The organism is Dehalococcoidia bacterium (assembly GCA_041649635.1).
Lineage (GTDB): Bacteria > Chloroflexota > Dehalococcoidia > E44-bin15 > E44-bin15 > JAYEHL01.
The window spans coordinates 1-57,671 of sequence record JBAZMV010000005.1; the positions used below are offsets into that span (position 1 = coordinate 1).

Genomic DNA, 57,671 nt, shown 5'->3' on the forward strand with positions numbered 1-57,671 from the left:
TGGGATGCTGCACCCACTGAGTGCGCTGGGTGAGCATCATCTGCTTGACCTGCTGAGTGGCGGTGAACCAGCCTGAGACCTTCTCCACTGCCTGGGCCTTCTCCCTGGCTTTCTTCTCCCTGGCCCTGAATTCCTTGTACTTGCCGGGGTCCGCTATGAAAAAGTCAAGCAGGCCTATTATGGCGAGGGCAAAGCATATGCGGCCGAAATAAATAGCCACACCTGCTCCACTGGCTGCCGCTATCCCGAAGGATAATACGCTTGCTGTGATGGCGATATGCAGCGATACCAGGATATGGTTAGCGATGATCCAGCCCCGCTCTAAAGCGGGACGCTGATCCGTCTTCGTGTCGCCGGGAGAGCGTTTCTGAGGCTTTGATTGGTTGGCATCTGCCGCCTGACGCATTGAAGAGGATTCGCTCCCCAAGTAAATATTCGTTTTATTTCTCAGGGCTTCGAAGAGGGGTTTATCCTGTTTTTCGAGTATGGAGTTAACTTCGCGGAGTGCTGCGATGTAATCTGATACCTCGTTGCCTTTGATCTGGACGCCGCAGTCCTTGGCCAGAGAATCGATGATGGAGAACATCTCTTTCCTGATGAGGCCGTAGAGTTCCTCGCTCTGGATATGGGCCACGGCTCTGGCCAGGGCCAGGGAAACGGAGAGTATGGCGTTCATGCCCAGGTTCTGCTTGCGCTGCATGGCCGTTGTGGAGGCCTCCGGGTCGTTAGCGTTGAGCTTGCCGCGTTCGGCGGACAGGTCCCGTTCCAGTTTCAGCAGGGTGGTATCGATATCTCTCAGGGAGAGGGTAGTCAGGTTTTTGCCCTCGAAGTGAGGGGCTATCCTCTTAGTGACATTGTCCGCAGCGTTAAGGCAGCCCTTGCCCTCGTACCTGGAAGCGCGTCTGAAGAGCTCGATGAGAGCGGCGTCCTGTGTGGCCTTGACCTGGGCGTCTTCTGTCTTCTTGTTAAACACGTAGACGCCGGTCTCAGTTTTCTGGAAGAGGTCGGGGTGTTTGTCGATGACGGTCTTATGGTCGGCGTATTCGATAATGGAATCGACGAGGTGGATGGCCTCGCCGGAGCCCGCGGATGTGCCGAGCGGAGTGGCGCCCTTGAACTTCATGACGGCGCCCACGGATGGGATATCGATCTCGATCTCGACGCCGACGGTAGGGATGCCTGCGTTGGTGGACTCTTCGTAGGCGGTGAACTTGCGGATGAGGGCCTCTTCGCCGGGTTTGAGGCTGACGGACTTGAGTCCTTCCTCGAGCTTGCGCATGAGGACGATGCCGCTCTGGTACTTGAAGAGCCTCTCGGTATTGGCTCCGCCGCCTGCTTTCAGTCCCAGCGAGTTCATGGACAGAGCGATCTGTGTTTCCATGTCGTCGTTGGGCGACTTGGAGCGGTGAGATATGACGAGCTCCTGGCCCTTGCCCAGGGCCACGAGCATGGCCAGTATGGTCTCGTAGATAGTGCCTATCTGATTGGCCTTGATGAGCGATGTATTGATGAGGGACTCGCGGGAGGCCATCTCTATGGTCTTATCGTTGGTGACGATGAGGTCGTCGCCGATGATCCAGATACGGTCGCCGAGTTCCTTGAGGATCAACTTCCACCCCTGATAATCGTCCTCGGCGAAGCCGTCCTCGATGGAGATGATGGGTATCTCATACTTCTGGATGGCGTCCTTGTATATGGCCAGGATGCCGTCCCTGTCCATGGTGAGTTTAGACTTATCCCTCCAGAAGAGGTACATGCCTACGGCATCGGGCATGTTGTATTCCTTGCGGTAGGCGTTCTCGAGCTCGCTTAAGGCCGGGTCCAGGCCGATGGCCACGTCTTTTCCCGCCTGGAAGCCGCACTCCTCGATGGCCTGTTTCATCATGGCCCAGAGCCTGACCTCTGGCAGGGGGTACTGAGCTTTTTCGATATAGGGGGCCAGACCGCCCTCGAGGCCGATGCCCATGACGCGTGAGCCTTCCTCTTTCTCGATGATCTCCTTGAGGCGGTTCTGGAGCCTGACGGTCATCTCCTGAGCTTCCTGCCAGTTCTTGACGCCGAGTATGACGAACATGGCTTCCTGCATGCTGAGGTTGGATTCAGGATACTCCTTTTCGGTGTGCCTGCCGCCCATGCCGCAGTTGCGGAACTGCCAGGGGACGGTGACCCTGCCCAGTGTGGGATGCTGCACCCACTGAGTGCGCTGGGTGAGCATCATCTGCTTGACCTGCTGAGTGGCGGTGAACCAGCCTGAGACCTTCTCCACTGCCTGGGCCTTCTCCCTGGCTTTCTTCTCCCGGGCTCTGAATTCCTTGTACTTGCCGGGGTCCGCTATGAAAAAGTCAAGCAGGCCTACCGTGGCCAGGCCTAAGCACAAACGTCCGGCGTAGACGGCGGGGTCTATGTCCAGCCCCATGCCCACGCCGATCAGCGTGATTGCTATCGGGAAGAAGATAAAGCTTAAAATCCTGCTCGTCTGCGGGCCGGCAGCGGAGACCGCCAGGTTGAACGGCGCATCGGGATAGAAGTTCAGTCCGTTCTTGATAACGCCGGGGAACCTGCCCGTCGGGATGAGTGCGTACATCTTGAGATACCACAGTATCCTCTTCGGCAGCGGCGCGGCCATGTTGGCCTTGGCCTGCGGCAGCAGCTTGGCATTGAGCGCATCGACTTTTACCGCCTTTAAGTAGTGTCCCATCTCGTGTATGGCGATGGCGGAATGGCAGGTGAACCAGAGGAAGGCCAGCGATATCAGCGTCTCCCACGAGGCGAACAAGCTCCTGAGGACTTGGCCCTTTAAAACAACGTCAGTCGTGGATAGTGTGCCAAAAAGCAGGAGGCCGATGGCGAACGGAGCCATGAATAATGCCATCCTGCGGCTCATACTGGGGCCGCTGGCGGAAACAGCCAGATTGAACGGCGAGTCAGGATAGTAGTTCAGGCCGTTCTTTACCACGCCGGGGAACCTGCCCGTTGGTATCAGCGCGAACATCTTGAGGTACCATAGTATCCTCTTCGGCAAGGGTGCGGCCATGTTGGCCTTGGCCTGCGGCAGCAGCTTGGCGTTCAACGCGTCAACCTTTACTGCCTTTAGGTAGTGTCCCATCTCATGTATCGCGATGGCGGAATGACAGACCAGCCAGATGAAGAATAAAGAAATAAGCGCACCCTGCCATGAGGCGAAGATGAATCTAAGGGAGTCGTTTCTCAGGTCGGGGGGCAGGGACAGCAGGCTTGATATATAAGCTACGTGGAACGATACGAGGATATGGTTGGCAATTACCCAGCCCTTCTCAAGATAGGACCTTTGCGGAATGGAAGAGTTAAGGGATAGCTCCGTTTTTCTCATCCCTTGTTCCTGAGAACTGGTATCAGGGTACTGTGCAGCTTTACGCTTAATAACGACCCCTCTTGAACGTAAGATTAAGGCGAATTTGTGACAAATAGCCCCTGCGAATACAAGTTTAATAGTCTATATAGAATACTTTTAGATACGTATCATTGTCAATATTTCATGAGGGAAAATGGTTTTTTATGTCATATTGGGCTCATTCGTCCCGCGATTATCGATGCATCTTGCGGGCAGACACGGGGGTCTGCCCCTACATTTTGATTTCCTCTCCCTTGAGGGGAGAGGATGCAGGTGAGGGTGCGATTCGTCATTCCGGTGAAAACCGGAATCCACGGGGCGGGTTTGATGAATCAAACCCCTACGACTCGTCCTTATCCACCTTTACGAAAGGGAGACTAGGGTGATTTATTCAATAGAGGATGTGTGTTACGTTCGCTCCTGATGCCTGTGCTATAATAATTTCGCATTTATTTCATCATCGGAGGTCAGGAATGACAAAAGTCGGTATTATTGGAGGTTCCGGGCTCGATGACCCGCAGTTGTTGAAATCCGCTAAAGAGAAGCATATCACGACGCCTTACGGTAATCCGAGCTCGGCGCTAACGGTCGGCGCGATCGAAGGGCGCGAAATCGTCATCATTTCGCGGCACGGCAAGCAGCATACCATCCCGCCGACGCATGTCAATTTCAGGGCTAATATTCATGCGCTGCAAAGCCAGGGCTGCACGCACATCCTGGCGACGACGGCCTGCGGCTCCCTGCGGGAGGAGATCGGGCGGGGGGACCTTGTCATCCTGGACCAGTTCATCGATTTCACACGCTTCCGGCCGATAACCTATTTCGACACCTTCCCTGCCGGCGCGGAGAACGCCAAACACACCGCGATGTCCGACCCGTTCGACGAGTCACTGCGGCAGAGGCTCATCGCGAGTGCTGCTGAGCTGGGGCTGAGTTTCCATAAGACGGGCACGGTGGTCACCATCGAAGGGCCGCGGTTCTCAACTAGGGCTGAGTCCCGTATGTTCAGGATTTGGGGTGCCGATGTTGTCAACATGAGCATCGCCCCTGAGGCCATCCTCGCCAATGAGGCCAAAATCCCATACGCCGCGGTAGCTATATCGACGGATTACGATTGCTGGAAGACGGATGAGGCGCCTGTTGAATGGGCTGAGGTGCTCCGCATCTTTGAGAAGAACGTTGAGCGCGTGAAGGAACTGTTGCTGAAGACGATTAAATCGTTGTAGAGTTTGTCATTGCGAGGAGTCCTTCCATATTTCTTGATATCATGGAAGGACGACGTGGCAATCTCGTCATATTTATCGATTTACGTAGGGGCACGGCGCGCCGTGCCCCTACATCGTTAATCGTCATTCCGGCGTAGGCCGGAATCCAGGGGGGTGGCGGGTTTGATGAATCAAACCCCTACGACCGCCGCTCCTCCCCCTTTGCCAAAGGGGGACTAAGGGGGGGTGTACATATCACGTTTGACGACGATGGTTATGCTGCCTATAATTCTGGCAGGTGTTGAATCGGATTTATGCCGTTGTTGGGTGAATAGATATGAAGAGAAACGATATCAGTGACAAGCTTATTCATTTTACTGGGCCGCAAGACGATTGGGATAGAGCTTATTCTCAACTCAAATCTATTATTGGGGACCGCTTTATTCGTGGTGGTAACGGAATGATTCGGAGCGGTGACCGTTGTGTTTGTTTTACTGAAGCACCTCTTCTCTCACTTTTGGATGGGTTTGTGAATGAATCAAACTACAGCCGATATTCGCCATTTGGCATTATGGTTGATAAAGCTTGGCTTTTTGAAAGGGGTGGGCGTCCGGTAATCTATCAGTCAGAATCGGAATATGCTGCGCTACCAGAGCAACTACAATGGCGACATGTAAGATATGAACCAACTGGAATAACACCGATCGATTTTACTTGGGAGCGTGAGTGGCGAATAAAATGTGAACGATTAGTCTTTTGGCCAAATGAAGTAGGTATAGTCGTCCCTTCACGTGATTGGGCGAATGCCCTTGTGTTAGACCATGAGAGGGAACAAGATGACGAAGTCGAAATGTATTCGCTAATTATGAATGAGTCTCTGGCAGAACTATACCGAGAAGATTTTCCGTGGCGAATTTATATACTTGGTAATTGACAGATATCCTATTATCCTCACCCCCCAACTACTTCTCCTTATCCACAATCTTCACAAACCGCCGCTTGCCCGCCTTGAGGATGCTCCCGTTCTTTATCACCGCCGTTTCGGCGGTCACCTTCTGCCCGTCGAGCTCGACCGCGCCTTGAGTTAGCAGGCGTCGGGCGGCGCTCTTGCTCTCGGCTAGGCCTGCGGCTGTAATCAGGTTCGCAAGCTGAACGGGCTCGGCGCTTATGGGCGTGCGGAATTCCGGTATCTCATCCGGCATTTCCTTCTTCTGCACCGTCTTCTCGAAATGCGCCTGCGCGTCGGCGGCCGCCTGCTTGTCGTGGAACTGCTCCACTATCTCGCGGGCCAGCTTCTTCTTGAGCTCCATCGGGTTTATCGAATTGGAGGCCAGCGCTTTGCGGTGCTCGTCCAAGTCTGCGTCGGGCATGTCGGTGAGAAGCTCGAAGTAGTTCATTATTATCGCGTCGGGGATGCTGAGGACTTTGCCGTACATGTCGTTGGGGTTCTCTTCCACGGCGATGTAGTTATCCAGGCTCTTGCTCATCTTCTGCACACCGTCCGTGCCCACGAGGAGCGGCATGAGGAAGACCTGCTGCGGCCTCTGTCCCTCCATCTGCTGCAGCTGGCGCCCCACCAGACAGTTGAACATCTGGTCGGTGCCGCCGAACTCGACATCGGACTTTATCATGATCGAGTCGTAAGCCTGCAATAAAGGATAAAGGAACTCGGTGATGGCGATGGGCTTGTTGTCGGCGTAGCGCTTGGAGAAATCGTCGCGCTCCAGCATCTGCGCCACGGTGAACTTGCTCGTGAGCTTGATGACATCGGCCAGGGTGAACTTGCCGAACCACTGGCTCTGCCACTCCACCTGCGTCTTTTCCTTATCGATGACCTTGAAGAATTGCTTCATGTAGGTCTCGGCGTTGGCGCGCACCTCCTCGGCGGAGAGCATGGTGCGGGTCTGCGATTTGCCGCTGGGGTCGCCGATCTGCGCTGTCCAGTCGCCGACGATGAGGATGACCTGGTGGCCCAGCTCCTGGAACTGGCGCAGCTTGCGCAGGCCGACGACATGCCCGAGGTGGATGTCGGGGCGGCTGGGGTCGAAGCCCTGCTTGAGGCGCAGCTGCTTCCCTGATTCGAGCAGCTTGACCATCTCATTGCGCAGGATGATATCGGTCACGCCGCGTTCCAGCAGGCGCTTCATCTCTTCTTTTGTCGGCTTTCTCACATGTTCCATAATCGACTACCTATCAATCCCCCTCAGTCCCCCTTTTATAAAGGGGGATTCCAAGGGGATTTTTGTAGGGGCGCGGTTTTCGCGCCCTTCATTGTGGGCTGGATGACCCAGCCCCTACATTTTCTATACAGATGAGATTGCCACGCCGTCCTTCCGCATATTCCTAATGGGGAAGGGCTCCTCGCAATGACATTAGCGATTCTATACATTTGTCTTGGACTGTTCCAGCAGAACTCGTGCCAACTCCACGTCTTTTGACATCTGAGCCTTCAATTCCTCGGGCCCCGGGAACTTCATCTCATCGCGCAGACGGTCCACGAGCTCAAGGGTCATCTCCTGACCGTACAGATCGCCGTTGAAATCCACGATAAAGACCTCGATGGTGCGGTGTTCGCCTCTGAAAGTGGGACGCACCCCGATGTTCAGCACGCCCTTATAGCGCTTGCCGTCCAGCAGGGCATAGCAGGCGTAGACGCCGTCGGCGGGCAGCGCCTGTTCCTCCTCTGGTACAAGGTTCGCCGTGGGATACCCCAGCGTTTTGCCGCGCGAATCGCCGTGCTCCACCTGGCCGTTCAACGCAAATCGACGTCCCAAAAACTTGTTTATCTTGCCGATCTCGCCGCGTGCCAGCGCGCCGCGAATCGCCGTACTGCTGATCACTTCTCCCTGGTGCAGCAGGGGCGGCACGACCTCGATCCCAAAGCCGAGCTCCTCGCTCAGAGTCTGTAGCGATTGTATGTTCCCTTCCCTGCCCTTGCCCAGCGCGAAGTCGGGCCCGACTACAATTTCCTGCATCTTGAGATGGCGCATCATCAGGTCGATATACTGGCGGGCGCTGAGCCGGGAAAGCTCGTGCGTGAAAGACAGCGTTACGACGTGGTCGATGCCCAGGTTCTTCAGTAGCTTTACGCGCTCTTCGATGCTGGTGATGAACGTTATCTGGCTTTGATGCCCCAGTATCAATCGCGGGTGATGTAAGAATGTTACGACGACGCTTTCGAGATTCTTCTCCGCGGCTTTTTCTTTGACCTTGCTTATCAGTAGCTGGTGTCCCAGGTGGACGCCGTCGAATACGCCAATCGTTAGCGCGGTGTCGCGCTTCGGTGCGATTAATGCCAGTTCTTCTTCTATGAGCATAGTATCCTCGATTGTAAGTTGCGCTACGGCATGCTCCGTCCGATCGATGATGCCACGGGTGTAACAAGCGTCATGAGACGGTTGAAGTTCTCGAAAGTAAGCGACTGAGCGCCGTCCTTCAGAGCGGTGTCGGGTGTGGGGTGCACCTCCACCATGAGGCCGTCGGCTCCGGCGGCCACCGCGGCCAGCGCCATCGGCGTTACCAGATACCATTTGCCCGTGCCGTGGCTCGGGTCGGCGATGATGGGCAGATGGCTCAGCTTCTTGATTATCGGTATCGAGTCCAAATCCATCGTATTGCGCGTATAGGTCTCGAACGTCCTGATGCCCCTGGCGCACATGATTACTTTGTTGTTTCCCTGAGACAGTATGTATTCGGCGGAGAGCAGCCACTCCTGAATCGTCGCGGCCAGCCCGCGCTTAAGCATGACCGGCTTCTTGCTCTTGCCGACCTCGTCGAGGAGGAAGAAGTTCTGCATGCTGCGCGCCCCAACTTGAAGGATGTCGGCGTATTCCGCTACCAATTCCACATCCTCGGGGCTCATTACCTCGGTGATCACAGGCATGCCCGTTGCTTTGCCGGCCTTTTCCAGCAGCTTCAAACCCTGTTTGCCCAGGCCGCGGAAACTGTACGGAGATGTGGATGGCTTATAGGCGCCGCCGCGCAGGATGTTGGCCCCCGCCGCCTTCACCGCCTGGGCGACGGATATCACCTGCTCCTCGCTCTCCACGGCGCACGGCCCGGCCATGACGGCCAGCTTGTTGCCGCCGATAGTCACATTGCCGACCTTGATTGTAGTGGGTTCAGGCTTGAACTCCCTGCAGGCCAGCTTGAAAGGCTTGCTTATTGGAACGACCTCTTCCACCTGAGGCCATGTCTCAAACGTGTCTTTCAGCTGTGGATATGTTTGCCCTACCACGCCGACCACGGTGCGTTCCACGCCCTGCGATACGTGGCCGGTGAAGCCCATCTGGCTGAGCCGGTCAAGGAGTTCCACTACGTCCTTTTCCGAATGTCCCTGATGCATTACGATGAGCATTCTTTATTCCTCCGCATCGCAGTCGCCATCATCCGACCTCAGGACGGCGGCCCCTTTGAGATAAATATGTTTTATATCGTCCGGCTTCTTATCGGTATTGAACAGGATAAGTATGCGCAGGCATGATTGCAGGCTGTCCGGCACGTTTATCTCACGGCTGCAGAGGAGCGGTGTGTTCGACATGCCCATCTCGCGAGCCGCCCTGGCCGGGAAGGCTGCGTTCAAATCGTCAGTGACCGTGAAGATAATGCTTGTGATATCGTCGTTGCCGACGCCGTTTGCTTTGATTATTTCATGGAGCAGCTCTTTTGTCGATGCGTATATGCTTTGCTTTGTGTTGGCATCGACCGTTGTAGCTCCTCTAATACCGCGGCATTTCATTTGTATTTAACCTCTGAAAGCGAAAAATCGGTGAGACCGGTTAAGATATTATCATAAATATGAAAGCAATGGAATTGTAGGTGAAGTGCGCAAAGATGCACGGCCAGATAGATTTGGTCTTGATGTAAAGCCATGCTAAAAGCAGTCCTAACAGGAAAATGGGCACCATGGCGCCGGGTTGCAGGTGGGCTAAGGCGAAAATAAACGCGCTGACAACTATCCCCCAGCCTTTTCCGAAGCGTTTGCTGATTCCGGGCAGCATGAAACCCCTGAAGAATGTCTCCTCGGCTATGGGCGCTACGACCATAGCGAAAAGACCGAGCATGGTCCAGTTGTACCACGTTCCCACGAAATCGGCTGGCAGGGACGAGGGCGAATCGGCTCCCGTCTGCACGATTATGAAGTCGTATAGAGAGCCGACGGCTATGCCTAAGAGTACAACGGACGCGCCGAGCAAAAGCCCATTGACGTTGCTGTTGCGGAAGCCCAGCGCGCGCCATCCGCATCTGTATTTGCGAACGCTGAAGAGCCACACGGCGAGAATCATCAGCGCGTAAAGGGGGAGCCCCGCGATGATAAGTATAAACCAGCTTTCGAGCACCCAGTCTGAGCCCGACAATGCGAAAAGCGCAAGAAACACAACCAGGAGCCCTATAATAGCGACAGTGGAGACGATTGTGAGAAGGGTCGCTTTACCGACATCTCCTATTGTCCAGGGCACCGGTTCCGGGCTTTTGTTCTGTTGGAGGTTTTCTTCCATCATATGTCAGTATACGGCAGCGGGGCCTCCGCTGTCACACCCGCCTGTGCCAGTTCCTCGATATCCGCTTCGCTCATGCCGAGCAGCTCGCCGAGGACGTAGCGGTTGTGCTCGCCGAAGCACGGGGCGGGTCGCTCGATGCGGCCGTGGGTGTGGCTCATCTTCCACGATATGCCCGGCAAAATGTGTTTCCCCGCCTCCGGGTGTTCTATCTCTGTGAAGAAGCCGCGCTCCTTGAGGTGCGGGTCGTTTACCAGTTCGGCGGCGTCAAGCACGGCTCCGGCCTTGATGCCGTGCGACTGAAGTATCTCCGCAAGCTCGATATTGTCGCAAGCGCTCGTCCAATTACCGATCAGTTCGTCGAGCTCATCCCGGTGCGCCAGCCTGCCGTCGTTCGTGTCGAATTTGCCATCGCGACTCCATGTCGTGTCGCCCATAGCCTCGCGTAGAGCCTGCCACTCCCCGTCGGACTCGATAGCGATCGCTATCCATTTATCGTTGCCTTTTGCGCGGTAGCAGCCGTGGGGGGCTATTTTGGGGTGCTGATTTCCTATTGGTCGCACCGGTCGATGATTCATCTGGTAATCCATACACGCCTCGCCGAGCAGGGGCGTGAGCGCCTCGCGCATGGACAGGTCGATGTATTGCCCGACGCCTTTGTTTTGTCGATAACGCAGCGCTGCCATGATGGCGAAGGCGGCGTGCAGGCCCGCGGCGGCGTCGGCGTAGGCCACGCCCGGCTTGAGCGGCGCGCCGTCCGGGTAAGCGGTAAGTTTCGATAGACCGCTCATGGCCTCTATTCCCTCGCCGTAGGATACGCAGTCGCGGTACGGTCCGTCTTGCCCGTATGCGGAGATCGATATCATTATTATTTTAGGATTGATGTCTTTCAGCACCGCATAATCGAGCCCGAAGTTGTGCATGACGCGGGGGGAGAAATTCTCCACCACCACGTCGCTTATCGTCACAAGACGTTTGAATACATCGACGCCGCGCGGTTTCGACAGGTCGATGGTTATGGCGTATTTGTTGCGGTTGACCTCGTTGTAGTAGGCGAAGCGGTTGTAGGAGTGCTCGCCCGTGTCGCCGCCGGGGAATGATGCCCCGAAGTCCCCGCCCGGCTTCATCCTTGGCAGTGAGCCGCCCCGCCCCGACCTGGCGGCGCACTCGATGCGGATGACCTCGGCCCCCATGTCGGCCAGCAGCTTTGTAGCATACGGCCCGGCGAAGACCTGCGAAAGGTCGATGACGCGCACGCCGCCGAGGGCCAGCCTGCGTTTAGATGACATTGCGCTCCCTCAGTTTTCCCATTTCATCGCGACTTAGCTTCAGGGTGTCGATATATATCTCATCGTTGTGCTCTCCCAGCAGCGGGACCCGATTGATGTCGGCGGGCGTCTCGCTCATTTTGAACGGCGCTCCGGGGTATTTAATCGTTCCGGCTGGGAGGTGGTCGATCTCCTGAAAATATTTTCTCGACTCGTATTGCGGATCGACGTCGAGCTCCTCGACGCCCATGACCTTGGCCACCGGCATTCGCCATTGCTGACCCGTTTCGAATATCTCGTCCGCTGTGCGGCTTTCCACCCACGGTCGTATATCCGCCTCCACCTCGTTGGTGTGCCGGTATCGCAGGATAGACGCCAGGTGAGGCTGCAGGAGCTGCGGCGCTTCGACCATGGTCGCAAAATGGTCCCAGTAGGCGCTGGACTCCATGTGTACGTATCCGTTTTTGGCCTTCATTAGCGCCGCGGGGCATTTGGAGCGGTGGCGCGCGCCGGTGCGGTTCAGCACCGTTCCGCTGTAGCTGTAGGTGCTGACGGCACCCTCCAGTATCGAGGCGACGGCTTCCTGAACCGACACGTCAATGTACTGCCCTTCGCCGGTCGCGTCGCGGTAGAACACAGCGCAGAGTATAGCGACGGCGGCGTTGAGCCCGGCCTGGTACTCGGCCTGGGAGAGAGGCAGCTTGAGCGGCTCACGGTCGGGATCACCGGTGAGGCGCATGAGCCCGCCCATCGCTTGAGCAACCAGGTCGCAGCCGTTCCAGTCGCGGTGCGGCCCGGTCTGCCCGAAATAGGATATCGAAGCCATTATGATGCCGGATTTAAGTTTCGCTAACGCCGCGTAGTCGATTCCGAGATTCTTCATCGTCCCCGGCTTGAAATTTTCGACGATGATATCGGCATGTTTTACCAGTCGCTTGAATATATCGCGGCCGGATTTGTCGTCGATATTTAATGTGATGCTTTTCTTGCTCGTGTTGAGCAGGAGGAAGAGTCCGTTCTTTTCGATGTCGGGATTATTCAGGGTATCCCGTAGGGGCAGACCCGTGTGTCTGCCCGATGTGGGCGAACACGCAGGTTCGCCCCTACAAAATTGGTCGAGGTTGGAGGCGTGCCGGCTGTCGTCTCCGATTATGGGCTTTTCGATCTTGATGACGGTTGCGCCGTAATCGGCAAGCAGCTTGGTGCAGTAAGGCCCCGAGATGTTCTCGGAGAGGTCCAGAACCGTAAGTCCGGAGAGCGCGCCTTCAGCCACGGTTCACCTCTTGAGGCTGTCCACCGCTTCTTTTTGCACCGCGAACAGTTGCTTTATGCCTGTCTCCGCCATCGCCAGGATAGTGTCGATGGTCTTTTTGCTGAAGGGATTTTCCTCGGCAGTGCCCTGCACTTCCACGAACTTGCCCTCGCCGGTCATGACCACGTTGAAATCAACCTCGGCCCACGAGTCCTCGTCGTAGCACAGGTCGAGCAGCTCCTCGCCCGCGACCACGCCCACGCTCGTCGCGGCCACGGCGCTCTTGATGGGGTTCGATGATATTATCTCTTTCGCTCTGAGCGTGTTGAGCGCCTGGACCAGCGCGACGTATGAGCCGGTGATTGCGGCCGTCCTGGTGCCTCCGTCGGCCTGGAGCACGTCGCAGTCGACCATGAGCATGCGCTCGCCCAGCGCGTCCAGGTCCACCACCGCCCGCAGCGAGCGCCCGATGAGGCGCTGTATCTCGCGGGTGCGCCCGCCCTTGAGGCTGTCCTCGCGCGATATCCTGGTGTTTGTCGAGCGGGGGAGCATGCCGTACTCGGCGGTGATCCAGCCCCGCCCCTGGCCCTTGAGGAAGGCGGGCACGCGCTCCTCAAGCCCGACCGCGCAGATGACCTTTGTGTTGCCCAGCGTGATAAGCGCCGAGCCGTCGGCATAGGGCTGGAAGCCGGTGGTTATCTTGACCGGGCGCATCTGGTTGTTGGCTCGTCCGTCCCGCCTTTTCATGAAATCTCCCCTCGATTTTTTCAGGATGCCGATTGAGTATCATAGAGTATAACATCGCGGCGGATGAGGGGGCAAATGTGGGGAGGGGGAGTACTGCTTTTGAAATCGAGGCGCGGAGACTTGCGCTCGGACTAAAGTGCAGCTTATGCTGCAACATTGAGAGAGTTATTATGTGTTAACGTTACCCAAGTAAGTGATCATGTATATCTTGTAAAAATTTTACTTCTTCTCGATTTAACCTTTTTTCCTTTGTTCCTTCATGCGCCCAAAGATTTCTATAAGAGTTAAAAACCGAGAGCCATTTAAGTTTCTCATCTTTGCTATTAAACCCATACCCAACATCTATAGAAAATATCTCATCGAAAGTCCTGAAATCAGAGGCCAAGGGGTCTGGTTTTTTAGTCCAATATTTTTCAATAATTTTCTTGTAATCAGTTACAAAAAACATATCAGTCCATGGAATATCATGCCTACCTAAACCATCCTTATATTTCTTTTCCATTTCCTCTCTAGCCCTAGCTTCACAATCACGTTGAATAGCACCAATTTCGATATCCCAATTATCCCCGAATAATGCTTTTAATGTTCCAATAACTTGATTTTTAATACATCTTTCGATTTCTGTGCCTAACTTACGGCCAGTATCTTGTAATTCTTCATCTTGCCTCTCTAACCAATCAACAAAATCTGGAGGCGTATATTCTGGGTATTTTTCATTTACTAAGCTTTGAAAACGTCTAAACCATACGCTTTCTGCACCGGCACCCAACTTCCCCAATAAATATTCATTATCTTCATCAGATAAGCCTTGTATGCCCTTCAGTAGAACGTTTAAATATTTTTCTACTGCTTCAAATCTTTTTTCAGGAGGCGTCTTTGGATCTACATTGCCAATACTTGCCTCAAAGGTATTTAAACTTCCTATTAAACTTATAAAGGCATACGTTCCTCTATTAGAGAGGATAAGGTATTGATCGCGCTCAAATACATCAGGGAAATTTTCTTCAACGAATTGGTAACATAGATTAATAAACTTAACGATGCTATCTCTAGCACGGTTCATTTCAGAATCGTGATTATGGTTGTGGATGTCATACAAAGTAAACTTAGAACTTTCCTCGTCATATTTATTGCCTCTAGCAATAGGTAATAATCCAGATACGGTAAGAACTTTAGCAAAGGGATTGGCGGAAAGTAGAGCCTTATCCTCTCCAATAGATATTTTGTTATATAACGGACCGCTTATCAAACTACCGAGCTCTTGTATTACTGAAGATCTGAGAGCTTTCAACCTCAAATCAATCCTCTCAGAATCCCAATACAAATCTTCTTCAAGAGTAATTCTAAGCGTGGGACTTACAGCTTTTTGATTCTCGTTTATATCCATAAAAATAGATAACTGTTCAGTCGAAGTAAGCCCCTTAAATGCAACTACAGGAATAGTATTCGTGTCTTTAAAGTCTGACTGAGCATAGCCATACACACGATGTTGGCCGTCAATAATATATGCAATTGCATAAGCATTCGGTATTTTCAGTGTGCCAAAACGAGAACGAGTAACAGCACCTCTGGAGGACGCTTCAAACTGCAATGTGTTTTTTTGCTTACTAAAATTAAGAATTACTGAATTAGGAAAGTATCCCCCACCTTCGATAAATTTTGAGATGCCCTTTAGCCTACTTGGTTGCAACAGCCTTTGGTATGTAGGCATTTCACTCTCATTTGCTTTTGTCCTATGAAGGATAAAGCCCATTTTTAATAAGAGGTGGGGTTCAATAGAAAACATATAATACTGCTTTCCTCCCATATCCCCTTCTATTGCAGGAACTTCAATTCTGTCCTTACTAATTAACTCTCCCTTAAAAAGTAAAGCTAGAAATTGGTAATGAGCTGCGTTTTTATAATGCTTGATTAAGCTATTAATGTAATTGTATGTATTATCGTTGTAAAAGAAAGACCCCGTAGATAGCAATCTTACAACATCAGCACTTGTACGGTCGAGCCTCAAGTTTCTCGTTGCGAAGATATATTTAACCTTCTTACCTTTACCAAATAACTCTTCTAACGTCTTCCTAAACCCGTCCAACCGGAGAGGAAGTCCCTCAAAATCTGTTTTAAAGGATGGTGCCTTTGCATGCTTTTCGCTGGATTTACACTCAACCAGCAAAATACAATCTTCACCGACAGCAATGACATCAATTTGTTTTTTCTCTAGAGGATCTTTTCCAAAGGGCAACTTAAAATCATTAGTGAAATTAAGATGTCTAAAGCCTAGTTCATAAAACTGACACCAAATGTCATCCTCAAACTTATCATTATGACTTTTAGCTTTCCTAAGTCTCGTTTTAGTTTTTAGAGGTTTACCGAATTCCTCCCATCCTTCATTAAGAAAACCTTCAACCAGATTGTGGGCAACATTCTTTACGTGAAAATCACTTTTTTTTGACGCATAAAGTTTGCCCAGTTGAGACGGGTCATTTGTAAGTTTCCTTCTTAGCTCGGCTGCTTCTAGGGGATCAATAAATGACATAGTAAAAATCCTTATTCATTTATGTTCTAGATATATTTCTTAACAAACAGTATCCCAACCAATTCGAATCAGGACCTCGCTAGTGACTCCCCTATGACTAGATTTGCCTGCAATTACACTGCTGCGCTCAATTTTTTCGATCTTATACATTCCTGCATATAGCTTATGAATAGAATGATGATCGGCGTTTGTCATTGTAATCATAGCCCCCCTACCAACGGCAGAAGTTATTGCGTCCTTTAACCTCTCTTGATCTGCCCAACTAAATATCTTTTCATTGTATTCTAAGAATCCATTGGAATTATGATTAACTGTATATGGGGGATCAATAAAAACAAAGTCACCCTTACCTGAAAGCGATAGCGTTTTCTCAAAATCTTGACACAGTATCATGCCCTTACTAAGCCGCTTGGCAATATTTTCAAAATTATCTGTATCTAGGAGAACCTTGTTTTTTGTGCCTCTAGGCACGTTAAATTTTCCGTGGAGATTCACACGATATAGCCCATTCCAGCAAGTACGATTCAGATAAAGAAATCTAGCTGCTTTAATGAATCTTTCCCGTGGCTGTGACTCTCTAACTTGATAATAGTAATTGTCGCAATGTTTTTTCTGATGTAATCGAAGAAGCTTTTCTACTTTTCTGAAATCATCTTTAATAGCGTTATAACAATTTATAAGTTCTGGATTCAAATCAGAGATAATATGCGGTACTTCTGGTAATGAAAAGAAAACAGCAGCCCCGCCCAGGAAAGGCTCTATGTATCTTTTGTAGCTAGACGGGGCTATTTGAATCCCATTCTTAACAAGCCATCTCTTTCCACCAGCCCAACTCAAAAACGGCTCTAATTCACTCTTATTTTGATTACTTAACTGCATAACTCTCTTCAATCTCAATGAGTATTCGCGCTTACTATCTCATCGGGTCAAGCGAGATACTCCGAGTAAGTGGTTCAAGTGTAATCAAATAGTGTATGCATGTCAACGCACTTCGCTGTCAGCGCAGGCTGGGGGTGGCAAACGCGGGGAGGGGGGCTGGGGTCCCTATTTATCGTCAGGCTCCTTCAGCTTCTTTCGCGACGCAGCCGGCGGCAGGAAATTTTCGCCTGTCACCACCCGTCTGCCTGTTTTCTGTTCAAGTTCGCGCCGCGCCTTTTTCGCGATTCCGCCGCCTTTCTTCCCAGCCTCCGCATTTTCGTCCATGCCGGTTGCCTCCACGCTTTCGGCGATCTGACGGGTGGACATCTCCGCCAGCGCGGTGAAGATCAGCTCGGCCTCGTTCATGTGGTCGCGAAGATTTTGGGTTTTCAGCCCCTTGATCTCCTTGTGCTGCTTGACAGAAACTTCGCTCCATTCCTGATGGATGATATTGGTTAAAATGGCGAATTCGCCCTCGCCTTTAACATCATGATCTTTCCAGTAGTCGGTCAACTTGTTGCGGGTTTCCTGCCCCATCATCCGCTGCTGTATCCATTTTTCGCTGCGGCCGTGCTGTTTCCAGTATTCTCGGGCGCGGTCGAGCGAGCGGGCCGGATCGCTCATGTCCTGAATGCGTTCGTAGCCGACTTTGGCCAGCCAAAGCTTTATCGGTTCGGCCCTCGGACTGGGAACGGACTGGATAATGCGCAGAAGTGTTTCAGGATCAGCCACATCGGTGAGATATGACTTTCCATCTGCCGCGAGCAGTTTCAGTCGGTTACATTTTGTAACCGACTCACTTCCTTCTTTCTTAAGCCGATTTTTGAGCACTTTCCAGTAATTTCTCGCAGCCTGAAAATCCCTTTGCTGAATCAGCGCCGCGACGATATCCACCACTGAAAAATACCAAGTCTCCGATTTCTCATCGAAGACACGCCGAATCTTGAAGTTTTCAAAGACGGCCAGTGTATGTTCCCTATTCATTGCTGCTACCTCGTTTCGAACTCAGGGGCGATTCAGGTAGGATAGAGTATATCATCGCATTTGTCGAGGAGTAAAAATGTGAGAGGCGATAAGAGGCGCCCTACATGCCTGCTAAATATCGAACCTTATCGATATAACTCCGGCTGAATCCCCTTAAATAGAATTTCCCGTTTTCGTATGCCTCAACGTCAATCGGATATCTGGATATGGCCCATGTGATTATCCCGCTCACACAAAGTATATACACAAATAGCCACGAGATTATTTCTCCCAGCACCACAGCCGCAACAAAAGCAGCGATTACCACGAGCCAGACCGCGCAATTGATGTTCTTACGCTTATCCAGCTGCGTCCGGCATTTATCGCAAAGGAAGTAACTAACGTTGGCTCTCTTTCTAAGGATTAGGTAAATGAATACCACAGCTAACACATTGAAGAAAAATATCAGCAACCACCACAGAGGATTGCCATAATATAGGGTCTCATTCACTCTTTTTCCGTGCTTCTCTTCGCTTCCGCACTTCACGCAAATGTCAGGCAGGAGAATCGGCGACGCGCCAACGATGCGTTTACCTTTTATCTCATATTTGGACGGCGAATGGACATCGTCGTTCTTATATCGCCGTGTCGTATGAATACTGAGCTTCCCAAGGCGTCTCATGACAAATCCTTCGCAACACATTCATCCGGCATATTCCATGCGGATTCAGCGGGGCTGCCCGAACCTATTTCCACATCCGGATATGCGCATGGGCTTACAGTTCTATTTCTTTCATATTCGCTTTGAGTAGCGTAGACAGCTCCGGTTGCTATCCCGATGCAAACGATGAATGCGATTACGGTGATTATGGCGACGCGGTGCCTTGTAAATGCGGCTGGTTTCTTGAATATATTGTACGCTGCCTGGATTATCAGCCCGATAATACTATAGGAGACAAGTGAAGCAAAGAGATATACTTGCGGGACCCGAAAGACCCAGGGGATGGTGTAGTGAGCCTGGGGAGAATACGGGTCGCCTAGATGATTGATTGCATAACTGGAGACCTCGTCTCCTAAACACACGCCGATGAAATTGGAGATCATCAGCCCTTCTCTATGTTCTACGAGTCCTGAAAACGTGCCCGCGAACAGGCCGAATACCGCAAAGCCGGCGAAAATGATGTAGCGTTCGCTAATGCCTATCTTGTGGAGGAGGAAAACCACAACGAGAGTTGCTAAGATACAGCTTAGTAAATAAATAAGCATCACTCGTATTCCTTTGTCGGATGCATTGCTGTTGAGTGAACGCTGATATCTTGCATCCGATTCATTTTCTTAATCCGATTAGGTCAAGCAGTAAGACCTTATAGAGTACATAAAGTCTAGCCGCTATACTCGTATCTGTCAAGGCGTTCAGTTGTGGGAAACGTTGCTCTTGCTGGCAACTGAGCCGCAGTGGGAATATAATAGGCTCGTAATGAAAAGCTATAATCGCACGCCGAGGGAGCCCTGCAGCGACGAGATAGACCTCCACGGTCTCATCGCAGACGAGGCGTTGTTTCGCCTTGACAGGTATCTCAACGACGCTTATATGACGGGGCTGGTGCAGGTGAGGGTCATCCACGGCAAGGGGACGGGCACGCTGCGCCTGGCGGTGCGCGAGATGCTTAATAATCATCCGCTGGTCGAGTCGTTCCGTCTGGCGCATATCGAGGAGGGCGGGGGTGGGGCCACCATAGTGGAGATGGTAAAGTATTAATCGATTAACGAGGTTTGTCTAAAGTGACCAGAATTCTGGCTATATCCGACACACATACCAAGAGCCTCAGCGCTTTGCCCAAGGCTTTACTGGATGAGATCGGGAAAGCCGATGTCGTGGTTCACTGCGGCGATTATACGGAATTGTCGTTTCTGCAGGAGTTACGCGAAGCGTCGAAGCGCTTCGTGGGGGTATACGGCAATATGGACTCGATGGACATCCGCCGGACGTTGTCGGCCAAGACGGCTTTTGTGGTGAAGGATAAGAGGATAGGCGTGATACATCCTCACTGGGGCGGCGCGTCCGTCGGGATCGAGGAGGCGATCGCCAAGGAGTTCCACGGCGTCGAGCTCGTATTGTACGGGCACACTCACGATGCATGCTGCGAAACGCGGGACGGGGTCACATTCGTAAATCCCGGGCAGGCGTACGCGGACGACATGGCGAAGGCCACTGCGGGCATTGTGATCGTCGGCGATAAGGGATTTGAAATAGAAATAGTTTCGTTTTGATTAGCGGTCAAATGTCGATACCAGTCGACCAATAAGTAGAAAGGGGTAGCATCGTGTTGCTACCCCTTCTGTTACCCGGTTCGGGAAACAAGCAGAAAATTTACACAAATCAAATGTAGTCTTACTCACTGCTTTGCTGAGCAGACCGGGAGTGGAATGCAGCCGCTTCGCTTCAAAGTTACAGGCCTAAACAGTATTAGTATACTATTTGCCTTCGTATTTGAAGGAAACGTTAACCTTGGCGCGATATGCGCGCACTTTGCCGCCTTCGATCTGCAAATCGAGCTCTTTGATCTCGGCAATTCTCAGATCGCGCAGGGTTTTGGCCGCTTTCTCAACCGCGTTCGCGGCGGCCTTCTCCCATGATACGGTGCTGGTTCCAACCAGCGTGATGACTTTGTAGACGCTATCTGGCATGATCCCCTCCTTATAGTAATATAGGATTAAACTTATACACCGACATCGGTGTATTGTCAACTGTATAGACCTCTTTGTTAAGTTTCTATACTACTCGTTGGGACAGTACAGATAATCGACACGCTGTGATTCGTTCTTATCGTGGTTGAAGTAATAAATATCGGCTAGCGCAGTATCGGCCTTGGCCAGCTCGTCGTAGTGCCACGGCGGCGGCACGCATTCCGGGCACCAGTGTCCGGTGAGATGCAGCCTCGGCGTCGCTTCCCATGTGTGCCCGAAAGCGCATTTCCACTTCAGCTTGGTCTTTATGTCTTTGTATTCCTGGGAGAGGCATTCCCCGCCCCTTGATTTGGCCAGCGCCTGCATCTCCTGCAGTGAATATTCCTTGGTGAGCGGGTCCTTTTCCACGCGCAGGTCGCGGGTGTCGCGTTCCGGTTTGTAGGTCTCCCACCCGCCGATCTTCTCCCATGCCTCGCGGCTGCCGAAGAAGGCCTTGATCTTCTCTTCGTCGTTATTTTGTATCCAGTGCAGCGGGTCCGCGTACTTTTTCATAAAGGCTTTGACGATGAAGGGAGGAGCCAGAAACGCTAGGTTGGAGGCTGCCTTCAGGATCGAGGGGATCGTTCCCTCAACTTGCTTTATCTGGTCCTCGGTGGAATGCCGCCAGTGACCGAGATAGCTGTTAAGGATATAGCTGTCCATGTACCAGCAGCAGTGGAAGTTCCTGGCCCCGAACCAGTTGAGATCCATAAATTTCTGGTAGTTGTTAAGGTGGAATATCTTAAAGAATCTGTCCAGATAGTCGCTGTACAGGAACCGGCATGACGGCCCGCCGCCCATGTTGTAAACTCTTCCGTAGAAGTCGTCGGGGCATTCAAGGGTCTGCACCAATCCGTATCCCGCGTCCTCGGCGGTTATCATCTCGATATGGGTCTGCGGCGGCTGATGGAACATGATTGGGTCCATCAGAGAGAATATATTAGGAATGGTGATGAAGGTCTGGCGCATGGAAACCCAGTATTTCAGGCCGGATTCTATGTAAGCCCGTTCCGCGGCCATCTTGGTTATGGCGTAGTAGTCGCCCACGCTGGGCTTCAGCGGGTCGCCCACCTTGACCCAGTGCGTGGGAGGAAGTCTGTCTCCGTATTCGGCAACGGTGCCTATGGTCACAAGCCGTATGTTATCTCCGCCGTTCGGCTGCTGTTTGATGGCCGCTATAAGGTTGAGGGCGCTCTCGTAGTTGGACTTCTTGGCCTGTTTAGGATTGTGGTCCGCGGCCGGGGAGATGTATGCCGCCGGATGGAGAACATTGTCCACTCCGGTAACCGCTTTTAATACATCTTCCGGCTTGCTGAGGTCGCCCCATATTATGGTGACGCCTTCCTGCCCCTCATATTGAGAGAAATTCTTTTTGTTAACGCTGGAAGGCCGGAGCAAGATACGGATATCGTATTTGTTCTTTCTCCTCAGAAGCTCTTTGAAGGCCTCACCGCCCATGGAGCCCGATGCGCCGGTCAGAAGTACGGTCTGTTTCGACAAGGCTTCCTCCTTAAAAAAGCGGAAAATTTGATGTGAATGAGCTATTTTGACATTTATGCCAGGCAGGTGTCAAGACGTTGTGACATTTTTCAGGGACATTGATGATGAATCGTTCAATCGACGATTATCATGTCAACCATGCGAGCCCCGGTCGACGCTTGGAGAGCTACAGTCCTCTCAGATACTCGGGGCGAAGCGTCGACGGATCGCGCTTCGACAGGGCCGATTCCAGCTGTTTTAACAGCTTGTTTTTATCTCCGGGCAATCGGCCCCTGATCGGCAGGTAGTTGGAGGCGTGCATCGAGCTGAAGAAGCAGTCGCTGAGATCGAGATTCTGTACCATTAGCCTGAGTTCCTCCAGGGACTGGAAGGGGTCGATGGGGTGAAACTCGCCGCGCTGCCATTCGTCATACAGCGGCGTGCCGGGCACCAGCGTCAGCGTAAGCGCGCCGGCGTATTCCGGATCGATCTCGTTCAATATCCTTGCCGTCTCGAGGGTGTGCTTCTCGCTGCCCTCCACGCCACCGAGCCCCAGTATCACGGTGAGCGATAAGGTTATGCCGGCTTCCTTGGCGATGCGTCCGGCCTCCACCATCTGAGCGTGGTCGACGCCTTTCTGTATGTGCTTGAGTATATCGTCGTCCCCGCTCTCGATGCCGACGTACAATATGCCCAGTTTCAACTCCTTCAGTTCTCTAAGCTGATCGACGTCTTTTATCAGTATGTCTTTGGGCGTTGCGTAAGAAGCTACCCTCTGTACGAAGGGCAGCTTCTCGTTCAGGTGTTGCAGGACCTCTTTGAGCTTGGGGAATGGATATATCAGCGCGTCCGCGTCTTGCAGGAACACGCGCTTCCCGTCCCACTGGCGGGCCACGGCGTACATGATCCTCGGCATGTCTGGAAGTATCGTGCCGGTCTTCAGGTATAAGGCGAGCGCGTCTATCTCCTTCTTGACCTCGTCGAGTTCTCTCATCTGGAGCTTGGTTCCGTAGGAACCGCAGAAGCCGCAGGTGTTGTTGGAACAGCCCCTGGTCAGGGGCAGGAAATAGTCGTTGCGCTCGCTGGGCGGGCGGAATATGTCCGGGCGCTGGAATTTGGTATTCATAAGTTCTCTTAATTGATCAACCCCCTGTATCCCCCATTCTTGGGGGATATTTAGGATTGGGGGACACCCCCAACCTCCCGGCAGGAGGAATCCTGCACCTCTTTTCTATAAAGGCTACTTTACGATTTGCGACATCTCTTTGAACTTTGGATGTTTGGCCGTTCTCAGCAGTTCGAATAATACGATCTCGACGCCGGTGAGCCTTGCGCCTTCGCTCTTCATTTTGTCGAGCGCCAGGTTCTTGTTCTCAATCGTCCTCGAAGATACGCAGTCGACCACGACATGCACCTCGTATCCCGCTGCGAGCAGATCGACGGCCGTCTGGTATACGCAAACATGCGTCTCGATACCGGCGAGCAGTATCTGCTTTCTATTTAGCTTGTCGACCTCGCGAATGAACCCTTCCTCGCCGCAGCAGCTGAAGCTGAACTTGGTTATCGGTTTGACGTCACTGAGAAGCGGCGCGATGTCGGGCACCGTCGGGCCGAGCCCGTTGGGGTTCTGTTCTGTGACGACTATCGGTATGTCCAAGAGATTTATTCCCTTAATGAGTTTTTGCAGATTATCGAACAGTTTCTCTTTCTCATGCATGACGCGGGAGAGCTTTTCCTGCACGTCGATGATGACCAGAGCGGTTTTATCGATATTAAGCATTTATGGTAACTCCTTGTTTGCGTCGATTTAAACCGTTGCAAAGTCGTCTACGTTTATGGTAGAGCCCTCAGGCTCGGGTTGTCAACGTCGCAGCGATTTTGGCAATTTGCTCAATTCCTGCTAAACTATTCTACATCACATGTAGAAGTAATATCGGTCTATGAAAGTCATCGGGGTCATCGGCAAGAACGGTTCGGGCAAGGACGAGGTGCTTAAATATCTGCGCGATAAATACGACGTGCCTTTCCTGTCGACCGGCGATATCGTGAGGGGGATCGCTGCCGGGGAGGGGAAGGAGCCGACGCGCCCGAACCTGCAGGCGATATCGGACAGGTATTTCAAGGAGCGCGGCGAGGGCTGCTTCGTGCGCATGGTCGTGGATAAGATACGTGAGAACGGCTGGAAGGTTGGCGGAATCAGCGGCGTGCGCTCTCCTAAAGATGTCGATATTCTGCGCGGCGAACTGGGCAAAGATTTCGTTCTGATCGATGTGTACGTCAGCGATGCGCGCGTGCGCTTCGATCGCATGGTTAAGCGCGGCGAGGGCCGTGACGCCAAGGCCTATGATGATTTTTTGAAGCAGGATAAGGCGGAAGAAGAGATTTTCGGCGTCTCAAAAGCGGAGGCCGATGCGGATTACTCGCTCAGCAACGACGGTTCGCTTGAGGATTTACACGGTTCGATCGACGAATTGGTACAGAAGAAAGGTCTGATTTCATAATCGACCAGTTTGAAAATTTTGGAGGCCTATGAAGAAACAAATTATTGTCTCGGGTTCGCTGGCGTATGACAGGATTATGGACTTCCCCGGGAATTTCGCGGATCACATACTCCCCGATAAGATACACTCGATAAATGTGTGTTTCCAGGTTAACGGCATGCAGGAGAAGTTCGGCGGCACGGCGGGCAATATCGCGTACGGGCTCAAGATGATGGGTGAGAATCCGATAATCTCCGCGGCCATCGGCAGCGATTACCAGCATTACTTCGACTGGCTGCAAAAGAACGGCATATCGACCGGTAACATAAAGATTGTCGATGCCGAATTCACCGCCGGGGCTTACATCACCACCGATAAGGCCGACAACCAGATAACGGGATTCAATCCGGGCGCCATGAAGTGCTCTTCATCTCTTGATTTCGACCGGCTCGATGCTGCGAAGACGATGCTCATTGTCTCGCCGGGGAATCTCCTCGATATGGTGAATTACCCGCGCGCCTGTAAGAAGAAAGGCATCGATTACATATTCGACCCGGGACAGTCGCTGCCGGTGCTGGATGCTAAGGATCTGGTTGAGGTTGTAGACGGCTGCAGGGCGCTAATCTGCAATGACTATGAGATAGATTTGTTTATGAACAAGACCGGAATGGACGAAGGCGACCTGCGGGAGAAGGCCGGAGCCGTTATCGTAACCATGGGCGAGCTGGGTTCGCGGGTCTACACGCCGGACGGCGAGGTGAGGATTCCCGCCGCCGGGCCAAAGCAGGTAGTGGATCCGACTGGCGCCGGCGATGCCTACCGCAGCGGTTTCCTGTGCGGCCTTTTGCGCGGCATGGATGTAGAGAAGAGCGCCAGGATGGGCAGCGCGTGCGCTTCGTTCGCCGTCGAGTGTTACGGCACGCAGAGCTACAGTTTCACGCCGGAGGAGTTTCAGAAGCGGCTGGAAAGCTGTTCCTGAGCCCGGCGCATATTTTTTGGCAAAGTCGATGTGTGTCCGCGGTTTATTTATGTGATATCATGGGACACACGGGCGAGTTTACGGAGGAGATGCATATGCAGAAGGTAAATACGACGGAATTCGTCAGGTATCTCAAGGAGCATTGGAAGGGCAGGACATGCCAGATGTGCGGCGGCGGCGACTGGAGGATCCAGGCGGCTGTTTTCCAGCTTGTGCCGTACGGCGACGACCGCCTGGTGGTGGGGAGCCCCAATATCCCCGTGGTGCCGGTGATCTGCACTCAGTGCGGCAATACGATACTTATCAGCGCTAAAGTCGCCGGCCTCGTCGATAAATAAATGATTCGTAAACTTGTATTTAAACGGGAGGGACGTATATGAGCAAGCAGACTGAGAGATATATCGTTGCCGACAACGTTACGGAGGATGTCAAGAAGTTCCGCGTGGGGTTTTCTATGTTCGATAAGCTGTGCAGGAATTCCGGCAATCCCGTCAATGCCGTCTTGCTGGTCCCGACCAAACAAAATATCGACGATGAATCAAGCCTGGCTGTTTTCCTGCGCAGGTACAACAGCCGGGAGATCATAGAAGACCTGCGGGAGGGCAGGGACGTTATACTGCCGTGCGGCGTCGGGTTTTCTTTAGAGACGACTGATAGCTTCAACGATTCCGGCGATCCGCTTATCGTTCTGGCCGTTTGTGCTTCGTCCGGCATGCTTACAAAGATAGACGAATCGCAGAATATACAGGCTGTTATTGTAGTTTCAGAAGACACCGGCAATGTGGAGGAATGGGCGCGGCAGTGGAGCCCGTCCGCGGTCTCCGATTACTAGCAGCGGATTCTCTCAATGTAATCACCGGTAAGCCTCGCGTAAACCGCGCGGGGCTTTTTTTATCGCTCCGCCTCCACCCACAGCCGCTCCCCGTCGGTAGTGAAGGTTATCGTGCCGCGTTCGGACGTCAGGAATACAAGCTCGCCGCCCGCGGCGTCGCTCAGACGTTCGATGACGCTTGCGTTGGGGTGGCCGTACTGGTTATCGGTGCCGACGGATACGACGGCAGCCTGCGGCGAGACGGCGTCCAGCCAGTAGGGGCGCGAGGAGGATTTGGAGCCGTGGTGGCAGGCCTTGAGCACGGTGCTGTCCAGCGTAGCCCGGTTGCAGACCATGCGCAGCTCGCCGTCCCAGTAGAGGTCGGCGGCCAGCAGGAAGCTTATCTCTCCCATCGCCGCGCGCAGCACAACGCCGTTGTTGTCGACGTCGGAGTCGGTGCCCTCGTAGTGAACTGCCTGCGGGTTGAGCACCTCAATAGTTGCCCCGCCGCCGATATCGATTATCTGACCCGCCCGCGCCCTGACGCATTCGACGCCCCTGCTTTCGAGCGTTTCCATAAGTTCCTGCGAACCCGGCAAATAGCCGCCGGATTTGTATTCCTGTGCAATGTCTATCGGCAGCAATGCGCGTCCAATTTCGTAGCGTTTCACCACCTCGACGAGTCCGTTGGCATGGTCGTCGTGCGGGTGCGTCATGACCACCATATCGATGGAATTCTCCCAGAAAGGCAGCGTCTCGCCCAGCGCGACACATATCTTCTCCGGTATGGCCCCGCCGTCGACGAGTATGTACTGATTCGACGGGCTTTTTATCAGCATCGAATCGCCTTGACCGACGTCGATAAATGTCACCTGAATTTTGCCGGTGTCGGGCGCGGTTAAGACTGCGGTCCAGGCGAGTATAGCGACTATCGACAGCGCGCCGATGCACCATTTCGCAGGCGTAGGGAGAGAAAGGTCTATCACCATCATGTCCTGGTCGGATGGTTCGATATGAAGTCGGCGTTTGATCTTGGCTCCCAGCCACATTACCGCGGCGGTTGCTCCGTAGTATGTCCATATCAGCCAGGCTTTGACCTGGGATATTTCAACGGCGGCGTGCGGTATCGCGGCGAAGCCCTGCACAACCACGACGGTGTACTTGAGCAGCAGCCAGTCGACCCAGCCGATGACGCGGGCGGCGGGAAGCCAGAACAATCCGATGAAGGCAACGAGCGCTGTCACAATGATGATGGCGGGCAGGGCCAGCGTGGCGAAGAAAGTGGCGAACAGGCTCCATAGTGAGACGTAGCCGAAGTAATACGCCACCAGCGGCAGCGTGGCGGCTATGGCTCCCAGGCTGTAGGCGAAGCTGTCCACGAGCAGGCGCGGCCCCCGCGTCCGCGAGAGCAGGTCCTGGAGCGGGGGCGCTATCAATATCAGACCGAGCACGGCGCCGAAGCTGAGCTGGAAGCCTACCTGCCAGAGTATGTCCGGGTCGACGGCCACCATTATAGCCGCGGCGAACGTCACCGCGGTCAGGCCGCTGCGCTGTCGTCCCAGGTGCGTTCCCAGCAGATAAATACTGATCATGATCGCGGCGCGCAGCACCGAGGGCGACATGCCTGCCAGTATGGAGTAGAGCCAAAGCACGCCCAGCGTGGCGATGAAATATGTCGGCCTGTGCCTGCCGAACAGGCGAACGCACGCGCTGAGGACGATGCCAGCGATGATTGACATGTGCAGCCCCGAGATGGCCAGCAGGTGCGCCGTCCCGGAAAGCTGGAAGTCCTGGTAGATGGAGGGCGGGATGTCATGGCGCAGGCCGAGTATAATGGCGCGCGCCATTGAGCCCTCCGGTTCGGGCAGGGACTGGCTCAGCGCCTGGCCCAGCCTGTGTCTGAACGAGTATAACGATTGCCACGGCTGCGGTCCCTGCCCCTGGGACACGAGCTCTACCTTGGGATAGAACATCGTAGTGTATATGCCCTGACGCTTGAGATAAGCGCGGTAGTCGAAGCCTTCGAGGTCATCCTCCGGCAGTTCAAGGTCGCCGGTTATGCTCAGCAGGTCGCCGTATTCCAGCGTGGGGTATCTGGCGGTGCGGACAAGCAGGGTGCCGGACGCCGCTTCCCCGTCTATTTCTCTAACAGAGACGATTAGCTTCACCGACGAGTTCGTGGCCTCCGGTTCCTCGACGATTACGCCGGTGACGGATACATCTTCGCTTCCCGCATATCGCAGGAGGTCGTCGCCTGACGGCTCCGCCGCGAATCTGACAGCGCCGAACATGAAGGCGACGATGCATGTTACCAGGACGGCGAACAGCCCCAGTCTGCGCATATGAAAGATTCGTTTGACGATTTGTAAGATGACTGCTATGAGAGGAAGCGCCGCGATGATGATTAAACCATTGCCGGGCGGGAGATAAAAGTGGGAGCCGAAATATATGCCGAGAACGAACGCGAGACTGATATAGACGAGATTCATAACCGTCTCATTCCGCTATTCTACCGTAATGAGGTCTTTTATTTTGTCAAAAGACGATTCTCCTATGCCGGGCACCAGCATAAGCTCGTAAATAGTGACGAATGGGCCGTTAGCTTCGCGATAGTCGACGATTTTCTGAGCCGCTGTCGGGCCGATGCCGGGCAGGGCGTCGAGCAGCCAGGCGTCCGCCCGGTTTATGCTTATGAATTGCGGGCTGGCAGGCTCCTCGATATTCGGGATGTAAAGTTTTATCGCGTTGCCGTCCGCCCCATCGACCAGGCCGCCGGCCAGTTTTATAACATCGTTTATCGCCGAATCTTTATAGATCGGATACCATCCAGGATTAATTACGGCACCGTCGATATATATTTCCGTTGCATCCGATATCGGGGCTTTTACCTCGGGGAGGATGATCTCTAACGGCTCTCCGGCCCAGGGGTGGAGTTGGAAAAGCGTCGCAATCCCGCCTGCGATGATTATAGTGAGGACGAATATGATGATGGTTTTGTCGCTATGGGGCCGTTTCAATTTTCTCCCTGAAAACAAAAATTATTAAATTCATAAGGGTAAATATTAAATGACCTTATGCTCTAATATATTTAAATCATAGGGGATTATATTTGTAGTGTCAACGTTTTTCTAAGCAGGCCTTGCCATTACGCGTCGTCTTTGTGATATTATTTAGAATCGAGCACTTTGAGGGGGAAGCCAATTGAAGTCTAATAAAGCGAGCGGCTGGCTGCTGGCGACGGTATGTCTGGGTATAGGGGCCATAATTTCGTGGGTGGATTTCGGGCTGTACGTTTCCCGTTTGAACGACGGCGTGGGCATCGGACTGAGCGCGGCTATGGCCCTTGCCTTCACCATAGCCGCGATAGGATTCTACATCCAGTGGAACAAGGTAAAACGCACACCGGACGAGTAGAAGCTTTGGTTGTCTTACCCGGCAAGTCGATGTATTTTAGTTGTTGCTAGGTATTCGCTTCTTATGAAAACAGTTGTTAAAGTAGACCATCTGCGCAAGTCCTACAAGGACGTGAAGGCTGTTAATGATATCAGCTTCAGGGTCTATGAGGGCGAGATATTCGGCATGCTGGGCCCCAACGGCGCGGGCAAGACCACTACGATGGAGATCGTCGAGGGCATCAGGAAAGCCGATTCGGGCCGAGTTTCAGTGCTCGGCATCGATGTAAGGAAGAATCCGCGTCAGGTGAAGAGCAATATCGGAGTGCAGCTCCAGACAACGTCGTTATATCCCAGGCTGACAGTAGGCGAAGTGATGGCGCTTTTCGCCAGCTTCTATCCAAAATCGGCGTCGATAAATAAGCTCATCAAGCTGGTCGATCTGGAGGATTGCAGGAAAAAGCGGTGCAAAACTCTATCCGGCGGCCAGCAGCAGCGGCTATCGATAGCTCTTGCTCTTGTAAACAATCCCAGGGTCATTTTCCTCGACGAGCCGACATCCGGCCTCGACCCTCAGTCGCGTCACAACATCTGGGGCATCATCGAATACGTGCGCGGCAAAGGGAAGTCCGTTTTCATCACCACTCACTATATGGAGGAGGCGCAGCGTCTCTGCGACCGCGTGGCGATTGTGGATCACGGCAAGATAATCGCCACCGACGCGCCGGATAAGCTGGTATTGCAGCATTTCCAGGAGGAAGCCATAGAGTTCGAGGTGGGCCGGAAGCTCGATGATGAGGATCTAAGGGCGGTGGCCGGGGTCACGAATGTAGTACAGGAGAACGGCAAGGTGACCGTGTACTCGAATGCGGTGCCTGTTTCCGTTGCGGCGCTGCTGGACATGGCAAAACAGAGAGGCTTCGAGCTGACCAATCTCTACGTGCGCCGGGCCACGCTCGAAGATGTTTTCCTCAAGCTTACAGGGAGGAGAATCCGGGAATGAAGACGTTCAGGGTTCTCCTTGCGGCAAACGCCAAGCAGTTCGTCAGGGAGCGGGCGGCCCTCTTCTGGACATTTATTTTCCCTATATTCTTCATACTAATCTTCGGCGCCGTATTCAGCGGCAGCGATGATATTACATTTGATGTCGGCCTGGTGTTGGAGGATGAATCACCGATAGCGCAGAATCTGTCGGTGGCGCTCGGTCAGATACCCGCTTTCGCATTGACCTCAGGCGAGAGGGACGCGGAGATGGCCGCGCTGAAGGACGGCGACAGGCGGGCGGTGATAATCGTCAATGACGGCTTCGGCGATAGCATAGTTCAAGGTCAGGCTACAGATATAGATGTCTATTACGATCCTACGCAGACCAGTTCCGTGCAGATACTGCTGCCGATAATCCAAAAGGTGATAGATAACTTCGACCGCGCATTGTCCGGCACCGCGCCGCTGATCCATCTTAATGAGGAGACGCTGCAATCGCGCAACCTGCGGGCTATAGACTACCTGGTTCCGGGCATCCTGGCCATGGCTCTCATGCAACTGGGCCTGTTCGCCGTCGCGCCCATCGTGGTCGACAGGGAGAATAAGGTGCTTAAAAGGCTCGGCGCTACTCCGCTGAGGCGCTCGACAATGATCACAAGCACTGTAGCATTCAATTTGATCGTGGCGGTGATACAGGGAGCCCTTATCATAGTCATCGCCAGACTCGTGTTCGATGTGCCGATGCTGGGCAACTGGTTCTATCTGGCCGGGTTCATCTTCCTGGGGACGTTAACATTTCTTGCCATGGGATATATGCTCTCGGCCTTTGCCAGGAATGAGCAGACGCTTATGCCGCTGATCATGATCGTGCAGTTTCCCATGATGTTCCTCTCAGGGATATTCTTCCCGCTGGAGATGATGCCCGGTTTCATGCGCCCGATCATGGATGCCATGCCTCTCACATATCTCGGCGATTCCCTGCGGCAGGTCATGGTAGAGTCCGCTCCTTTGCACTCGCATATGGTCAATCTGGCCGTGCTCGGCGGCTGGTTCGTTGTCTGCCTGATATTGGCGGTACGCTTCTTCAAATGGGAATGATCGGCGGTAAGCGTGTCGCTTTGCAATGTCTACGGTGAAGGGCGAGCACGGGGGCTCGCCCCTACGGGTTCCGATTTCGGTTGACAATCGAAACGCTCCACTTTAGAATTCCCTAATCGAATCGAAACAATATGGAGGTATCGATTATGCCGCTGCATCATGTCGCAATCGCCGTTAGGGATATGGACGAGTCGCTCAAGTTCTATCGCGATGGCATAGGTCTCAATATCTTTCAGGACGAAGTGATATCCGGGCCGGATGTGGATGCTTCGCTGCTGGTGAAGGACGGAAAACTGCGGATGGTGCTTCTCGCCGACGCTGCGGGAAATATGATCGAATTGCTGGGGTGGATTAATCCGGCAGTGAGGGAGCGGCCTGAGGAGTATAAGGATTTCACATCCGTCGGCATTGTGGAAGTCGCATTCATGGTACCCGACCTCAAGGAAGCGGAGGAGAGCCTGGCGAAGATAGGATACAAATTCAGGAGCCCGGTGTGGAGCTTCGGCAGCGACCTTGAGGCTTACGGCGGCGCGCACGCGGATATGCGGTACGTGCTGGATCCCAACGGCGTGCAGGTGGAGTTGATGCAGGTGGTTGTGGGCTAGTGATCAGACTATGTGGTAATCGAAATAATTCGAGGAGCATACTATGGACAATTACTTTTGGTCCCTTTTGGGGGGTGAGGTTGAGAGACAGCCGGACCTGGAAGTTCGAGTTCTCGCGGACTCGGCGGGCAGGAAGGCTTCAGGCTTAAAAGGGGATATCGATGAACTGCGTCAAACGATTGATAAGCTTGTACTCATTACCCGTGCTCTGTGGGAGATTATCGCTGAGTCGCGAGGACTCAATGACGAATACCTGATTAACAAGGTGAATGAGATAGACCTCAGGGACGGGACGCTGGATGGCAAAATGAAGACCTCTATTAAGAAATGCCCGTCGTGCGGCAGGACGATGTCGCAGAGCCGTGGCGCTTGCCTGTACTGCGGAACGAAGGATACTGAGGCCAACCCCTTTGATAGGATTAACACCGATTCCCGTAAGGACTTGACTCAGTGGTTAATGTAGTCGGTAGCACCTCTAAATTGTTTATAGCTGTATCGCATAACAGTTCATATTAACCGTATTAGTTTATTCTCCTCTATTTTGCGATATAAGTCGCTTACGCAGTCGATTAATTGAAGTTACACTCTCTTTGTAGATGTCGGAAGGGGGAGTGACGGATGGCTAAAGACCCGATATGCGGCATGGAAGTAGACGAGAAGACCGGCCTCAGCCTGGAATACGAAGGACGGAAGTATTACTTCTGCCATCCGCATTGCCGCGAAGAGTTCCTCAAAAGAAAAGGCGAAGCGAAAACGCTTTCCGATGAAGTTCCGTCGTCCAATACCGGCGGGGAATCTCAATCGGAAAAAACAACGCTCGATATCGCAGGGATGCATTGCGCCTCATGCGCTGTGAATCTGGAGGGCTCTCTAAATAAAGTCGACGGCGTATCTAAGGCGGCGGTCAACTTCGCCACGGAGAAGGCGTATGTGGAGTACGACCCGTCGAAGGTGGCGGTGAGCGACCTGGAGCGGGCCGTAGCCAATGCAGGCTACAGCGTCGTTAAGAAAGAAAAGGCTTGGGGGATCAAAGAGGACGCCGCCGATCTCGAGAAGGATGCCCGAAAGCGTGACATCGACGTTTTAAAGATCAAGCTCATCGTATCCGCCGTCTTCGCTGTTCCGCTGCTCTATTTCGCCATGGGACATCACATCGGCCTGCCTTTGCCGCCGCTCAGCGATAAGGCGATGGCTGCAATACAACTCGCGCTCACGGTTCCAATCGTCGCGGCGGGCTATCAGTTCTACACAGTCGGAATCGGTACGGTGGTGAGGAACCGCCGCGCAAACATGGATACGCTGGTGGCGCTGGGCACCGGCACGGCTTTTCTGTACAGCCTGGCGATATCGATCCTGATCTGGAGCGGCAACGCTAACTACGGCATGAACAGCCTGTATTTCGAGGTGGCCGGGCTGCTCATCTTTTTTATACTTCTGGGGAGGTATCTTGAAGCAGCGGCCAAGGGGCGCACCTCGGCATCCATCCGCAAGCTGTTGGAACTGCGGCCCAAGACTGCGCTGGTGGTTCGTGATGGCAGGGAGGTCGAGGTAGCTGTCGAATCGGTCGTCGTCGGTGACGAGGTCGTATTGAAGCCGGGAAGCGCGGTGCCGGTGGATGGGATAATCGAAGAGGGCAATTCCTCGATCGACCAATCGCTTCTTACCGGCGAGAGCATCCCAGTCGATAAAGCTGTCGGCGGCGAGGTTATCGCAGGCACGATAAACAAGGGCGGATGGCTCAAGTTCAAAGCTACCAGGGTCGGCGCTGACACGGCGCTGGCGCAGATAATCAGACTTGTTGAGGAGGCGCAGGGCAGCAAAGCCCCCGTGCAGCGGCTGGCGGACAGGGTATCCGCATACTTTGTGCCAATCGTTCTCGCTATCGGAGTGGTCACTTTCCTGGCCTGGTATCTCTCCGGCTACGACTTATCTTTCGCTTTGAAGGCTTTCATCGCGGTCATCATCGTCGCCTGCCCCTGCGCGCTGGGTCTGGCCACGCCTACGGCGGTGATCGTGGGCACGGGCAAGGGGGCGGAGAACGGCATACTTATCAAGGATGCGGCTACGCTGGAGACGGCTTGCAAGGTTGATACCGTAGTCTTCGACAAGACGGGCACGCTGACGCGGGGCAAGCCGGAGGTTACAGACATAATCACGTTGTCGGAAGCGTATTCCGAGGATGAGATACTGGGCTTTGCCGTGGCGGTCGAGCGGCGCTCCGAGCATCACATCGGCGATGCCATTGTCGCTACGGCTGTCGAAAGGAAGATATCGATTACTGACGCTGCAGACTTCTCATCCGTATCGGGCAAGGGCGTTGAGGCCAGATGCGACGGTAAATCCGTCATCGTGGCTAATAGCAGGCTGTTTGCTGAGAGGGGCATCGACGTGTCGAAGGCGGAGGACGGTGTCGCGAATCTCGAAGGCCAGGGCAAGACGGTGGTACTTGTAGGAATCGATGGCAAGGTTGCCGGCGTCATCGCGGTTGCGGATACGGCCAAGGAGTTCGCTGCCGAGACAGTCGCGCGGCTGAAGCGGATGGGGAAGAAAGTCGTCATGATCTCAGGCGACAACCGTCGCAGCGCGGAGAGTATCGCTCGCCAGCTTGGTATCGACAGCGTGCTGGCCGGGGTATTGCCCAAGGATAAGGCCGCTGAGATAAAGAAACTTCAGTCGGGTGGCGGCAAAGTGGCGATGGTGGGCGATGGGGTGAACGATGCGCCGGCGCTGGTGCAGGCCGATGTCGGCATTGCCATAGGCTCGGGCACCGACGTCGCTATCGAGTCTGGGGGCATAGTTCTGGTAAAGGATGATATTCGGGATGTGGTACGAACGCTGGAGCTAAGCTGCTATACCATGCGCAAGATAAAGCAGAACCTGTTCTGGGCCTTCTTCTACAACGTTGTTGCGATACCGATTGCCGCCGGAGCGCTGTATCCGTCCACGGGATTTCTGCTAAATCCGATAATAGCGGGGGCGGCCATGGCCTTTAGTTCGGTTAGCGTGGTGACGAATTCGCTGAGCATGAGGCGATATCGCCTGTGATTCTGTCGCGCTTATCGCCTGGTTGATAAAGAGGTTTGGAATATGAGGCCGGATCGGGAATAAGTGGTAAGCGCGGTCTGTTGCAGGCTTTATGTTATTGTGATAATATCGTTGCCTACCCTGGTATATATACCTGTCTCGTAGATCATCGGTAAGCTTGTTCGAACAATAACGAATATGGCAGTACTGGACGAATCGTTGGGAGGCAGATATGGATTTTTTCCACTCATTGGCGGCGGCGCGAATAATCTTCGCTTTAGGTATTCTTAACTTTCTCCTTATTGTCCTCATTACATTGTCATGCCGGTGCGTTTCCGGATCGAATATCGGCAGCAGACTGATGAGGTATCGCTTCTATAAGCGCTTCTTCGCAAAACACTGCTATCTCTGGTATGTATTATGTCCCTCCGTGGTTGTTCATGCATTCTTTGCCGTCATGTTCATGGGATGGCCGGGTTAGAAATCAAGAGGAGGTTTTCACTATGTTACAGAAGCCTTTATTTGGCATGTTGGCAGCAGTATTGCTTGTTGGAATGCTCGCGATTACGGCATGCGGTAACGGCGGCAGCAACGGAGGAAACGTAACCCCGACCGCTACAATTCCCAGCGGAACCAGCACGCCGGCGGCCACTATTATCATTGAGAACATCACTGTAACTTCATCGGTCGATGCCGGGCACACCCATGATGTTACCATCAGCGGGGCTGATATCGAAAACCCTCCGGCTGCGAACAAAACTATCAATACCACCTATGACGACGGGCACAGGCATAACATTATGCTCACACCGCAGGATTATCAAACGTTAAAGGATGGCGGCGTGGTCACCGTTACTGATAGTCTATTCGGAAGTCATACTCATACCTATGTGATTAAGAAATAGAAGCGGTGAATGACGGCAGACGTTTCATAGTTCTCTTCCGTGGTCGATATGAGACATAAATCACAGATATCGGGTGTTCGTTCGCATTAATATTGATGGAGTATAAGGATGACATATCTATAGGAAGAAATTAAGGGGAGGTATAGATATGGCTGAGATTAAGGTGGATTGTCGTGGAGAAACATGCCCGGTACCACTGGTTGAAACCCGTAAGGCTCTGCGGAAAGCGCAGCAAGGCGACATCGTCGAGGTAATAGGCACTCACCCTTCTTCGAAGAAAGAGATACCGATGGCGGTTAAGGCTTTGGGGCTGGAACTGGTCGAATTGAAGGATGAAGAAGGTTTCTGGCGCATTAGGATACGCAAGTAAGGAGGAAGCCATGTCTAATAAGGCTACGCTTATAGTTCATAGCGGCGACATGGATAAGGTCTATAGCGCGTTCATTATAGGCAACGGGGCGCTGGCCATGGGTATGGAGGTGTCGATGTTTTTTACTTTCTGGGGGCTGCAGCGGCTCAAGAAAGGCGGGCTTGAAAAAGGGCCTTTATCCAAGATGCATATGTTTGGATTAGGCAAATTGATGATTAAAAGGAAGATGAAACAGGCTAACGTTGCGTCTTTAGAGAGGCTGGCCGGGGATTTTAAGGAGCTTGGCGGCAAGATACTGGCCTGCGATATGACTATGGATATCATGGGTGTAAAGAGGGAGGATCTGCGCGACGACCTGATATCGGATTACTGCGGCGTGGGAACTTATCTGGATGAGGCCAAAGATTCGACAATAACCCTGTTTATTTAGCGGGAGGATGCCATGCCTGAAAAGCAGATTTATCTCGACAATTCAGCGGCTACGCGTATGGACGAGCGCGTGCTCGATGCCATGGCCCCATATTTCTTCGATACTTATGCCGTGGCCACATCCGAGTTCGCGTACTCACAGGGCATCGAGGCCAGAGAAGCGCTTGACGGCGCGCGCGGCGTTCTTATTAAAGCTTTAAACGCCGGCCCCGAGGAGTTCATCTTTACTTCGGGAAGCGACGAATCGTCCAACATCGCGTTGAAGGGCGCGGCGTTGGCCCTGGGCGAAAAGAAGGGGAAACATATAATCGTTTCAAAAATCGAGGACTTTCCTGTGCTGAACAGCGCCAGGGCTCTTGAGCGACAGGGTTTTAAGGTGACTTACTTGAAAGTCGACAGCGAAGGACTTGTCGATATTGATGAGCTTAGAAATTCGATTACGGATAAGACCATACTCGTTTCGATACAGCATGCCAATCAGGAGATCGGCACGATTCAAGATGCAGAAGCTATCGGAGGCATATGTCGTGAGAAGGGTGTGCTTTTTCACACCGATTCTACGCATACGTTCGGTCGTGTGCCGCTGGATGTATCGAAAACGCCTGTCGATCTTGTCACTGTGTCGGCGCATACGATACACGGACCCAAGGGCATCGGAGGGCTGTACGTAAGAAAAGGCACCAGGATAGGCAAGTGGATGGACGGCGGGTTTCAGGAGTTCGATCTTCGCGCGGGATTGGAGAATATCCCCGGGGCAGTAGGATTCGCCAGGGCGATGGAACTGGTAACACCCGAGGAAACCGTGAGGATTCGATCGATGCGCGATCGCATCATCGACCGCATACTTGCCGAGATACCGGATACGACCCTGAACGGACACAGGAGCAGGAGACTGCCGCAAAACGCGAACATATCATTCCACTATATTGAGGGTGAATCGATAACGCTCCATCTTGACATGCACGGCATCGCGGTGAGCACGGGTTCCGCCTGTTTCAGCCGCTCGCTCGAGGGCAGCCATGTTATATATGGGATCGGCGGCGATCATGAAAGGGCGCACGGATCGATCAGGTTTACCTTCGGGCGCTTCAACACAATTGACGAGATCGATGCGGTAGTTGAAGCGTTAGCTTCTATTGTGCGCGAGTTGAGGATAATCAGTCCGCTGGGCAAAGAGAAGGAGGGGTAAAATGAAATTTCCATATAGCGAGACGGTCATGGAGCATTTCAAGCACCCGCGCAATGTTGGTAAGATCGAGGATGCCGACGGCAAGTCTACCGAGGGCAGCCCGGCATGCGGTGACATGGTATCGGTATACATAAAGGTGGACGCAAAGACGCAGACTATAAGCGACGTTAAGTTCGAGTCCTACGGCTGCGCTTCTAATATAGCCACGGGCTCAATTATTACCGAGCTGGCTAAAGGCAAGACACTGGAGGAAGCCAAGAACATCACCTGGAAGCAGGCGTCTGAGGCCCTGGGCGGACTGCCCAAGATCAAGGCCCACTGCTCCGTACTGGCTGTTGAAGGTTTGCGTTCGGCTATACAGAACTACGAGGAGCGGCAGGGGCTGGTCAAGGACAAAAAACCCACTACGGTGGAGGTTGTGCAGAAACGGCTTAAGAAAGTGATGAATCCTCTGAGCGGATTGGACGTTGTACGTACAAACCTGGTGCGCGGTATCGAAGTTAATGATGGAAAAGTGAGCATAACGATCGATTTGGCCTCCAACCATCAGTTCGCAAATTCAATAAGGGATGAGATCAAGGAAAAGATAGAGACGCTATGGGATGTTAAGGAAGTGGCAATAGAATTCACGGACTAGCGCTTCTCAAGTCGAATCATGTGAACAGGCTCACCGGCAAGCAGCGTTCTCGGTATATCGCAATGCGGAAGGAAGAATGACATGTCTGTAGATGTAAATTTCATGATAGGCGGCGAGGCGGGGCAGGGGGTCCAGTCTGTAGGATTCCTCTTAGCCAAAGCCCTGGTCAGATGCGGATACCATATTTTTGCCGACCAGGATTATGAATCGCGTGTCAGGGGCGGCCATAATTTCTTCCGGGTCAGAGCCAAGGACTCGCCGGTCTATGCTATATCTGTGCCGATAGATATCCTGGTGGCTCTGGATAGGGATACTGTGGATATTCATCGCACAGAATTAACCCGGGGTGGCGTCATAATCTACGATGGAGAGAAGATAAAGGACCTCGTTGGTGATAGTGCAACCTTCGGTGTGCCGTTAAGCAGTATCGCCAAGGAAACGACAGGCAATGCGCAGGCATTGAATACCGTGGCTCTCGGCGTAATCTTCGGTTTGATACAGTGCGATATTAGTCTCCTGGTAAAAGTTGTCCAAGAGTATTTCGGTGCAGGCAAGGTTGGCGAAGACAACACGAAGGCGGTCAGGGCAGGCTATGATTATGCCCTTCAGAGCTACAGTGGCGATTTTAAACAGCGCCTGAGTCCGATCGAATTCAAGCAGCGCATGCTTATAAACGGTAACGAGGCTATAGCGCTGGGAGCCATTGCTGCGGGATGCAAATTCGTGTCGGGTTACCCCATGACCCCTACTACTCCCATTATTGAATACATGGCTGCCAAATCCAGGGAATTCGACTTTGTAGTGTTGCAGCCTGAGGATGAGATAGCGGCCGTGAACGCTGTCATCGGGGCCTCCTATGCCGGCGCTCGCGCGATGACGGCCACCTCCGGTGGAGGGTTCTGCCTCATGGTGGAGGGATTGAGCCTTGCCGGCATGACGGAGACGCCGATAGTTGTTGTGCTGGGGCAGCGCCCCGGCCCCGCCATCGGTTTGCCCACAAGGACGGAACAGGGTGAACTGGAGTTTGCCATACATGCCGGGCACGGGGATTATCCCAAGGCAGTTCTGTCTCCGTCAACCATAGAGGATGCGTTCTGGCTCACCGTCAAGGCCTTCAATCTGGCTGATAAATATCAACTGCCGGTGATACTTATCACGGATCATCATCTGGCCAGTTCCTACTTCACCGCGGATAAGTTCGATCTATCGCAGGTAGTGATCGACCGCGGAACCCTGCTCTCGATAGGCGATAACGCCTCCGGGCCCGAATACAAAAGGTACGAACTTACAGATTCAGGCATATCGCCCAGGGCTTTCCCGATGCAGCAGGAAGGGGTCCTGGTTGTGGCCGACTCCGATGAGCACGACGAGGAAGGACATATAATCGAGGATGCCGGGACGCGGAATAACATGATGCGTAAGCGGATGAAGAAGCTCACCGGCATGAGGAAAGAGATGTCGCCGCCGCGGCTCGACGGCCCGCCAAAGGCGGATATAACACTTGCAGGCTGGGGAAGCACATACTATGCCATCCGTGAAGCTGCCGACATATTGGTTCGCGAAGGTGTCAGTGTAAACTCTATTCATTTCAGCGATCTCTGGCCGTTCCCTGCGGATGATGTCGCTGGGGTCCTGTCCGGCGCAGGTAAGATATATGTCGTCGAGAGCAACGCCTCGGGCCAGCTCTCACGCCTCATTCAGGCGGAGACATGCATAAAAGTAAGCGACAGGATACTAAAATACGACGGGCGTCCGTTTACTCCTTCGGATATCGCGCAAGAAATAATGAAGAGGAATAAATAATATGGTTACGATAAATGATTACGCCGGAGGCAAACCTGCGTGGTGTCCCGGTTGTGGCGATTTCAGCATCCTGGCTGCGGTTAAGAAAGCGCTTGTTGATTTACAGCTTGAGCCATACAAAGTGCTTATGGTCTCAGGTATCGGTCAGGCGGGAAAGCTGCCTCACTACACAAAATGTAACGTATTTAATGGTCTTCACGGCAGGCCGGTTCCGGCGGCTATTGGGGCTAAGATAGCCAATACGGAGCTGACGGTAATCGCCATCAGCGGTGACGGCGACGGATATGGCGAAGGCGGGAATCACTGGATCCACGCCATGCGCCGCAATCATGATATAACCTATCTCGTGCACAACAACCAGGTTTACGGCTTAACCAAGGGGCAGGCTTCACCTACGAGCGACCCGGGATCCGTCACCAAGACCACGCCGGACGGATCACCGACGCCCGTGTACCCCATCGCTCTGGCCCTGGCTGCCGGGGCCGGCTTCATCGCGCGCGGTTTCGCGGGGGATATAGAACATCTCGCCAATACGATCAAGACTGGAATATTGCATAAGGGTTTTGCGTTTATCGATATACTGCAACCGTGTCCTACATTCAATAAGAAGAATACCTATGCATGGTATCGGGAAAGGGTGTATAAGCTGGACGAAACGGGCTATGACTCAGGCAATGAGATGTCGGCGTTTGAAAAAGCCAGGGAGTGGGGCGATCGCATACCTATCGGCGTGATCTATCGAAAAGAAACAGCCGGTTTTGAGGAGCAGGTGCCGGCTTTAAAGAGGGGACCGCTCGTAAAACATGTACTTGACCCTTTACAGATAGAACGCCTGTTGAGTGAATTCATGTAGGCTTTGGGAGGTATAAGTTGAAAGTGGCAGTGGATAGAGACTTATGCATAAGTTTAGGCAACTGTGCGGCTATTGCGCCGACGGCATTCGATCTTGATGATGACGGAAAGGTTGTGATTCTTGATCCTTCATCGGTTGACGAACAAACCCTGCTGGCGGCAGCTCAAAGCTGTGCGGTGAAGGCTATCACCATTTCGGATGACAAAGGCAATCAACTGTATCCCTAGGATGGAAGACTCGGGTTGAATCAGGATGATGGGAATGGAGGATAGCGATTAAGATCAAGATCATTTTCTACAGCATGTTCGGGCATGTCTATAAAATGGCCGAGGCGGTGGCTCAGGGCGCCCGCGAGGTGGAAGGCGCTGATGTCGAGCTGCTTCAGGTGTCCGAGCTGGTGCCTGATGCCGCGCTGGAGAAATCAGGAGCAAATAAAGCGCGACAAGCATTTGCTCATATACCCATCGCTAAGCCAGCTGATTTGACTGACGCTGATGCTGTTATCTTCGGTACCCCGACGCGGTTTGGCAATATGTGCGCCCAGATGCGCAATTTTCTGGACCAGACGGGCGGATTATGGGCTAAAAACGCCCTGGTCGGCAAGGTGGGCAGTGTTTTCACGTCGAGCGCTACACAGCATGGCGGCCAGGAAACGACCATCACCAGCTTTCATACCACGCTGCTCCACCACGGGATGATCATTGTAGGATTGCCTTATTCGGAACAACGACAGACCACGATGAGCGAGATCACTGGCGGGAGCCCCTATGGCGCCGGCACGATCGCGGGCGGCGATGGAAGCCGCATGCCGAGCGAGAATGAGCTGGCCATGGCGCGTTTTCAGGGCCGCCACGTTGCCACTATTGCTAAAAAGCTGTCTGCGGGTACGTAATCTATGTGAGATAACAAAGCTTGCCGCTTCTACACTTGCGGTGACGGGCTCGATAACGAGCAATAGTGTCTGAATCAGGAGTTTTTCTTCTGGAACATCGCTTCGAATTTGAAAAGGACGTTTCGTTAGAGCGGTTCAAGTAGCGAGAACCCCGACTTTTTGTCCTTGATTCGAGCTGCTTTGGCGCCGATGATCTCGTATATTATCGCTTCGCCTACCAGCCAGGTGGTCACGCCAGGGCGCACACATCCGGTCATCGATTGCCCCGATCGTCCCAGCGAGGCGTGCATGTGCAGCACCGGCATTCCGCTTTCGTCCGGCGCTATGACGCCGACGCCGGCGACCTCGTGCGCCCCGTCGATGGGGAGGAGCATGGGCTCGGGGGGCATCGCATCCGAGCGGCGCGGGCCGACTACGATCTGCCCTTCGCCGATGCCGCCGACCAGTATCACATGACCCATCGTCACTTTATTTTTCTTGGCGAACTTCTCGATGCATTCTGGGATTACATCGCCATCTTCAAGACGAATAATAAAGACACGGCCTATCTTACCCTCGCACGATTTCATGGCTCCCCCTTTCGCGATGCCGGTTTGCAAGACATTCAATATACAATATGGAATGATTTGTATCAAGATTCGAATTGTGATATTGACAAATACAGCACGATATTTCATACTTCCAGAACTCTCATATATATGAAGGAGGTGCATGATGCCTGGTGTAGTTAAATTCAAGCGACTACGTATCTTTAATATCGTAATGTGTGTCCTTCATCTAGCTCAGGCTATAGCTGTGCTTATCTTAAGCGAGGGCTATTCGGTGACCGGCACCACCTCGTTTCTAACATGGAACGAGGCTGCAGGTAGTCCAGTTGCGACAACGAAGAATCTTATTGATTTCCCCATAGGCCCGATGGTGGCCGCCTTCCTGCTTATTTCATGTGTGGCGCACTTCATCATGGCTTCACCGAATTATTATCCCCGGTACGTGCGCAACCTGAAAAAGGGCATCAATTATCTCAGGTGGTATGAATATTCTCTCAGCGCTTCGTTGATGGTGGTGCTCATTGGTATGCTTTGCGGCATATTCGATGTGCCGACTATGATCCTGCTCTTCGGGCTCACCGCTGCGATGAACCTATTCGGTCTCGAGATGGAACTGCGCAACCAGGGAGCGGATAAGGTCGATTGGACCCCGTTCACATTAGGCTGCATAGTCGGCATCATACCCTGGATCGTGATGGCGTGGTATTTCTTTGCGGCGTTGTCCAACTCGTCGGATGCCGTTCCTACTTTCGTTTATTTCATTCTCGGCATCCTGTTCGTCTTCTTCTTCAGCTTCGCCTTGAACATGTGGCTCCAGTACAAGAAGGTCGGTCCGTGGAAGAACTATCTTTTCGGCGAGCGCGTTTATATGATACTGAGCCTGACGGCCAAATCGGCGCTGGCGTGGCAGGTGTTCGCGGGAACGCTGCGGGGCTTTTAAAGCGTTTCCCTTTTCAATTTTCAGGATGTGTCGGCTTTGTGAGATAGAGTCGGTATGTGTATGGAGGCGGCTCTGTGGCGGAAACTACATACTATGGCATAGCTTTTATAGTCACCGTGGCTGTTAGCCTGACACTAGCGGCGGTGGCCTGGCGCAGGCGCTCCGTTCCCGGCAGCACTTATTTTGGCTTAATGATGCTTTCCGTTGGCTGGTGGGCCTTTTCATATGCTATGGTGGCACTCAGTGATAATCCTTCTCTATGGGTACAGCTTTCTACCGTCGGTGACTGTACTATGCCTGTGTTTTTTATGCTCTTTGCGCTGAGCTACTGGCGTCCTGATATACGTATACGTTTGCTTTATCAAATCCTGATATGGCTGATACCTGTGGCGACGATTATTATCACCATGACAAATGGGCTGCACGGTTTTCTATGGAGTGAAATCCCACCCAGTTTGGAGAATACTAATATACTTCTTTTCGAGCACGGGCCATGGTTCTATGTAACGATGATTTACGGTTTCCTGGCAATGTGGGTAGGCGTCGTATTCCTGTTCAGGGCTGCGACAAGTCTTTCCAAGATATACCGGCGCCAGGCCATGGTCGTGCTTGTGGCAGCAGTCATCCCCTGGATAGCAAACGCGCTTTTCCTCTTTAATTACAGCCCGGTGTCCGGCCTGAATATAGCTCCCATCATGGCCTCGGTGACAGGCTTGCTTTTGGCTTTTGGTATAGTTAAGTTTCACTTATTCAAGGTACTGCCGATTGCCAAGGAAGTTGTATATAAGCAGATCGAGAACGGCGTGCTGGTTGTGAACAACCAGGGCGTGGTGGTCGATGTAAATCCTGCCGCCCTGAAAATGCTTGGAGGTGAAGTGGAGGCGGGGCGGAGACTGGGAACTGTCATAAAAGAGAAGCTTGGCCTTCGCTTTCCGCTGCCGGCAGAGCATCACAGGACGGAGGCCTGTCTATACGATCGCGATAAGCCTCTCTTTCTCGATGTAGTCACCGCGCCGTTACTTGACCGTCACGGCCAGCTTTCCGGCCATCTGATAATGCTTAATGATGTATCCGAGCTGAGAAGGACTGAGGATGCGCTGCGACAGGGCGAGGAGAAGTATCGTTTCCTCACGGAGAGGATGAACGATATTGTGTGGACCATGGGCCTTGATTTCCGCCCTACCTATACCAGCCCATCCATATTCAAGGTTCTCGGATTTACGCCGGAGGAACGTGCCAGTATAAAAATGCAGGATATGGTAACGCCGCAGTCCTACGAGCATGTCATGAGTGTATTTACAGCTGAGATGGAACGGGAGGGGAAGGAAGGTGTGGACCCCGACAGGATCGTGACTATTGAAGCCGAGTACTATCACAAGAACGGTGGTACAGTATGGCTGGAGCACATGGTCAGCGCTAACAGGGATCAGCAGGGTAAGATCATCGGCTTATACGCTGTTTCGCGTGACATAACCGAGCGTAAGCAGGCAGAGGAAGCGTTGCGATACAGCGAGGAACGCTATCGCCTGCTCGCTGAAAACGCGACTGATTTAATCTGGGCATCAAACATAAACATGAAACTTACCTACATAAGCCCTTCCGTGAGCAGGCTCATAGGTTACACTGTCGAGGAGGCAATGGTCCTCCCGATGGGGAAAGTGTACACCCCGGCTTCAGCTAAAGCAGTAATTGATGTTCTCAAAGAAGAGATGGAAAAGGAGCGAATTGGCCTGGGGGATCCAAAGCGGTCGCGGATGGTTCAGGCGGAGTTGTATCGGAAAGACGGGAGTATAGTCCCTGTTGAAATCATTTTCAGCATCGTACACGATACTGCGGGCAAAAATGTAGGAACACTTGCTATAGCTCGTGATATAACCGAACGTAAGAAAGCTGAAGAAGCTTTGCATCGTCTGGCGGTGATAGTTGAGTCCTCTCACGATGCGATATTGAGCAAGACGCTGGACGGGATTATCACGAGTTGGAATAAAGGAGCGGAAGAGCGCTACGGGTATATGGCCGAGGAGACGATAGGTCGTCACATATCTATGCTGGTTCCTCCCGATCGTGTAAACGAAAGTGCGCAGTTGCTTGAGAAGGTCAGCCGCGGCGAAGCAATAGTAGATTACGAGACCGTGCGCGTGAAAAAAGATGGGCATCAGGTTACGATGTTGCTGACCATTTCTCCTATAAGAGCCGCCTCCGGCAATGTAGTGGGCGCATCGTCTATAGCTCAGGATATCACCGAGCGCAAGCATGCGGAGGAGAGGGTGAGACAGGTGGCGGAGGAATGGCAGACGACGTTTGATTCCATAAGCGATATGGTCTCTATCCAGGACAGAGACTACAAGATTCTGAGGCTTAACAAAGCCTATGCGGATGCCGTCGGGATGAAGGTGGAAGACGTCATCGGGAAGTATTGTCACGCGGTGGTGCACAATGCAGCCTCTCACATAATTAACTGCCCTCATCATCGCACCGTTGAAACAAAGAAACCGATGACCGAGGAGGTTTTTGAACCGAGGCTCGGAGCTTATCTGGAGGTATCTACTTCGCCGATATTCGATAAATCCGGCGAGGTGATAGGTTCCGTCCATATAGCCAAGAATATAAACGAACGCAAGCGGACCGAAAGCCTTATTCGAATACGGCTGTCTTTACTGGAATACGCCGCGACGCATTCCCTTGAAGAGCTGCTTCAGAAAACGCTGGATGAAGTAGGGGATTTGACCGAGAGCCCGATCGGGTTCTATCACTTCGTTGAGAAAGACCAGAAGACGCTTTCGCTGCAGGCCTGGTCGACTCGCACGATAAAGGAGTTCTGCAAGGCGGAGGGAAGGGGGATGCATTACGGCATCGATAAAGCGGGAGTTTGGGTGGACTGCGTGCGCCAGCGGCGGCCTGTCATCCATAACGATTATAATTCCCTGCCGCATAAAAAAGGGTTGCCGGAGGGGCACGCCCCGGTTATCCGGGAGCTTGTTGTGCCTATTATGCGAGACGGGGAAGTTGTTGCCGTTCTGGGTGTTGGCAACAAACCGACGGATTATAACGATATGGATATTGAATCCGTATCATATCTGGCTGATGTAGCATGGGAAATCACCCGTCGCAAGCAAGCGGAAATGGCTGTGGCTGAGGAACGACGGCGGCTTTCGGATATACTAAGAGGCACTAACGTGGGCACGTGGGAATGGAACGTTCAGACCGGTGAGGCTGTATTCAATGAGCGCTGGGCGGAAATTATCGGATATAAATTGGATGAGCTATCGCCTGTAAGTATAGAAACATGGATAAAGTTCGGTCATCCCGATGATTTGAAAAAATCCGGCGAACTGCTGGAAAAACATTTCAAAGGAGAGCTGGATTACTACGAGTTTGAGGCGCGCATGCGACATAAGGATGGACGGTGGGTCTGGGTGCTGGACCGTGGTCGTGTTCACTCATGGACGGATGACGGCAAACCCCTGTGGATGTCGGGCACGCATCAGGACATCACCGAACGCAAACATATAGAGGAAGTGCTCAGCGCATCCGAAGAGAAACTCCGCTTGACGTTTGAGTCTATCGCGGACGGGATAGTAATTATTGATCTTGAAGGAAACGTAGTGGACGTGAACGAAGCAATCGTTCGCATAAGCGGATACCGTAATAAAGGCCAGATTATAGGCAGAGATGCCTTTGATCTGCTTGCGCCTACAGACCGCAGGCTGGCCCTGGAAGATCTTAAGGAGCGTGTTGAAGGACGTCCCAAGGAAAGGGTTGAGTATTCGATTTGTCCCAAGGATGGCAGGGCTTTTGAGGCGGAACTGACCGCTTCGACGTTACGTGACGAGACCGGCAGTCCTATCGGATACATAGCTGTAATCAGGGATATTACCGAGCGTAAGCAGGCCGAGGAGGCGTTGCGTCAGAGTGAACAGAAATTCAAAGACCTGGCCGAGCAATTGCCGCAGACTATCGTTGAGATCGACACGGAAGGCCGATTTACATACGTTAATCGTTATGGATTCGAATCTACGGGCTACAGCGAAGAGGATGTGGAAAAGGGAGTAAAAGCTGTAGATATGTTTGTTCCTGAACAACGAGATATGGCAACGAAAAACATCGGCAGGGTTTTGGCGGGAGAACAGCTGGAAGGCCATGAGTACAAGCTGTTGCGAAAAGACGGCACCGTATATACTGCACTGATATACACGAATACAGTCATGCGCGACGGCAAGCCCTTAGGGGTCAGGGCTATCGTTGTGGACATCAGCGAGCGTAAAAAGATCGAGCAGATGAAGACCGATTTCGTTGCGTTCATCTCCCATCAATTGAGGACTCCTACGGCCGGCCTGATGGGTTATATAGATAATATGCTTGACGGCATTACCGGAGAGCTCAACAGCAAGCAAGCTGAGTACCTCGGGGAAATGCGCGATGTCTGTGCCAGAAATAATCGTCTGATCGCTGATTTGCTGAATATATCAAGGCTCGAGCGCGGGGTGCTGGTAGTGAATATCAGCCCGGTCGCTTTAAGAGACGTGGTTAATACTGCTGTAAAGGAACACCGTAATAGCATTGAAGAGAAGGGTTTGGCTCTGCATATTGTGGAAACCGATCGGGACATAGTCGTACTTGCGGATACCGACAAGATTGTTGAGGTTTTGAAGAATATTATCCATAATGCTACCAAGTTTACAAAAGAGGGCTCTATCGATATTGAAATCTCGTCGAAAGGCAATGATGGTATTGTACGAATTACGGATTCCGGCGTCGGAATGAGTGAGGAGGTTGTGAAGGACCTGTTTAAGAAGGAAAAGGTGTTCGGTGGCGCTGTTGCTGTAGGAGGGGGTGCCGGGTTGGGTCTGTATATAGCTAAGGGCTTTATGAAACTGCAGGGCGGCGATATTATGGTAGAATCAGTCGCAGGCAAGGGCAGCACTTTCACTGTAAGTATTCCTAAAAAATAATAAGCTGGTCCTGCAGATACTAAGGAGGTAGGATATGTCTACAGCTAGCAAGGGGAAAATACTTATTATTGAGGACGACGCTTCTTTCAGGCGGGTTTACCACGATATGCTTGAAACGGCGGGATATAATGTACTGGTGGCTGATAATGGCGAGATGGGTTGGGATTTAGCGAAAACAGAGAAGCCTAATCTGATAATTCTGGACCTGGTCCTGCCCGGTCTTCACGGCTTTGAGGTGCTTAAAAATATTCGTGGTGATAAAGAGACGATGGATATACCGGTTCTAATCACGACGGCTCTTGGAGAGCAGGCTGACATAAAGAAAGGGATTGAGCTTGGCGCCACTGATTATATGGTCAAGGGATTCTTCACGCCCAGGGAGATACTGGCCAAGATTCGCTCGGTTTTTACGCAGGCCGAGATGAGAAAGAGTGTGGTTTCTTATAAGCTGTCAGTCAAGGAGGGAAGGGCGGATGCGGCGAAGTTGCAGTCAGATATTGGGATGACCAATTTATTTACCTGTCCGCAGTGTCACGAAGAGCTACTCTTGGATCTCATCCCGGACTATACAAGGACGGACAGCCACTGGTTCTTATCTCACTTCGTATGCCCGAAGTGCCAGAGAGCCTTTTGATTTAGATTTCGATGGAAGATCGTAGTATCGGAGTGATAAGATTGTTTGAGTAGCGGCATGCAATTCAGGGGGATATGAGCAAAAATGATCTGGTTAAGAAGAGCGTTTACCCTGCCATTGATTCTTCTATTCTTTGTATTGCTGGTTGCGGCGGTTACCGTCACGGCTGTCAATAACACGGTAGCGAATTCTGAGTTCTACAATGACCAAATGGTCAAGGCCGACATGTACAACTATGTCTACGACAGTGTCCTGCCCGCGGCCCTTGATGAGGTTAACACCGGAGAGGGCTCGGACGCACCGATAGATATAGCCAACTTCGAGGCCGAGATTCTGGCTACGGCCGAGCAGGTGCTCCCTCCGTGGTGGCTGCAGCAACAGTTTGAGGAGGCCACCCGTGTCCTTGTGCCTTACTTTGTCGATGACACCGCCGGTTTCAGCTATACGCTGGTGGTGAAGGACCGCGTGGAGGATGCGGGCCAGGCGATAAAAACCCAGATACTCCGTAGCGACGCGTTCGTTGAAGTATATGAAGATCTTATGGCGTTCATGTCGGAGCAGTTGTACCCGACTCTGCCGGAACTGCCTCCTTCCGTCGTCATAACTCAGACGGACGTCGAGAATGCTCTGAAGGATGCGGTCACGCTGCCGTGGCTGGTTGAGCAGCTTGAGACCGCAATCGATGAGGTTATCCCGTATCTCACCGGCGACCAGAACCATTTCATCGTCAACATCCCGCTCCAGGAAGCGGTGACCGATGATGTGCTGCTGGACCTGCTAGGGCCGGGGAACGAAGCGTATCTTAATGACGCGCGTGATTGGATCGGTGATGGCTGGAGCTTCACTGATGCCGATATGCGCGATGAGCTGGACGCGGATGCCGAGGAGAAGCTCGACGATGCCCGCGGTTACATTCATGACGGCTATGTGTTCGATCAGGACGATCTGCGCAACGCCATGTTCGATAATTCGCAGGACGCTCAGGATTTCGATGACGCGCGTCACTGGATAAGTGTGGGCAGGTCTCTGCTGTGGGTGCTGTGGCTGGTGCCGTTCCTGCTGCTTATCGGTATCGGTTTCCTGGGCGGGCGCGGCTGGAAGACCCGTGCGGCGGGACCGCTCGTTATCCTGTTCTTCGTGTCGCTTATTCTGTTCTTGGGGGTGATGCTGACCTGGGGGCAGTGGGGCGAGGCGGAGATGCGGAGCGCTATAGATACCTCCGGATATCAAGGCGTTGAGGCGGTGATGTTAGAAAAAGCCGAGGAGGTTGCCATCAACGCTGCTGACAGCTTTGTGGGCAACATGCAGGATATGTACATGTATTTGCTGATCGCGTCCGGCGTGGGACTGGCGGCTGTCGGCGTATGGTGGTTGGTAAGCTCTCGATCCAGGGAGGATGCGTCCTGACCGGCTATTTGCCCGACTTTCGTGATATCCTGCGCGTTCCTCCCATCCTCTTGAACTCCGATTCAAGTATGCGCTTGAGCTGCGGCATGGTGTAGGTCATCACCTCGCCGCTGATCTCGTCACGCATGTACACTTTCGTTAAGCCTGCGTTAAGTATTTCCTTCATACACAGGGCGCACGGGCGGTTGGTCTGCCGCATCTTCTTAGGGCTCTCCGTGTAGGCGGCTCCGATAAGTTCGCTGGAGATGTACATGTCGCCGTCCATCACGTTGGCGCCGGTGCGCGCCGCGTTGATGATGGCGTTTTGCTCGGCGTGGACGCTGCGGCACAGTTCGTATCGCTCGCCCGAAGGCGTCCCCATCTCGATGCGGATACAGGTGCCCAAATCGATGCAGTTCTCGGTGTCTCGCGGCGAGCCGACGTAGCCTGAACTGACCTCCGCGTCGTTCTTGATTATCACCGCCCCGACTTTCCTTCTCAGGCAGGTGCTGCGCTCCGCGGCGACTTTAGCTCTGTTAAGGTAGTGTTCTGTCTTGCCCGGTCTCTCTCTCTTTAGATTCTTCACGTCTGCCCCTCTTCAATAATATCGCGTAAAATCAATTCTAATTATAACCCGGCAGACCGAATCTGTCCCTGACCCGGCCGAAGTCCTCTTTAGACGGCCGCGGCAGGCTGGTGAACGGCATACCCGAGCTGTTCTTGAGGTCGACGGCCATCTCAGCGGTCTTGAGCGCCACGAGCTGTGCGTCGAGGATAGGGATGTTCCTGTCGCCGACACGTATACTGTGCAGACCGGCCTGGCTGCAGAACGGGCCGATGCCGCAGCATCCGATGATGACCACATCGGCACCGTCGGCTACCATCTCCCGCGCCCGCTCGGCCACGCCGTCGGCGGCGAATTTTGGGTCGGCGAAGCTCTTGCTCCACGTGTCGGCGAATTCATGTATGTCCGGCCGGATGCCGTTCGGGATCAGCCGCTCGGTCAGACCGTGGTAGCGCACCTGTTCCCAATGGTCGGCAGGCAGCCCCGGCAGGTTGGCGCATACGATGCCGAACCTGCGGCCCATCTGGCAGGCGAGCATCATCGTAGATTCCGCCGGACCAATGACGGGTATATCGACGGCGGCTCGTGCTTGATCCACGCCGGTATCTCCGAAACAGCCGAGCGCAACTGCATCGAAGCCTTCACGTTCCGCTTGTATGATGGTCTCAACTATGCTGGCGGAGTTTAGGAAGGAGTAGTAATGATTGACGAAATCATTTGGATCGGCAAGACCCACCTCGAGGGGCCGCATGACAACCTCGGTGTCCGGCCTCAGCGCCTTCATGGAGCCCTTCTTAATCACGTCGAACAGGATTTCGTTGAAGCCGGGGACCGACTGTGCAACCGCCACTAAGCATATTCTCATTTTTCACTCCTCCTTATGGCATTCACCGATGGGGCCGTTTATGGTATTTTTACTCGACGGGATCGAAGGCCTTCTTCGTTGCGCCGCAGACGGGACACTTATCCGGCGCCTCTCCCTCCACGGTATATCCGCAGACCCTGCAGACATGGAAGGTCTCTCCATCCTGGCCCTTTTCTTTATCGAGCGCCGCCAGGGCCGCTTCGAACAGTCCGTGGTGTATCTTTTCCACCTTGTTGGCGATATCGAAGCTGTGTTTGGCCTTTGCCTGTTCCTCGGATTCCGCCTGCTTTATGAACTGCGGGTACATCTCGGTGAACTCGTGCAGCTCGCCAGCCACAGCGACCTTCAGGTTTTCGGCGGTCGAGCCGATGACCTGCATTTCTCGCAGGTGATTTCTGGCGTGAACGGTCTCGGCCGCGGCCGCGGCGCGGAACAGCCTCGCCACGCGCTTATATCCCTCCTGCTCGGCTTTCTCGGCGAAGAACAGGTACTTGCGGTTGGCCTGGCTCTCCCCGGCGAACGCTTCTTTTAGATTCTTAATAGTGTTTGACATGTATCTCTCCTTTATCGATTCTTTCAGGATGTCCGAATGTTATTCTGCGGTCACAACTCGTTCTCTGTATGCGACTTTTATCTCAAATCGCGCCGGTGACTATCGCAACCTTGCCGGTACGGTCGTATTCTTTCAACATATCGGGTTCCCTCCGTCGATTTTGTGGTGGTTAATCACGTATAACCCATTAGACGGCCTCATGTCAATAGCCTTTTGTTATCGAGATCCTGAAAACATCAGTTTATGATTGTCGATGATTCATCAACTGCACCATTGTCTATACAATAATCCGTATTCTCTTTACCCCGAGTTTACTTCCAACTATATAGAATGCATATATGCTTTTAGGTTCCAAAAAGGTATTAAATTTCTGTGAAACAGTATAAAATGAGAGGTGGAATATTCTTTTAAGAAGGAGAAGGGACTGAAGCGAGGGGCGCGCTTTCGATTATCGGCGGTAAAGGATATCACCCACGGATTTTCAGGGCGGGCGTTTGATGCGGGGAAAAGGAAACACAGTATTAGAAACGTATTGATATACTCGGTTCACGGCGTTATACTTCCTCAAGGAAATTCAGAGGGCACCTCATAAATTTATGCGTAAATATAAATTGCCATCACTAATAATCGGCGGTTTGGAGATCAATCCTCCCTTCATTCAGGGTGGAATGGGGGTAAGGGTCTCCAAGGCCAACCTGGCCGCCGCCGTGGCCAAAGAGGGCTGTGTGGGGGTCATCTCCACCGTCGGGCTGGGGGATTTTGAGAATCGTCCCGGGTCGGAATTTGTTAAGGTTAATGAAGAAGCGCTGCGAAACGAGATAAGAAAATCCAAAAAGATGACCGATGGCGTTATCGGCGTGAACGTGTTGCACGCGCTTTCCAACTATGAGAACCTGGTCAAGACCGCCGCGGAAGAGGGGACGGACATGATAATCTGTGGGGCGGGGCTGCCCCTCGATATGCCGCTTATTGCCGCCGGACACGCGAGCAAACTGGTGCCTATCGTATCTTCGGCGAGGGCGTTCAGCATCATCTGCAGGAAGTGGAAACAGTACAACAAGAAGCCGGACGCCGTTGTTGTGGAGGGGGCCAAGGCCGGCGGCCATCTGGGGTTCGATTATGATGAACTGGTGAGCGGAAAAGCTCGCGATCTCGATGAGATACTTGCCGAGGTAATCGAGGTGGCAAATTCATTCGACCACCCCATACCGGTAATTGCCGCGGGCGGCATATTCGACGGCAAGGATATCGCGCGCGTTCTTAGCTTGGGGGCCTCCGGCGTTCAGATGGCTACCCGGTTTGTTTGTACGGACGAATGCGATGTGCACCCCAATTTCAAGATGGCCTATATCAATTCCAAGAAGGAAGATATCACTATAATCAAAAGCCCGGTGGGAATGCCCGGCCGGGTTATCAATAACGCCTTCGTTGAGAAGATCAAGCGGGGAGAGACGGTGCCTTTCAAATGCGCCTACAGGTGTTTGAAGAGCTGCGATCCGCGGACGGCTCCGTATTGCATCGCCAAGGTGCTGCTGCGTGCGGCGGAGGGTCATCTTGAGGATGCCTTCGCCTTCGCCGGAGAGAACGCCTATAGATGCAAAGAGATCGTCTCCGTGAAAAAGCTTATCAATGAACTGGCCGAAGAAGCCGCCTATTACCTGAATAAAATGAGACCCGCTCAGGGTCTGGCCTAGCAAATATCCTCACATTGCGATTTGATCGCTGTGTTCGCTGCTATTAATGTTTGTTATAAATTGGGAGCCCCTGAGTTTATTAAGCCCAGGGGCTCCTTCATTTTTCTTACAACTCACCGAGTTCTTTTATTCATTGAGTGATAGTTACTTCAATATAATCCGTCCATATGCCACAGTTGCCGGGGAGGCCGCTCCTCTGTGAGCTGGCAAGGACATACAGGTTTCCGGTTGCATCGATGTAGTCCGAGCAATCGCCGGCGATGTTATCGATCCAGGTCACGTCGCTGGTTGTATTTTGCTGATTATGAAGCTGTTCCCACGCGCCGCTTGAGGGGTTCCATATCTTGAGAGTAGTATAGTAAATCGTCTCGCCTGTAGTGCCATGTCCCTCCCACTTGAGGCCGATGTTGGTAATGGATGATGAGTTCTCTGTGATGTTAAACTTGAAAAGCTCGCAGTTCCTATCAAATGAGCAACATCCCAGGTCATGAGAGATGTCCGATTTCCACCGCGAATCATCGGAGGCGGCGAGCGCGGAGTAGGCGGATGAGCCGCCCGCGGCATAGCCGTATGAATTGGCAAAATCAGCCGGGCTGACAGGATGGCCGCTGTTCCAGTCTATCATGTGCACATGTCCCTCCCAGCACCACTTATTAGTGTCTCCGCCGCTGGAGAAGGTATATGTCGTTGTTAATGGAGACGACGGAGTATGCGCGGCATTTGCGTTCAATGCTATGTAATCGGTGAATATCCCCTCGGTGTCCTCGGTCAGTCCTCGCCCGTCATCGTCTGCTGTAACAAGTATGCTAACGTTGCCCGTGCCGGCTTCGATAAAGTCCGCTGCGTTAGTTGTTATACCGCGGTCATATGTCTGGAAGGTCTTGCTGCCCGGGCTGGTCACATCGACGAGCGTACACCACGAGCCTGTCTGGTAATTCCATATCTTGAGCCTGGTATGGTATATCAGGTCGCCGTTGCCGCCATGTCCCGTCCACGTGATCGAGAGGTTTGAGATACTGGATCTATCCTGGGTTATCTTATATACGAAGAGTTGAGACTGCTCCCATGGTACCGGTAGAGATTGATAACCAGTATGCCGCCAGTAGCTGGAATCATCGGTATTGATCCAGGAGTAAATAGAATCGTTTGCAGTTTCAAGCGGATACGAATAACTGCCGAAAAAGTCGGCCGGAGTTGTGGGATGTCCGCATGTAGACCACTCGAGGAAGCCCCAGGTCCTTCCCCATGCCGTTAACTGCGGCTTGATTATAAATGTGGCCGATGCCGTTGCGACATTGCCGGAGCTGTCGGTGACTATTACAGTCAGGGTATGTCCCCCTAACTCCAGAACGCTCGGGTCGATGCTATCACCATCAATGGCGTCACCATCGAGCGTGGTTACTACATCCGGTGTCTGATCGCAGGTATCGACGGCCGTGTAGGTTATAGCTATCGGCCCCTGGGTGTTGATGTAGATGCGGCTGTCCTCCGGCGAAGCAATGCTCACCTCGGGCGATATCGTATCTGTTACGGCAACAGACATAGTGTAGGTACCGATGCCGCCGTCGTCGTCGGTTACTGTCAGCGTAACGGTGTAAACGCCGGGATCGCAGTATGTATGCGTGGGAGATAATGTGCCCGAGGCTGTAGCCCCGTCTCCAAAGTCCCAGTTGACGGTATGCGTATCCGGGATGCCGGGATCGGTGAAGCTTCCGCTGAAAGCTACCTCGGTGACGCAGCACTCTGCATTCTGATCCGGGCCCGCCTCTGCTATCGGCGCGACATTGTTAATAGTCACTGTCGTTGTAGCGAAACCGGTCGCACCCTCATCATCGGTTACTTTCAGGCCGATGTTGCCGCTGTAATCATCTGGCCAGGTGTTCTGTATTATCGCTCCTTGAGCATCGGAGAAGTCGCCGTCGTCGTCGAGGTCCCATTCATAGCTTACGATCGTTCCGTCGGGATCGTATGAAGCGGAACCGTCGAAGGTTATCGCCGCGCCCTCGTCTCCCGTGTACGGGCCGGCTGGATTTGCGATGGGCGCGGCGTTGACGTGAACGGTTATGGTATCGCTGCCGACTCCGCCGTCATCGTCGGTGACGGTTAGAGTTACCGTATAATCACCGCCGGAGGTGTATGTGTGAGTCGGAGTCAGAGTACCTGTTACTATCGGAGTTCCGTCGCCGAAGTTCCATTCTATGGTATGAGTATCGCCCGTTCCCGGGTCGGTGAAGCCGCCGCTGAAGCTTACGGGCGAACCTGATAGCACGTACTCCACATTCGCGCCCGCGTCGACCGTCGGCGCGACGTTATTAACGGTCACGGTCGTCGCGGCCGCAGTAGCCTCACCGGCATCATCGGTCACCCTGAGTCCGACGATGCCGCTGTAGTCGTCGTTCCACGTGAACGACGGCGTCGCGCCTGTAGCGTCATCGTATTCGCCGTCGTTATCAAGGTCCCATTCATAGCTTACGATCATTCCGTCGGTATCGTACGAGGCGGAGCCGTTGAAGGTGATCGGAGAGCCTTCATTGCCTGTGTACGGCCCGCCGGGATTGGAAACCGGCGGCACGTTGACGTTAATAGCCGCGGTATCGGTTCCTATGCCTCCATCGTCATCGGTCACTGTTAACGTTACTATATAGTCACCGCCCGAAGCATAGGCGTGAGACGGCGTTAATGTTCCCATTACCACAGGCGTTTCGTCGCCAAAGTCCCATGCGATGGTATGGGTATCGAGCCAACCGGGATCGGTGAAGCTGCCGTTGAAGTTGATGATTGAACCTATGGGCACATCCTCCATGTCCGGTCCCGCGTTTACTATAGGAGCGACATTGGCTATTGTCGCGGTGGTTGCGGCGGTACTGACTGCGCCATTATTATCGGTGACGGTAAGTGTGACCGTGTATGTACCGTTGTCTCCATATACATGAGTCGGAGTTGCATTGCCCGCGACCAGCGGGGTGCCGTCGCCGAAATTCCAACTGTAGATAGTTATAATCCCGTCAGGGTCGTAGGACGTGCTGCCGTTAAACGCAATTACAGAGCCTTCATTTCCGGCGTAAGGTCCTCCGGTGTCGGGGACTGGCGCATTGTTTACGTGAACGGTAAGCGTATCAGTGCCGA

The 57,671-nt window shown here is 53.0% G+C and carries 53 protein-coding genes (1 of these 53 running past the window's edge); 28 read left to right on the forward strand and 25 right to left on the reverse strand.

The features are described from left to right. A partial coding sequence (locus WC562_07705) for a hypothetical protein (protein ID MFA5056037.1) occupies positions 1-3,349 on the reverse strand: 3,349 nt, incomplete at its 3' end. 494 nt (positions 3,350-3,843) lie between these two features. Between WC562_07705 and mtnP the strand changes: the two genes are divergently transcribed. Both mtnP and WC562_07715 read left to right on the forward strand, forming a co-directional pair. Next, positions 3,844-4,596, forward strand: a complete 753-nt coding sequence (gene mtnP / locus WC562_07710) for an S-methyl-5'-thioadenosine phosphorylase (GenBank protein ID MFA5056038.1) — start codon at positions 3,844-3,846, stop codon at positions 4,594-4,596. 316 nt (positions 4,597-4,912) lie between these two features. Further along, positions 4,913-5,509, forward strand: a complete 597-nt coding sequence (locus WC562_07715; GenBank protein ID MFA5056039.1) for a hypothetical protein — start codon at positions 4,913-4,915, stop codon at positions 5,507-5,509. 28 nt (positions 5,510-5,537) lie between these two features. Here WC562_07715 and tyrS read toward each other — a convergent pair whose 3' ends face one another. The 13 genes from tyrS to WC562_07780 all read right to left on the reverse strand — a co-directional run bounded on the left by tyrS (position 5,538) and on the right by WC562_07780 (position 19,017). Then, on the reverse strand, positions 5,538-6,755 hold the full coding sequence (gene tyrS / locus WC562_07720) for a tyrosine--tRNA ligase (GenBank protein ID MFA5056040.1): 1,218 nt from the start codon (positions 6,753-6,755) through the stop codon (positions 5,538-5,540). Positions 6,756-6,956: 201 nt separating this feature from the next. Beyond that, on the reverse strand, positions 6,957-7,892 hold the full coding sequence (locus WC562_07725) for a bifunctional riboflavin kinase/FAD synthetase (GenBank protein MFA5056041.1): 936 nt from the start codon (positions 7,890-7,892) through the stop codon (positions 6,957-6,959). 23 nt (positions 7,893-7,915) lie between these two features. Further along, positions 7,916-8,932 (reverse strand): 3-deoxy-7-phosphoheptulonate synthase, encoded by a 1,017-nt coding sequence (aroF, locus tag WC562_07730; protein MFA5056042.1) that lies wholly within the window; start codon positions 8,930-8,932, stop codon positions 7,916-7,918. A 3-nt stretch (positions 8,933-8,935) separates the two neighbouring features. After that, positions 8,936-9,313: a chorismate mutase gene (aroH, locus tag WC562_07735; protein MFA5056043.1), complete on the reverse strand. Its 378-nt coding sequence runs from the start codon at positions 9,311-9,313 to the stop codon at positions 8,936-8,938. A 40-nt stretch (positions 9,314-9,353) separates the two neighbouring features. Beyond that, complete coding sequence (locus tag WC562_07740) at positions 9,354-10,076, reverse strand: type II CAAX endopeptidase family protein (GenBank protein MFA5056044.1); 723 nt, start codon at positions 10,074-10,076, stop codon at positions 9,354-9,356. Continuing rightward, on the reverse strand, positions 10,073-11,362 hold the full coding sequence (locus WC562_07745) for a CoA transferase (GenBank protein ID MFA5056045.1): 1,290 nt from the start codon (positions 11,360-11,362) through the stop codon (positions 10,073-10,075). The genes WC562_07740 and WC562_07745 overlap by 4 nt, the downstream gene beginning before the upstream one ends. After that, positions 11,352-12,614 (reverse strand): CoA transferase, encoded by a 1,263-nt coding sequence (locus tag WC562_07750; protein ID MFA5056046.1) that lies wholly within the window; start codon positions 12,612-12,614, stop codon positions 11,352-11,354. The genes WC562_07745 and WC562_07750 overlap by 11 nt, the downstream gene beginning before the upstream one ends. Before the next feature lie 3 nt (positions 12,615-12,617). Then, positions 12,618-13,340: a ribonuclease PH gene (rph, locus tag WC562_07755; GenBank protein MFA5056047.1), complete on the reverse strand. Its 723-nt coding sequence runs from the start codon at positions 13,338-13,340 to the stop codon at positions 12,618-12,620. A 181-nt stretch (positions 13,341-13,521) separates the two neighbouring features. Continuing rightward, positions 13,522-15,870 (reverse strand): DGQHR domain-containing protein, encoded by a 2,349-nt coding sequence (locus WC562_07760; protein MFA5056048.1) that lies wholly within the window; start codon positions 15,868-15,870, stop codon positions 13,522-13,524. A gap of 39 nt (positions 15,871-15,909) precedes the next feature. Next, positions 15,910-16,749, reverse strand: coding sequence for a Dam family site-specific DNA-(adenine-N6)-methyltransferase (locus tag WC562_07765; GenBank protein MFA5056049.1), 840 nt, complete (start codon positions 16,747-16,749; stop codon positions 15,910-15,912). A 165-nt stretch (positions 16,750-16,914) separates the two neighbouring features. Beyond that, the gene (locus tag WC562_07770) at positions 16,915-17,772 is read right to left on the reverse strand and encodes a hypothetical protein (protein MFA5056050.1); all 858 of its coding nucleotides are present in this window, start codon (positions 17,770-17,772) and stop codon (positions 16,915-16,917) included. 100 nt (positions 17,773-17,872) lie between these two features. Further along, positions 17,873-18,433, reverse strand: a complete 561-nt coding sequence (locus tag WC562_07775; GenBank protein ID MFA5056051.1) for a hypothetical protein — start codon at positions 18,431-18,433, stop codon at positions 17,873-17,875. Continuing rightward, entirely contained in the window at positions 18,430-19,017 is a 588-nt protein-coding gene (locus tag WC562_07780) for a hypothetical protein (GenBank protein ID MFA5056052.1), read from the reverse strand. The genes WC562_07775 and WC562_07780 overlap by 4 nt, the downstream gene beginning before the upstream one ends. A 211-nt stretch (positions 19,018-19,228) precedes the next feature. Here WC562_07780 and WC562_07785 point away from each other — a divergent pair, with 211 nt between their 5' ends. Continuing rightward, positions 19,229-19,510, forward strand: a complete 282-nt coding sequence (locus WC562_07785) for a Smr/MutS family protein (protein ID MFA5056053.1) — start codon at positions 19,229-19,231, stop codon at positions 19,508-19,510. Between the two features lie 23 nt (positions 19,511-19,533). After that, entirely contained in the window at positions 19,534-20,022 is a 489-nt protein-coding gene (locus WC562_07790) for a YfcE family phosphodiesterase (protein MFA5056054.1), read from the forward strand. Positions 20,023-20,226: 204 nt separating this feature from the next. Here WC562_07790 and WC562_07795 read toward each other — a convergent pair whose 3' ends face one another. The 4 genes from WC562_07795 to WC562_07810 form a co-directional block, all read right to left on the reverse strand. Then, the gene (locus WC562_07795; protein MFA5056055.1) at positions 20,227-20,439 is read right to left on the reverse strand and encodes a dodecin family protein; all 213 of its coding nucleotides are present in this window, start codon (positions 20,437-20,439) and stop codon (positions 20,227-20,229) included. A 90-nt stretch (positions 20,440-20,529) separates the two neighbouring features. Then, positions 20,530-21,978 carry an NAD-dependent epimerase/dehydratase family protein gene (locus tag WC562_07800; GenBank protein MFA5056056.1) on the reverse strand — a complete coding sequence of 483 codons (1,449 nt, stop codon included), beginning with the start codon at positions 21,976-21,978 and terminating at the stop codon, positions 20,530-20,532. 166 nt (positions 21,979-22,144) lie between these two features. Continuing rightward, positions 22,145-23,083 (reverse strand): radical SAM protein, encoded by a 939-nt coding sequence (locus WC562_07805; GenBank protein ID MFA5056057.1) that lies wholly within the window; start codon positions 23,081-23,083, stop codon positions 22,145-22,147. Positions 23,084-23,197: 114 nt separating this feature from the next. Next, entirely contained in the window at positions 23,198-23,737 is a 540-nt protein-coding gene (locus WC562_07810; GenBank protein ID MFA5056058.1) for a hydrolase, read from the reverse strand. 160 nt (positions 23,738-23,897) lie between these two features. Between WC562_07810 and WC562_07815 the strand changes: the two genes are divergently transcribed. The 4 genes from WC562_07815 to WC562_07830 all read left to right on the forward strand — a co-directional run bounded on the left by WC562_07815 (position 23,898) and on the right by WC562_07830 (position 26,248). Then, positions 23,898-24,458, forward strand: coding sequence for an AAA family ATPase (locus tag WC562_07815; GenBank protein MFA5056059.1), 561 nt, complete (start codon positions 23,898-23,900; stop codon positions 24,456-24,458). Between the two features lie 28 nt (positions 24,459-24,486). Continuing rightward, on the forward strand, positions 24,487-25,416 hold the full coding sequence (locus WC562_07820) for a carbohydrate kinase family protein (protein MFA5056060.1): 930 nt from the start codon (positions 24,487-24,489) through the stop codon (positions 25,414-25,416). A 95-nt stretch (positions 25,417-25,511) separates the two neighbouring features. After that, complete coding sequence (locus tag WC562_07825) at positions 25,512-25,754, forward strand: hypothetical protein (GenBank protein ID MFA5056061.1); 243 nt, start codon at positions 25,512-25,514, stop codon at positions 25,752-25,754. A gap of 38 nt (positions 25,755-25,792) precedes the next feature. Then, the gene (locus WC562_07830) at positions 25,793-26,248 is read left to right on the forward strand and encodes a hypothetical protein (protein ID MFA5056062.1); all 456 of its coding nucleotides are present in this window, start codon (positions 25,793-25,795) and stop codon (positions 26,246-26,248) included. 59 nt (positions 26,249-26,307) lie between these two features. Here the strand turns inward: WC562_07830 and WC562_07835 are convergent, their stop codons facing one another. Continuing rightward, on the reverse strand, positions 26,308-28,716 hold the full coding sequence (locus tag WC562_07835; protein MFA5056063.1) for a DNA internalization-related competence protein ComEC/Rec2: 2,409 nt from the start codon (positions 28,714-28,716) through the stop codon (positions 26,308-26,310). Between the two features lie 15 nt (positions 28,717-28,731). Further along, positions 28,732-29,244 (reverse strand): ComEA family DNA-binding protein, encoded by a 513-nt coding sequence (locus WC562_07840; protein MFA5056064.1) that lies wholly within the window; start codon positions 29,242-29,244, stop codon positions 28,732-28,734. Between the two features lie 184 nt (positions 29,245-29,428). On the opposite strand from WC562_07840, the gene WC562_07845 reads away from it, so the two are divergent. The 15 genes from WC562_07845 to wrbA all read left to right on the forward strand — a co-directional run bounded on the left by WC562_07845 (position 29,429) and on the right by wrbA (position 42,408). Beyond that, complete coding sequence (locus WC562_07845; protein ID MFA5056065.1) at positions 29,429-29,641, forward strand: hypothetical protein; 213 nt, start codon at positions 29,429-29,431, stop codon at positions 29,639-29,641. 63 nt (positions 29,642-29,704) lie between these two features. After that, the gene (locus WC562_07850; GenBank protein ID MFA5056066.1) at positions 29,705-30,622 is read left to right on the forward strand and encodes an ABC transporter ATP-binding protein; all 918 of its coding nucleotides are present in this window, start codon (positions 29,705-29,707) and stop codon (positions 30,620-30,622) included. Continuing rightward, a complete protein-coding gene (locus WC562_07855; protein MFA5056067.1) occupies positions 30,619-31,701 on the forward strand; it encodes an ABC transporter permease in 1,083 nt (360 codons plus the stop codon). The genes WC562_07850 and WC562_07855 overlap by 4 nt, the downstream gene beginning before the upstream one ends. Before the next feature lie 146 nt (positions 31,702-31,847). Continuing rightward, positions 31,848-32,306: a VOC family protein gene (locus tag WC562_07860; protein ID MFA5056068.1), complete on the forward strand. Its 459-nt coding sequence runs from the start codon at positions 31,848-31,850 to the stop codon at positions 32,304-32,306. A gap of 43 nt (positions 32,307-32,349) precedes the next feature. Next, positions 32,350-32,769 carry a hypothetical protein gene (locus WC562_07865; protein MFA5056069.1) on the forward strand — a complete coding sequence of 140 codons (420 nt, stop codon included), beginning with the start codon at positions 32,350-32,352 and terminating at the stop codon, positions 32,767-32,769. Between the two features lie 155 nt (positions 32,770-32,924). Next, the gene (locus tag WC562_07870; GenBank protein MFA5056070.1) at positions 32,925-35,351 is read left to right on the forward strand and encodes a heavy metal translocating P-type ATPase; all 2,427 of its coding nucleotides are present in this window, start codon (positions 32,925-32,927) and stop codon (positions 35,349-35,351) included. Between the two features lie 482 nt (positions 35,352-35,833). After that, on the forward strand, positions 35,834-36,235 hold the full coding sequence (locus tag WC562_07875; GenBank protein MFA5056071.1) for a hypothetical protein: 402 nt from the start codon (positions 35,834-35,836) through the stop codon (positions 36,233-36,235). Positions 36,236-36,383: 148 nt separating this feature from the next. Next, positions 36,384-36,605, forward strand: coding sequence for a sulfurtransferase TusA family protein (locus WC562_07880; protein ID MFA5056072.1), 222 nt, complete (start codon positions 36,384-36,386; stop codon positions 36,603-36,605). Positions 36,606-36,615: 10 nt separating this feature from the next. Beyond that, positions 36,616-37,035, forward strand: coding sequence for a DsrE/DsrF/DrsH-like family protein (locus tag WC562_07885; GenBank protein ID MFA5056073.1), 420 nt, complete (start codon positions 36,616-36,618; stop codon positions 37,033-37,035). A gap of 12 nt (positions 37,036-37,047) precedes the next feature. After that, on the forward strand, positions 37,048-38,223 hold the full coding sequence (locus WC562_07890) for a cysteine desulfurase family protein (GenBank protein MFA5056074.1): 1,176 nt from the start codon (positions 37,048-37,050) through the stop codon (positions 38,221-38,223). Between the two features lies 1 nt (position 38,224). After that, entirely contained in the window at positions 38,225-38,860 is a 636-nt protein-coding gene (locus WC562_07895) for an iron-sulfur cluster assembly scaffold protein (GenBank protein ID MFA5056075.1), read from the forward strand. 81 nt (positions 38,861-38,941) lie between these two features. After that, positions 38,942-40,663 carry a 2-oxoacid:acceptor oxidoreductase subunit alpha gene (locus tag WC562_07900; GenBank protein ID MFA5056076.1) on the forward strand — a complete coding sequence of 574 codons (1,722 nt, stop codon included), beginning with the start codon at positions 38,942-38,944 and terminating at the stop codon, positions 40,661-40,663. A 1-nt stretch (position 40,664) separates the two neighbouring features. Beyond that, a complete protein-coding gene (locus tag WC562_07905; protein MFA5056077.1) occupies positions 40,665-41,516 on the forward strand; it encodes a thiamine pyrophosphate-dependent enzyme in 852 nt (283 codons plus the stop codon). Between the two features lie 23 nt (positions 41,517-41,539). Then, positions 41,540-41,743: a ferredoxin gene (locus tag WC562_07910; protein ID MFA5056078.1), complete on the forward strand. Its 204-nt coding sequence runs from the start codon at positions 41,540-41,542 to the stop codon at positions 41,741-41,743. A gap of 41 nt (positions 41,744-41,784) precedes the next feature. Next, on the forward strand, positions 41,785-42,408 hold the full coding sequence (gene wrbA / locus WC562_07915; protein ID MFA5056079.1) for an NAD(P)H:quinone oxidoreductase: 624 nt from the start codon (positions 41,785-41,787) through the stop codon (positions 42,406-42,408). 125 nt (positions 42,409-42,533) lie between these two features. Here wrbA and WC562_07920 read toward each other — a convergent pair whose 3' ends face one another. After that, complete coding sequence (locus WC562_07920; protein ID MFA5056080.1) at positions 42,534-42,977, reverse strand: PPC domain-containing DNA-binding protein; 444 nt, start codon at positions 42,975-42,977, stop codon at positions 42,534-42,536. A 145-nt stretch (positions 42,978-43,122) separates the two neighbouring features. Here WC562_07920 and heR point away from each other — a divergent pair, with 145 nt between their 5' ends. The 4 genes from heR to WC562_07940 all read left to right on the forward strand — a co-directional run bounded on the left by heR (position 43,123) and on the right by WC562_07940 (position 50,889). Further along, positions 43,123-43,896, forward strand: a complete 774-nt coding sequence (gene heR, locus WC562_07925) for a heliorhodopsin HeR (protein MFA5056081.1) — start codon at positions 43,123-43,125, stop codon at positions 43,894-43,896. 74 nt (positions 43,897-43,970) lie between these two features. Continuing rightward, positions 43,971-48,848 (forward strand): PAS domain S-box protein, encoded by a 4,878-nt coding sequence (locus tag WC562_07930; protein MFA5056082.1) that lies wholly within the window; start codon positions 43,971-43,973, stop codon positions 48,846-48,848. 34 nt (positions 48,849-48,882) lie between these two features. Continuing rightward, the gene (locus WC562_07935) at positions 48,883-49,482 is read left to right on the forward strand and encodes a response regulator (protein MFA5056083.1); all 600 of its coding nucleotides are present in this window, start codon (positions 48,883-48,885) and stop codon (positions 49,480-49,482) included. Between the two features lie 84 nt (positions 49,483-49,566). Next, on the forward strand, positions 49,567-50,889 hold the full coding sequence (locus WC562_07940; protein MFA5056084.1) for a hypothetical protein: 1,323 nt from the start codon (positions 49,567-49,569) through the stop codon (positions 50,887-50,889). 4 nt (positions 50,890-50,893) lie between these two features. Here the strand turns inward: WC562_07940 and WC562_07945 are convergent, their stop codons facing one another. Genes WC562_07945 through WC562_07955 form a run of 3 tightly spaced genes read right to left on the reverse strand, consistent with a single transcriptional unit; the run spans position 50,894 to position 52,851 of the window. Beyond that, on the reverse strand, positions 50,894-51,454 hold the full coding sequence (locus WC562_07945; GenBank protein MFA5056085.1) for a dCMP deaminase family protein: 561 nt from the start codon (positions 51,452-51,454) through the stop codon (positions 50,894-50,896). Positions 51,455-51,491: 37 nt separating this feature from the next. Then, on the reverse strand, positions 51,492-52,298 hold the full coding sequence (locus WC562_07950; GenBank protein MFA5056086.1) for an aspartate/glutamate racemase family protein: 807 nt from the start codon (positions 52,296-52,298) through the stop codon (positions 51,492-51,494). A 49-nt stretch (positions 52,299-52,347) separates the two neighbouring features. Beyond that, positions 52,348-52,851, reverse strand: a complete 504-nt coding sequence (locus WC562_07955) for a rubrerythrin family protein (GenBank protein ID MFA5056087.1) — start codon at positions 52,849-52,851, stop codon at positions 52,348-52,350. A 596-nt stretch (positions 52,852-53,447) separates the two neighbouring features. Between WC562_07955 and WC562_07960 the strand changes: the two genes are divergently transcribed. After that, entirely contained in the window at positions 53,448-54,545 is a 1,098-nt protein-coding gene (locus WC562_07960; GenBank protein ID MFA5056088.1) for a nitronate monooxygenase family protein, read from the forward strand. 130 nt (positions 54,546-54,675) lie between these two features. On the opposite strand, the gene WC562_07965 is transcribed toward WC562_07960, so the two are convergent. Further along, positions 54,676-57,671, reverse strand: partial view of a PKD domain-containing protein gene (locus WC562_07965; protein MFA5056089.1) — the 3' end only. 4,966 nt of this gene lie beyond the right edge of the window; only the last 2,996 of its 7,962 coding nucleotides appear in the window; the start codon falls outside the window, past its right edge; it ends in the stop codon at positions 54,676-54,678.

What these genes read in the sequence shown, in the direction of transcription:
- WC562_07765 (MFA5056049.1), bottom strand. Translation starts at nt 16,749, where the DNA reads ATGCAGTTAAGTAATCAAAATAAGAGTGAATTAGAGCCGTTTTTGAGT.
- WC562_07880 (MFA5056072.1), top strand. Translation starts at nt 36,384, where the DNA reads ATGGCTGAGATTAAGGTGGATTGTCGTGGAGAAACATGCCCGGTACCA.
- heR (MFA5056081.1), top strand. Translation starts at nt 43,123, where the DNA reads ATGCCTGGTGTAGTTAAATTCAAGCGACTACGTATCTTTAATATCGTA.
- WC562_07885 (MFA5056073.1), top strand. Translation starts at nt 36,616, where the DNA reads ATGTCTAATAAGGCTACGCTTATAGTTCATAGCGGCGACATGGATAAG.
- aroH (MFA5056043.1), bottom strand. Translation starts at nt 9,313, where the DNA reads ATGAAATGCCGCGGTATTAGAGGAGCTACAACGGTCGATGCCAACACA.
- tyrS (MFA5056040.1), bottom strand. Translation starts at nt 6,755, where the DNA reads ATGGAACATGTGAGAAAGCCGACAAAAGAAGAGATGAAGCGCCTGCTG.
- WC562_07940 (MFA5056084.1), top strand. Translation starts at nt 49,567, where the DNA reads ATGATCTGGTTAAGAAGAGCGTTTACCCTGCCATTGATTCTTCTATTC.
- WC562_07775 (MFA5056051.1), bottom strand. Translation starts at nt 18,433, where the DNA reads ATGAGACGCCTTGGGAAGCTCAGTATTCATACGACACGGCGATATAAG.
- WC562_07820 (MFA5056060.1), top strand. Translation starts at nt 24,487, where the DNA reads ATGAAGAAACAAATTATTGTCTCGGGTTCGCTGGCGTATGACAGGATT.
- WC562_07745 (MFA5056045.1), bottom strand. Translation starts at nt 11,362, where the DNA reads ATGTCATCTAAACGCAGGCTGGCCCTCGGCGGCGTGCGCGTCATCGAC.
- WC562_07895 (MFA5056075.1), top strand. Translation starts at nt 38,225, where the DNA reads ATGAAATTTCCATATAGCGAGACGGTCATGGAGCATTTCAAGCACCCG.
- rph (MFA5056047.1), bottom strand. Translation starts at nt 13,340, where the DNA reads ATGAAAAGGCGGGACGGACGAGCCAACAACCAGATGCGCCCGGTCAAG.
- aroF (MFA5056042.1), bottom strand. Translation starts at nt 8,932, where the DNA reads ATGCTCATCGTAATGCATCAGGGACATTCGGAAAAGGACGTAGTGGAA.
- WC562_07785 (MFA5056053.1), top strand. Translation starts at nt 19,229, where the DNA reads ATGAAAAGCTATAATCGCACGCCGAGGGAGCCCTGCAGCGACGAGATA.
- WC562_07810 (MFA5056058.1), bottom strand. Translation starts at nt 23,737, where the DNA reads ATGCTTAATATCGATAAAACCGCTCTGGTCATCATCGACGTGCAGGAA.
- WC562_07935 (MFA5056083.1), top strand. Translation starts at nt 48,883, where the DNA reads ATGTCTACAGCTAGCAAGGGGAAAATACTTATTATTGAGGACGACGCT.
- WC562_07825 (MFA5056061.1), top strand. Translation starts at nt 25,512, where the DNA reads ATGCAGAAGGTAAATACGACGGAATTCGTCAGGTATCTCAAGGAGCAT.
- WC562_07830 (MFA5056062.1), top strand. Translation starts at nt 25,793, where the DNA reads ATGAGCAAGCAGACTGAGAGATATATCGTTGCCGACAACGTTACGGAG.
- WC562_07865 (MFA5056069.1), top strand. Translation starts at nt 32,350, where the DNA reads ATGGACAATTACTTTTGGTCCCTTTTGGGGGGTGAGGTTGAGAGACAG.
- WC562_07770 (MFA5056050.1), bottom strand. Translation starts at nt 17,772, where the DNA reads ATGAATAGGGAACATACACTGGCCGTCTTTGAAAACTTCAAGATTCGG.
- WC562_07805 (MFA5056057.1), bottom strand. Translation starts at nt 23,083, where the DNA reads ATGAATACCAAATTCCAGCGCCCGGACATATTCCGCCCGCCCAGCGAG.
- WC562_07780 (MFA5056052.1), bottom strand. Translation starts at nt 19,017, where the DNA reads ATGCTTATTTATTTACTAAGCTGTATCTTAGCAACTCTCGTTGTGGTT.
- WC562_07900 (MFA5056076.1), top strand. Translation starts at nt 38,942, where the DNA reads ATGTCTGTAGATGTAAATTTCATGATAGGCGGCGAGGCGGGGCAGGGG.
- WC562_07905 (MFA5056077.1), top strand. Translation starts at nt 40,665, where the DNA reads ATGGTTACGATAAATGATTACGCCGGAGGCAAACCTGCGTGGTGTCCC.
- mtnP (MFA5056038.1), top strand. Translation starts at nt 3,844, where the DNA reads ATGACAAAAGTCGGTATTATTGGAGGTTCCGGGCTCGATGACCCGCAG.
- WC562_07955 (MFA5056087.1), bottom strand. Translation starts at nt 52,851, where the DNA reads ATGTCAAACACTATTAAGAATCTAAAAGAAGCGTTCGCCGGGGAGAGC.
- WC562_07890 (MFA5056074.1), top strand. Translation starts at nt 37,048, where the DNA reads ATGCCTGAAAAGCAGATTTATCTCGACAATTCAGCGGCTACGCGTATG.
- WC562_07870 (MFA5056070.1), top strand. Translation starts at nt 32,925, where the DNA reads ATGGCTAAAGACCCGATATGCGGCATGGAAGTAGACGAGAAGACCGGC.
- WC562_07860 (MFA5056068.1), top strand. Translation starts at nt 31,848, where the DNA reads ATGCCGCTGCATCATGTCGCAATCGCCGTTAGGGATATGGACGAGTCG.
- WC562_07760 (MFA5056048.1), bottom strand. Translation starts at nt 15,870, where the DNA reads ATGTCATTTATTGATCCCCTAGAAGCAGCCGAGCTAAGAAGGAAACTT.
- WC562_07855 (MFA5056067.1), top strand. Translation starts at nt 30,619, where the DNA reads ATGAAGACGTTCAGGGTTCTCCTTGCGGCAAACGCCAAGCAGTTCGTC.
- WC562_07725 (MFA5056041.1), bottom strand. Translation starts at nt 7,892, where the DNA reads ATGCTCATAGAAGAAGAACTGGCATTAATCGCACCGAAGCGCGACACC.
- WC562_07850 (MFA5056066.1), top strand. Translation starts at nt 29,705, where the DNA reads ATGAAAACAGTTGTTAAAGTAGACCATCTGCGCAAGTCCTACAAGGAC.
- WC562_07795 (MFA5056055.1), bottom strand. Translation starts at nt 20,439, where the DNA reads ATGCCAGATAGCGTCTACAAAGTCATCACGCTGGTTGGAACCAGCACC.
- WC562_07950 (MFA5056086.1), bottom strand. Translation starts at nt 52,298, where the DNA reads ATGAGAATATGCTTAGTGGCGGTTGCACAGTCGGTCCCCGGCTTCAAC.
- WC562_07740 (MFA5056044.1), bottom strand. Translation starts at nt 10,076, where the DNA reads ATGATGGAAGAAAACCTCCAACAGAACAAAAGCCCGGAACCGGTGCCC.
- WC562_07920 (MFA5056080.1), bottom strand. Translation starts at nt 42,977, where the DNA reads ATGAAATCGTGCGAGGGTAAGATAGGCCGTGTCTTTATTATTCGTCTT.
- WC562_07815 (MFA5056059.1), top strand. Translation starts at nt 23,898, where the DNA reads ATGAAAGTCATCGGGGTCATCGGCAAGAACGGTTCGGGCAAGGACGAG.
- WC562_07875 (MFA5056071.1), top strand. Translation starts at nt 35,834, where the DNA reads ATGTTACAGAAGCCTTTATTTGGCATGTTGGCAGCAGTATTGCTTGTT.
- WC562_07835 (MFA5056063.1), bottom strand. Translation starts at nt 28,716, where the DNA reads ATGAATCTCGTCTATATCAGTCTCGCGTTCGTTCTCGGCATATATTTC.
- WC562_07715 (MFA5056039.1), top strand. Translation starts at nt 4,913, where the DNA reads ATGAAGAGAAACGATATCAGTGACAAGCTTATTCATTTTACTGGGCCG.
- WC562_07960 (MFA5056088.1), top strand. Translation starts at nt 53,448, where the DNA reads ATGCGTAAATATAAATTGCCATCACTAATAATCGGCGGTTTGGAGATC.